This is a genomic window from candidate division WOR-3 bacterium (assembly GCA_016926475.1).
Lineage (GTDB): Bacteria > SDB-A > SDB-A > SDB-A > SDB-A > JAFGIG01.
In genome coordinates this window covers 1-42244 of the sequence record JAFGON010000029.1, presented here as the reverse complement: position 1 = coordinate 42244, position 42244 = coordinate 1, and the positions used below count along the sequence as shown (strand labels likewise).

At 43.8% G+C, this 42244-nt stretch carries 36 protein-coding genes and 1 tRNA gene; 11 read left to right on the top strand and 26 right to left on the bottom strand.

Going from position 1 to position 42244, the window contains the following annotated elements:
- Window positions 1–187: hypothetical protein (locus tag JXA84_03095; protein MBN1150190.1), on the bottom strand; the 187-nt coding region annotated here is incomplete at its 3' end.
- Window positions 188–239: 52 nt separating this feature from the next.
- Here JXA84_03095 and JXA84_03090 point away from each other — a divergent pair.
- Entirely contained in the window at window positions 240–1568 is a 1329-nt protein-coding gene (locus JXA84_03090; protein ID MBN1150189.1) for an MBL fold metallo-hydrolase, read from the top strand.
- Here JXA84_03090 and JXA84_03085 read toward each other — a convergent pair.
- The 19 genes from JXA84_03085 to JXA84_02995 form a co-directional block, all read right to left on the bottom strand.
- Window positions 1558–2526 carry a hypothetical protein gene (locus tag JXA84_03085; GenBank protein ID MBN1150188.1) on the bottom strand — a complete coding sequence of 323 codons (969 nt, stop codon included), beginning with the start codon at window positions 2524–2526 and terminating at the stop codon, window positions 1558–1560. The genes JXA84_03090 and JXA84_03085 overlap by 11 nt on opposite strands.
- Entirely contained in the window at window positions 2523–3341 is an 819-nt protein-coding gene (locus JXA84_03080) for a UbiA family prenyltransferase (GenBank protein ID MBN1150187.1), read from the bottom strand. The genes JXA84_03085 and JXA84_03080 overlap by 4 nt, the downstream gene beginning before the upstream one ends.
- 182 nt (window positions 3342–3523) lie before the next feature.
- Entirely contained in the window at window positions 3524–4375 is an 852-nt protein-coding gene (locus JXA84_03075; GenBank protein MBN1150186.1) for a polysaccharide deacetylase family protein, read from the bottom strand.
- A complete protein-coding gene (locus JXA84_03070) occupies window positions 4368–5561 on the bottom strand; it encodes a glycosyltransferase family 4 protein (protein ID MBN1150185.1) in 1194 nt (397 codons plus the stop codon). The genes JXA84_03075 and JXA84_03070 overlap by 8 nt, the downstream gene beginning before the upstream one ends.
- On the bottom strand, window positions 5558–6409 hold the full coding sequence (locus JXA84_03065) for a lysophospholipid acyltransferase family protein (protein MBN1150184.1): 852 nt from the start codon (window positions 6407–6409) through the stop codon (window positions 5558–5560). The genes JXA84_03070 and JXA84_03065 overlap by 4 nt, the downstream gene beginning before the upstream one ends.
- Window positions 6394–7452 carry a glycosyltransferase family 9 protein gene (locus tag JXA84_03060; protein ID MBN1150183.1) on the bottom strand — a complete coding sequence of 353 codons (1059 nt, stop codon included), beginning with the start codon at window positions 7450–7452 and terminating at the stop codon, window positions 6394–6396. The genes JXA84_03065 and JXA84_03060 overlap by 16 nt, the downstream gene beginning before the upstream one ends.
- Window positions 7421–7858, bottom strand: a complete 438-nt coding sequence (dut, locus tag JXA84_03055; protein ID MBN1150182.1) for a dUTP diphosphatase — start codon at window positions 7856–7858, stop codon at window positions 7421–7423. The genes JXA84_03060 and dut overlap by 32 nt, the downstream gene beginning before the upstream one ends.
- Window positions 7843–9042 carry a pyridoxal phosphate-dependent aminotransferase gene (locus JXA84_03050; GenBank protein ID MBN1150181.1) on the bottom strand — a complete coding sequence of 400 codons (1200 nt, stop codon included), beginning with the start codon at window positions 9040–9042 and terminating at the stop codon, window positions 7843–7845. Before JXA84_03050 ends, dut begins: the two co-directional genes overlap by 16 nt.
- Before the next feature lie 2 nt (window positions 9043–9044).
- Window positions 9045–10310, bottom strand: coding sequence for an insulinase family protein (locus tag JXA84_03045; GenBank protein ID MBN1150180.1), 1266 nt, complete (start codon window positions 10308–10310; stop codon window positions 9045–9047).
- 24 nt (window positions 10311–10334) lie between these two features.
- The gene (locus tag JXA84_03040; GenBank protein ID MBN1150179.1) at window positions 10335–12428 is read right to left on the bottom strand and encodes a polyribonucleotide nucleotidyltransferase; all 2094 of its coding nucleotides are present in this window, start codon (window positions 12426–12428) and stop codon (window positions 10335–10337) included.
- A gap of 43 nt (window positions 12429–12471) precedes the next feature.
- Complete coding sequence (rpsO, locus tag JXA84_03035; protein ID MBN1150178.1) at window positions 12472–12741, bottom strand: 30S ribosomal protein S15; 270 nt, start codon at window positions 12739–12741, stop codon at window positions 12472–12474.
- A complete protein-coding gene (ribF, locus tag JXA84_03030) occupies window positions 12732–13631 on the bottom strand; it encodes a riboflavin biosynthesis protein RibF (GenBank protein MBN1150177.1) in 900 nt (299 codons plus the stop codon). The genes rpsO and ribF overlap by 10 nt, the downstream gene beginning before the upstream one ends.
- 3 nt (window positions 13632–13634) lie before the next feature.
- Window positions 13635–14456, bottom strand: a complete 822-nt coding sequence (gene truB / locus JXA84_03025) for a tRNA pseudouridine(55) synthase TruB (protein MBN1150176.1) — start codon at window positions 14454–14456, stop codon at window positions 13635–13637.
- Between the two features lie 15 nt (window positions 14457–14471).
- Window positions 14472–15512, bottom strand: a complete 1041-nt coding sequence (locus JXA84_03020; protein ID MBN1150175.1) for a PorV/PorQ family protein — start codon at window positions 15510–15512, stop codon at window positions 14472–14474.
- Between the two features lie 139 nt (window positions 15513–15651).
- Window positions 15652–19713, bottom strand: a complete 4062-nt coding sequence (locus JXA84_03015; protein MBN1150174.1) for a T9SS type A sorting domain-containing protein — start codon at window positions 19711–19713, stop codon at window positions 15652–15654.
- On the bottom strand, window positions 19703–19888 hold the full coding sequence (locus tag JXA84_03010) for a Trm112 family protein (GenBank protein ID MBN1150173.1): 186 nt from the start codon (window positions 19886–19888) through the stop codon (window positions 19703–19705). The genes JXA84_03015 and JXA84_03010 overlap by 11 nt, the downstream gene beginning before the upstream one ends.
- Window positions 19889–20046: 158 nt before the next feature.
- On the bottom strand, window positions 20047–21339 hold the full coding sequence (locus tag JXA84_03005) for a hypothetical protein (GenBank protein ID MBN1150172.1): 1293 nt from the start codon (window positions 21337–21339) through the stop codon (window positions 20047–20049).
- Complete coding sequence (gene cdd, locus JXA84_03000) at window positions 21282–22481, bottom strand: cytidine deaminase (protein MBN1150171.1); 1200 nt, start codon at window positions 22479–22481, stop codon at window positions 21282–21284. The genes JXA84_03005 and cdd overlap by 58 nt, the downstream gene beginning before the upstream one ends.
- Window positions 22475–22870, bottom strand: coding sequence for a hypothetical protein (locus JXA84_02995; protein ID MBN1150170.1), 396 nt, complete (start codon window positions 22868–22870; stop codon window positions 22475–22477). The genes cdd and JXA84_02995 overlap by 7 nt, the downstream gene beginning before the upstream one ends.
- 111 nt (window positions 22871–22981) lie before the next feature.
- Between JXA84_02995 and buk the strand changes: the two genes are divergently transcribed.
- From buk to JXA84_02960, 7 genes are all read left to right on the top strand, one after another.
- Window positions 22982–24049 carry a butyrate kinase gene (buk, locus tag JXA84_02990; protein MBN1150169.1) on the top strand — a complete coding sequence of 356 codons (1068 nt, stop codon included), beginning with the start codon at window positions 22982–22984 and terminating at the stop codon, window positions 24047–24049.
- Between the two features lie 40 nt (window positions 24050–24089).
- On the top strand, window positions 24090–24536 hold the full coding sequence (locus JXA84_02985; protein ID MBN1150168.1) for a hypothetical protein: 447 nt from the start codon (window positions 24090–24092) through the stop codon (window positions 24534–24536).
- Between the two features lie 84 nt (window positions 24537–24620).
- Entirely contained in the window at window positions 24621–25811 is a 1191-nt protein-coding gene (rocD, locus tag JXA84_02980) for an ornithine--oxo-acid transaminase (protein ID MBN1150167.1), read from the top strand.
- 12 nt (window positions 25812–25823) lie between these two features.
- A complete protein-coding gene (locus tag JXA84_02975; GenBank protein MBN1150166.1) occupies window positions 25824–27059 on the top strand; it encodes a glucose-1-phosphate adenylyltransferase in 1236 nt (411 codons plus the stop codon).
- Window positions 27060–27069: 10 nt separating this feature from the next.
- Window positions 27070–28350 (top strand): tyrosine--tRNA ligase, encoded by a 1281-nt coding sequence (locus JXA84_02970; protein ID MBN1150165.1) that lies wholly within the window; start codon window positions 27070–27072, stop codon window positions 28348–28350.
- Window positions 28351–28367: 17 nt separating this feature from the next.
- On the top strand, window positions 28368–29396 hold the full coding sequence (locus JXA84_02965; GenBank protein ID MBN1150164.1) for a glycosyltransferase: 1029 nt from the start codon (window positions 28368–28370) through the stop codon (window positions 29394–29396).
- The gene (locus tag JXA84_02960; protein MBN1150163.1) at window positions 29393–30451 is read left to right on the top strand and encodes a glycosyltransferase family 4 protein; all 1059 of its coding nucleotides are present in this window, start codon (window positions 29393–29395) and stop codon (window positions 30449–30451) included. Before JXA84_02965 ends, JXA84_02960 begins: the two co-directional genes overlap by 4 nt.
- A 45-nt stretch (window positions 30452–30496) precedes the next feature.
- Here JXA84_02960 and JXA84_02955 read toward each other — a convergent pair whose 3' ends face one another.
- Window positions 30497–31171 carry a hypothetical protein gene (locus tag JXA84_02955; protein ID MBN1150162.1) on the bottom strand — a complete coding sequence of 225 codons (675 nt, stop codon included), beginning with the start codon at window positions 31169–31171 and terminating at the stop codon, window positions 30497–30499.
- Between the two features lie 8 nt (window positions 31172–31179).
- A complete protein-coding gene (locus JXA84_02950; GenBank protein MBN1150161.1) occupies window positions 31180–32664 on the bottom strand; it encodes a trypsin-like peptidase domain-containing protein in 1485 nt (494 codons plus the stop codon).
- Window positions 32665–32776: 112 nt separating this feature from the next.
- Between JXA84_02950 and JXA84_02945 the strand changes: the two genes are divergently transcribed.
- The gene (locus JXA84_02945) at window positions 32777–34294 is read left to right on the top strand and encodes an AMP-binding protein (GenBank protein ID MBN1150160.1); all 1518 of its coding nucleotides are present in this window, start codon (window positions 32777–32779) and stop codon (window positions 34292–34294) included.
- Here JXA84_02945 and JXA84_02940 read toward each other — a convergent pair.
- The 3 genes from JXA84_02940 to JXA84_02930 all read right to left on the bottom strand — a co-directional run bounded on the left by JXA84_02940 (window position 34284) and on the right by JXA84_02930 (window position 39676).
- Window positions 34284–35657, bottom strand: coding sequence for a nucleotide sugar dehydrogenase (locus JXA84_02940; GenBank protein ID MBN1150159.1), 1374 nt, complete (start codon window positions 35655–35657; stop codon window positions 34284–34286). The genes JXA84_02945 and JXA84_02940 overlap by 11 nt on opposite strands.
- Before the next feature lie 64 nt (window positions 35658–35721).
- Window positions 35722–38718, bottom strand: a complete 2997-nt coding sequence (locus JXA84_02935; protein MBN1150158.1) for a pyruvate, phosphate dikinase — start codon at window positions 38716–38718, stop codon at window positions 35722–35724.
- A gap of 40 nt (window positions 38719–38758) precedes the next feature.
- Window positions 38759–39676, bottom strand: a complete 918-nt coding sequence (locus JXA84_02930; protein ID MBN1150157.1) for a PorV/PorQ family protein — start codon at window positions 39674–39676, stop codon at window positions 38759–38761.
- Between the two features lie 160 nt (window positions 39677–39836).
- On the opposite strand from JXA84_02930, the gene iorA reads away from it, so the two are divergent.
- Both iorA and JXA84_02920 read left to right on the top strand, forming a co-directional pair.
- Entirely contained in the window at window positions 39837–41582 is a 1746-nt protein-coding gene (iorA, locus tag JXA84_02925) for an indolepyruvate ferredoxin oxidoreductase subunit alpha (protein MBN1150156.1), read from the top strand.
- On the top strand, window positions 41575–42156 hold the full coding sequence (locus JXA84_02920) for an indolepyruvate oxidoreductase subunit beta (GenBank protein MBN1150155.1): 582 nt from the start codon (window positions 41575–41577) through the stop codon (window positions 42154–42156). The genes iorA and JXA84_02920 overlap by 8 nt, the downstream gene beginning before the upstream one ends.
- 5 nt (window positions 42157–42161) lie before the next feature.
- Here the strand turns inward: JXA84_02920 and JXA84_02915 are convergent.
- Window positions 42162–42236, bottom strand: a tRNA-Met gene (locus JXA84_02915).
- Window positions 42237–42244: the final 8 nt, after the last annotated feature.

Sequence of the window (42244 nt, the reverse complement as noted above, 5' to 3'; positions counted from 1 at the left end):
GCCCTGTTCTTGCTGATGAGATCGTGTAAGGTATGCGTTTGCTGGCGCAAATTTCAACAGCTTCTCCTGCCTCTTCCAATTTTTCCGGAATGTAGGCTATTTCGCACCATGAATCAGGCATGTTAGACTCGTCCATCAGAAGATCCTGATTTAAGCCTGTCAAATCCGATCCCTTGATTACCGTCATAAACCTCCCGAAAATGCTTGATGTTTAGTTGGCAAAGCTTTTTAATATTAGCATGGAAAATGATTTCTTAAAAGTGTTCGGTAGCGGCAACGAGATCGGAGCGAGTTCTTTTTCGCTTTTTCTCAACGGGTCAAAAATACTTCTCGACTGCGGAATGCATCCGAAAAAAATCGGCTCGGAAGCCCTGCCTGTTGTCGATTTCTTCTCTTCTCTGCCTGATTTGGGCTTGATAACCCATTCCCATCTCGACCACATCGGAGCTTTGCCTCTTTTTTTCAGACAGATTCAATTCTACGCGAGCAAGCCTACCATAGCTATCAGCAGGTTCATGCTCGAAGATTCTGCTTCGGTCCAGGAAAGACACTACCGGGAAGACCCCGAAAATTTTCCTGAACCTCTATATTCAGAAAAAGACGCGAGAAAAGCTTCAAAATCCATAAAACCACTGGGTAAATCCCAATCTCTAAGGCTCAAAGGAAACGTAAACGTATTCTCGTATAAAGCCGGACATATACTGGGCGCAAGGTCTTTTTTCGTTGAATCCCCCAAAATCACGGTTCTCTACACGGGAGATATATCGCTTTTCGATCAAATGACTGTCCCTGGAGCAGATATTGAAAACCTCAAACCCGATGTGCTTATAATGGAAGGAACTCTGGGACTGGAAGAAGATGTGGCTTTGAGGAGGGATGAAGAAATAGAAATTTTTGCCAGAGAAATATCCAAAATACTCGACAAAAGGCAATCCGTCCTCTGCCCAACTTTCGCCCTCGGTAAAACCCAAGAAGTCCTCGGGATCTGCGAAAAACTCATGAGCAAAGGAAAAATACCTTACGTACCGATTGTCCTTGCCGGGCTGGGGAAAAAAATTAAAAGATTGTACACAAAATATCTGGGAAACACATACAGACCCTATTCGGCTGTGGAAATCAACCTCAGAGGAGACACTTCAATAGATAAAATTCTGGACTACGGGCCGTCTATTTTACTTATGACCAGCGGTATGGTCATGCCGGGAACTCCGTCGTATAAATTGGCGAGAAGGATATTGAGAAGCGAAAAAAATGCAATATTTTTCGTTGGGTACATAGATCCGGACTCGCCGGCTCACAGAATACTCAATTCGGCAATAGGAGAAATTGTGGATCTCGACAAAAGAGGAGACAAAGCCGAAAAGTGCAATCCAAACATCAAATCTTTCAGAATAACTTCACACTCGGACAAAACTCAACTCCTGAGCATGGTGAAAAAAATGTCGCCCTCGAAACTAATACTCGTTCACGGCGACAAACCCGCACTCGAAAACATACAATCCGAGCTATCTTCCGAACTTGAAGTGCACAGGCCGTCACTTGGCGAAACGGTCTATCTCACGGATTGACAGATTCGATTTTTTGCAAAAGAGACTCTCTCGCCGCTTCGTCGCAAAAAGCATAATTAGCGGAGTATTTTGAAATCGTCAATATGTCTTCGACCGACAGTCCAAAAGACGATTTGAGAAGTACAAATTCACTCTCGGTGGATGTGTCCGTCAGCTTGGGGTATCCTCCGGAAACAACTGTTTTGTTGCCTTTTCTGAAATATTCTACGAAAGGATAGTCGGCGAAGGAGAAGTTAGAAAAAAAAGACACGTCCGATGTCGGTGAAATCTGAATTGAGATATTTTTCTTTCTCATCTCTTTCAAAAAGCCTTCTATCCTCGCGTTGTAATGAATTCTTCTAACTCCGGAAAGTCCTATCTCTTCAAAGAATCTGTTTTTGTCAATTTTAGTCGAAAAATCAAGTATCAAACTAAGACCGGAATCATTTATTTTGTTCGAGTAGGTCGATATGGAAGCATCGCCTCTCCTGAGGAGCAAAATCCCTTTTATTATGTTTCTGTGTTTGAGGTCGACACACAATTCGAGGCAATCTATGAAAATCTTTTCTTCCACAGATGTTTCCAGTTCAGGGACAATTGAAAAATATCCACCCATCCGCTGTGATTTCTCCATTAGCAGGTAATAAGCTGACATCAGAGTGTCGTCGAGAAATTTGAGGTCTTCGGAGAAGTTAGTGAAGTTGATTACGTACTCTGTGTAAATAACGTGGTGCAAAATCTGATATTCAAGGTTATCCACGAGGGTTGAGGAGAATTCCCCTGCTCTGAGTATTTTCGGCAATGTTCTTTTTTTAAAAGCGGAAAGTTCCCTGAAAGAACTGATTTGTTTATCATCATCAGAAACGAATTCATCAAAAAGCCCTTCGACGTGCAACCCCATCTCAAAAAGAAATGGCCAGCCAGGCCTTTTTGAAACGCCTCCCTCTCTTATCAATATCTTTTTTTTCTGGTCGTTCATTTCGTAAGCGAAGGGTAGTCAATACCGAATCTATTTTTGTAGTATAGTTTCGTCATCAAAAATACCAGCAGAAAAGCGGCTATCAAAACCGGAAAAATTACAAAAGAGATAAGAACGAGACCGGCGTTGCTTATTCTCATCGTCACGAGCGCCGACTTTTTTGTGCTTTTGGTTAAACCCAGAATATGCGCTGGAATCGCTATCGCGGAAGCGAAAAGACATGGAATATTTTTCATTAGCAACGAGAGCACAAAAGCCGCTATGTAGAGAATTATGGAGAACCAGTAGGTTTTCTTTTCTCCGAGAAAGACTCCTATTGAGATTTTACCGTCTTTTTTGTCCCCTTCAATATCCGCAATTGTAGTCGAGCCGAATCCGGCAAGACCTATGAGAACAATCGGTGCCGCGATTTTCACGAGATCCAAACCGAAAGGCGCCACGACGAGATAACCCGTGGATAGGTTTAAAAAACCGTAACCGAAAGCGTTTGCAGCCATGTCCAGACCCGGTCTGGCGTTCAACCTGAAAGGTTTTACGGAATACAGTAGCCCGAGAATGACAGATGACAATACAGCCCAGAAGTATGCAGCCCCGCCTACGAAATAGCCTTTTAAGGACAAGTAAAGGGCAAAGCCGAGTGAAAGTGAGTAAAGGATAATTGCTTCTAAAACCGAGGACTGAATCGACATATGTCCGTCGGAGATGAAATAGTTCTTTCTGTTTATCAGGTCCGATTGCCTGTCTATGATCTGGTTTACAACGTATGTTCCGCCCATTAGAACATAAAACACGAGGTAAGATACAAAAATTTTCATATTGAATGTATTTGCTCGTAGAAACAGAGCAATAAAGCCGCCGTCGGAAGAAGTTTGCAGGCCGTATAAATAACCGAGCATCAAAATGCCGGAAAACGGAAAATGCATAAAAATTCTCATAACGAATATTCTGTCTAAAATTTTTTCAGCGAAATTTTTCGGAGACCTCGTCAACTGCAGGGTCATTTTTCGATTTTTTCCTTGTAAATTCCGACTCCCCTCGCGAAAAAGTTTATGCCTCTCCCTGCAAAGTCGTAGGGAATATTTTTCCAAGAAGATCTCTCGACTCTTCTCAGGACGTCAAAGGCGCTGTCGAAGAGATAGACCGGTCTTCTGCCGATCATAAAAGGGTCAAAACACGAATTGCGGTTAGGGTAGGAAGTTACAGCGCCGTCGTAGCCGGCTTTCTGTATTATTCGGGCTATTTTTGGGTTTGTCCTTCCGAACGGATAGCTGAAAAAAGCCGGTTTGACTCCTGTTTTTTCGATAATCTCCTGTTTGGATCTCTCGGCTTCTTCACTCACCTCATCGGGCGTCAGCAAGGTCAAATCTCTGTGCGTGCAGGAGTGCGACCCTATCCCCCATCCTTTTTGGGACAAGAAGGCTATTTTGTCCCAGTCCATGTGTTTTTTGACTATGCCTCCGAGATTTACGTCCCATTCAGCGCTTGTCCTGCCGGCATAGTCGGTCACTATATAGACATCAGCTTTGAATCCCTCCCCTTCGATAACAGGAAAAGCGTTCTCTGCGACAGATTCGAGAGCGTCGTCGAAAGTTATCGCGAACATTTTATCCGATGTTTTATTTCTCGCAGCCTCCTTTATTCCGACGCCGAAAAAGTCTTTTTTTCTCAGCAGAGACATTTGTTTTCTGAACAAGTGAACTGTAGTCCTCGAAAACGTCCAATAAAACCTGTCCGTGACGTCGTGGTAAAGGAGTATCGGAGTTAAGGACTTGTCGAAAAGACCTCTTTTGTAGATATAAAAAGAAAAAAAAGCTCCTGCAACTCCGGCGGAAAACTGATTTTTATTCATGGGACTTCTGGATGAGAATATCGTAATAGTAGTTTTCGATGATGTCGGTGACTTTGTCCCAAGAATACTTCGCGAGAACCTTTTCCCTTCCTGCAAAACCCATTTTTTTTCTAACTTCTGGATTTTGCGCTAAAAACACTATTTTTTTTGCAAGGTCTTTTATGTCCTTAGGCCTGAAAAGAAGTCCGTCTTTCCCGTCGGAGACGACTTCTCTGTACCCGGGTATGTCCGAAGCGACAACCGGAGTTCCGCATGACATTGCCTCTATAAGGACTATTCCAAAACTCTCTCCGCCTATCGCCGGCGAACAAAAAACATCGGCACTTTTGAAATAACGGGGTAACTGTGAAAAAGGGATAAACTTGAGGTATTCGACCCTCTTGGCGATTTCATGATTCTTGGCTTTCAACCTTGCCATTATCAGGTCGAGGCCGAGTTTTCTGTATCTGTCGCCGCCGCCTATCCAGAGTTTCGCGTTGGGTACGAATTTAAGAATAAAATAGAAACTTTTGACCAGGTAGTTTACCCCTTTTCTGGGGTCAAATCTCCCGGCAAAAAAAATATTGAAATCAGAGCTGTCGAAGTTTTCAATTCTCTTGAGCTCTGGATTAAAAAATTCAGAATTGACTCCGTTGGGTATTATCGCGAAATCGCCTTCAAAATACTGCTCGACGCTTTTCTTTGCTTCTTCACTCACAGCTATCAAACCGTCGATTTTTGAAAATGGTTTTTTTAGGTAAGCTTTGAAAATCTCGTAGGGCAAAACTTTTCTGTAACTGGCGTGAAAAGTTGCGATTTTTGCTGTTACGTGTTCTCCTATCAGAGAAGCTCTCGAATCGAATTTTTGCCCCAACATAGGCATTACCGGAGCGAAAGGTCCGTGGGTGTGGATCACATCCCAATCGTAATTTCTGATGATATCTTTTACTTCCCAATAAACTCTTAAACCCGCCGTGACCTTGGCAACGCTTTTGTTAGCCCTGAATGGTATTGCTTTTCCTGCCCTGATTACGTCAAAATCCCCGTCGGGTGATTTTTTTTTCCCCAGTCCCCTAGGCGCGACAATTACAACCCTGTGCCCCCGATTTCTCATGTTCATGGCAAAATTATAAATGTGCTCGCTTACGCCTCCTGGGGTAGGATAATAGACGTCGGATAGTATGAGGATTTTTAGTTTTCGTCTCATTTTATCCACGGCGGATGAAACATGATCCACTGATCGGGGTACTCCGCAATTATCTTTTCCATAGCGTTTTTGATTCCGTCAAAATACATTTCTGTTTTTTTTTTCATGTCGCAGCAGCCTTTGGGCAAATATATAGGTTCTGAAGTGTAAGCTCTGTAATTCCACGCCTTACTTCTAACAAAGTATCCTATAACAACGGGTATGTCAAGACGGGCGGCCAAAAGAGATGGGCCCAGGGGCAGGCGAGCTTTTCTGCCGAAAAAAACGGTCTCTTTTCCAGTCCCAGATATGTCCCTGTCGCCTACTAGAGCGACAGCGCCCTTATTCCTCTTTGCAAATTTCGCCAATTTTATAGGGGTTGTATCGTTCTCGAGAGGCAGTATTTGAACCGAAGAAGAAGACCTCACCCTTTTCATGAGTTCGTAATGGAAATGGCTGACGTTTTTATACTCAGCGACAGCTATTACTTCTATGCCGAAAAAACCCAAGTACCTCGCCGCGAGATCCCATAACCCAAGGTGGCAGGTGACCATGATTACACTTTTTTTAGTGGATATTTTTTTTAAGTTTTTTATACCTACAAAGCTTGTCCTCATGGCAATTTCATCCATCCCCTTTTCAAGGCTTCTTAAAAAGACAACTATGTTGAAAACCATGTTGTAAAAAACCCTAAAAGTTGATTTTAGTTGTGGTTTCAGCCCCATAGACTTGAAATTATCCGCTATCACGCGCCTTTTTACCCGGGCGAACATCATTATAACAAGAGCCGTTGCCAGCACAGAAAACTGAATTACAAGAGGATCTGTTTTGGAACAGATCCAAAAAGCCGCCTTCATTTTTTTTGCCATTTTCTCAGAGCCTCGTCTATTGCGCCAACGACTTCTTGGACGCTAATTGTGTCCATTGCGGGACAATAGTTAAACCACCTCAGCCTCAAACCCCAGAAAAGATTCATGTAACCTGGAAAATGAAAACAAGGCGAGCATGAAGATCGGGGTCTGACAATTATCGCTTTGTCTGTCAAAGGGCGGAAGTTTTTTGGGTTGGACGAAGCGAAAATTGCCACGATAGGAATGAATATGGATGCGAGATGGGTAGGACCTGAATCATGCCCCAGGTATAGGTCTGACTCGCTGAAAACCGCGGCAGTCTCTCTTAAATTTGTTTTTCCGACTAAATTCAGGTTTTTGGATCCAAGAGATTTCTCGATCAAAAAAGCGTTCTCCTCGTCTTCCTTTCCCCCGACGGTGATCGTGATCAAGTCGTTTGATTCGACGGCAATTTCCAAGGTTTTAATTATCTTTTTTATGTCCCATCTTTTATTTTTGTTGCACCTGGCTCCGGGGTGGACTACCAATTTTCTTTTTTCACCCAAATCTTTGAGAAGGCGCTTCGCCTTATCAGTCTCCTCTTGGGATAAAAAAAGGTCGTACCCCTTGTTGTCCCGGAGTTTTACGCCGTCAATTTTATCTATCGCGAGCAGGTATTGCTCGCTTGCGTGCAGATCGGCGTTTTTCTTGGGAGAAATTGGCAGAAGCCACCAGAAAAAATTGTCGGCAAAACTGAAGTTTTTTTTTATTTTGGCGAGTTTGAAAAACCAAAAAACCGGAAAAGACTGTTCGATTCCGATGTCGAATTTTCTTTTTTTAAACTCGGAGAGAAGTTTTAATATCCGACCCGGAGATGAAAATATCACTTCATCTACGTAAGGATTCATTTCAAGGAGTTTTTTACCCGCTCCGCCCCAAAAACTGACGACGGTTATTTTGGCGTTCGGTTTTTTTTTTCTCAGTATTCTAAAAGAAGGAGTCGAAAAAAGAATGTCTCCGAGGCCTGGCCAAATGCTGAATAAAATCTTTTCAGTTGATTCCTGTGTGGCCAAATCCGCCATCACCCCTCCGTGTCGATGAAAGGGAATCGAATCTGACAAAAGCGGCTTTTTGGGATTCCGTTATCACCATCTGGGCTATTCTGTCGCCTTTTTGAACAATGAAATCATCCTTGGAAAAATTCGCGAGTATTATCAAAACTTCGCCCCTGTAGTCGGAGTCTATGGTGCCGGGTGAATTGAGCACAGTTATGCCGCTCTTGAGAGCGAGACCCGACCTCGGTCTTATCTCCGCGTGGAACCCTTGTGGAATCTCAATTGCCAAGCCGGTTCTGACGGCGCCCCAATTAAACGACTTGATGATTATTTCCTCGCAACTTCTCAAATCCGCTCCGGCGGAGAATTCCGTTGAATATTCGGGAGGGTATGCCTCCGGGTTTAAAAAGATGTATTTTACCTCGAATTGAATGCTTCTATACCTCTTTCAAGGACATCTATCGCGGATTTCAACCTTTTTTCTTCAAGGACATAAGCAATTCTGATTTCGTTTTTTCCCTTGTCTCTCGAGACGTAGAATCCATTTGCCGGGGCTACCATTGTGGTCTGACCCTCGTAATTGAAATCAGTGAGCATAAATTTGGCGAATTCGTCGGCGTCATCCACCGGCAGTTTAACGACACAGTAAAAAGCCCCTTCGGGTTTGAGTGTGAAAGCTTTTTTTATTTTCAAAATCTCTTCATATACTGTGTTCCTTCGGTTTTCATATTCTTTGATCATGTCCGGTATAAATTCGTCATAATGCTCAAATCCCGCTAAAGCTCCGATTTGCTCTACTGTAGCTGGGCAAAGGCGTGCCTGGGAGAACCGAAGAAAAGCGTCAGAAAGGGTTGGATTTTTTGTCGCCAAGTACCCTATTCTTGCCCCGCACATTGAAAAACGCTTTGAAACGCTGTCCATTACAATAGCTCTGTCCGCTATATTGTCAAACGCGTATATTCCGACATGCTCTTTACCGTCAAAGACAAATTCCCTGTAAACTTCGTCCGAGAGCACGAACAAGTCATGCTTTCGGGCGAGTCGAGCTATCCTTTCCATTTCTTCATGAGTATATACAGTCCCTGTCGGGTTGTTTGGTGAACATATAATAATGCCCCTTGTCCTTTGGGTGATTTTTGGTTCTATGACCTCGTCTTTCGGAATTCTGAATCCGTCTTCGACCGAAGTCGCAACCGGCACCAACTCAACATCGGCCATCTTTGAAAAACCGAGGTAATTCGTGTAAAAGGGCTCGAAGACAATTATTTGCTCCCCGGGGTTGCATATAGCCTGCATAGCGAAAACTATCGCTTCGCTGCCGCCTTGTGTCACTACGATCTGAGAGGGCAGAAAATTAGCGTCGAATCTCTCGAGGTAATTGCTGACGGCTTTTCTGAGCTCAAAAATGCCGTTGGAAGGTCCATAGGATAAAACTTGACTGTCCCACTTGTGCATGGATTCAAAGATGATTTTTGGGGTGTTTATGTCGGGTTGTCCAATATTCAAATGATAAACTCCCACTCCTTTAGATTTAGCTTCGTCTGAATACGTCTGAAGTTTTCTAATAGGTGAGGCAGGCATTTCTATCGCTTTTTTAGACAAATTGATAGAGCTCATCGTCACCTCGCTTTCGGTTTCAGGTAAGTCCTCATTATGTTTTTATCAGAAAAAAATTTAAAAGCTTCAACATTGACATCCTGGTCAGTGACCTTTGATATCTCCGATTCGGTCTCTTCCATGGATATCCACCTTCCTCTATAAATTTGGTCGTTCAGGAGTTTACTCACCCTCGATTTACTCGATTCGAGTCCGAGAATGATATTGCCCTTCATCTGTTCTTTGGAGAATTCAATTTCATCTTTCGTGAAGCCGTTTTCCATGATAATTTTTATTTCGTTTTCTACAAGTTTTTCAACTTTTTTTAAGTTGTCCGCGGAAACTGATATGTAAAGACCACCGATACCTACGTCTGAATAAGGGTAATAAAAAGAAGAGACATTGTACACAAGAGGGTTTACCTCTCTCAGAAGCTGGAAAAATCTGCTGCTCAAACCGCCTCCAAGATGATTCATCAAAATTTGGAACCTGTATCTATCTGGAGAAGATGCGTTGGGAGCCACTCCGCCAATTATAAAGTTTATCTGCTTCGCCAAAGTTTTTCTATGCGTTTTATATCCAATGTAACTTTTTTTAAATTCAGCTCTTACGTTTTTTTTATTTGAGCTAAGGTTGAAATATTTTTTGACAAGAGAAGTAATATCGCCATATATATTTCCAACAAGTCCAATATAAGTGTTTGTGTTGGAGTAATTTTGGCGATAATACTTCAAAAGTTTAGGTCTTGTTATGGCTTTGACAGATTCATAACTTCCCAAAACGGACCTGCCCAGCGGATGTTTCCCAAAAATGTCTTTGAAAAAAAGGTCGAATACCATATCGTCCGGAGAATCGAAACTGCTTTTGATCTCCTGTCTGACAACTTCTTTTTCATCCTCAATGCTCTTTTTTTCGAGAAGAGAATCAGAAAGCATGTCTCCTATCAATTCCATAACTTCGGGAAGCTGATGGTCTATAAACCTGGCTTCGACCCATGTGTTCTCTGATCCCGTCATCGCGTTCAGGTAGCCGCCTTTTTTTTCAAGTGCTGAGGCTATTTCATAAGGTGTTTTTTTCGCGGTGCCTTTGAAAAGCATGTGTTCAATAAAGTGAGAGTAGCCCCATGATTTTTCTGTTTCATCTCTGGCACCCGTATTTACAATGACGGCTAAAGAACAAGACCTCAAATGGTCGAGTTGTTCCCAACATACTGTAAGTCCGTTGTTCAGGACTACTTTTTGAAATTTTAATTCATGTGAACGAAGATATTTAAGTTTTCCGACCGGCATTTTTAGCCGATTTCCCCTCTATTTCTAAGGTTTTGGAAGTAGTTTTTTTCTCGATAGGCTTATCTTGCCAGCCTTGGGATCATAATTTATGCATTCGACCTGAACAGTGTCTCCGGCTTTAAGTACGTCTTCTACATTTGCCACTCTTTTCCAGTCGATTTCTGATATGTGAAGGAGTCCTTCTTTTCCAGGAAATATCTCAACAAAAGCTCCAAAATCGGTAGTTTTTGTGACAGTTCCGGTGTAAATCTCTCCGACTTTAGCTTCTCGGGTCAAATTTTTTATCTCGTCTACTGCTTTTTTCGCCGACTCTTCATCTGCAGCGGTGACGACGACTTTGCCGTTGTCATCGAGAGAAACCGTCGCTCCGGTCTGATCCTGAATGCCTCTTACCGTCTTTCCGCTCGGTCCTATGACAAGACCGATTTTGTCTTTTGGAATGAATAGAGTGTACATGCGAGGTGCGTTCGGAGAGAGGTTTTCTCTGGGACTCGATATTTTTTGTTCCATAATGTCAAGAATTTTTCCCCTCGCAGTTTTTGCTTTATCAAAAGCTTTTTTCAAAAGTTTAACCGAAATTCCCTCAATCTTTGTGTCCATTTGAAGGGAATTTACGCCGTTTCTTGTCCCGGCGACTTTTAAGTCCATGTCCCCTTCATGGTCTTCTTCGCCGGCTATGTCGACGAGTATTATATCTTTTTCGTCATCATTTTCTGCGCTTATAAGGCCGAGCGCTATACCGGCAACATGCCCTTTGATAGGTACTCCCGCGTCCATCAAAGCGAGTGAAGAAGAACAAACAGAAGCCATCGAAGACGAACCGTTTGACTCGAGAATTTCTGAGACTATCCTTATGGTGTATGGAAATTTGTCTTCAGACGGCACGATGGTCGCTATCGCCTTTTCAGCGAGGTTGCCGTGACCTATCTCTCTTCTTCCAGGACCTCTTTGAGGGCCCGTCTCACCCACCGAAAACGGGGGGAAGTTATAATGAAGCATGAAGCTCTTTGTCATATCGCCTTCTATGTCTTCAATTCGTTGTTCGTCTGATGGCGAACCAAGAGTTATCACAGCAAGAGATTGGGTCTGTCCTCTTTTAAAAACCGCCGACCCGTGTACTCTCGGTAAAACGTCAAGTTTTATGTCTATTTGCCTTATGTCGTCTTCGCTTCTATCATCCGGCCTCAAACCTTCATTTCTCAGGCGTGATTGCCAGGCTTCGCTCCAAAGGCTTGTAATGATTTCTTTAATCAGGTTTTCTTCTTCTGGACGGGATTCTTTGTAAATCTCCCAAACATCTTCTTTGAGTGCGTTGAGAGCGTCAGCGCGCTCTTCTTTGCCCTTTTTCGTGTCAGAAAACTCTTTGACCTTTACTCGAAACTTCTCAACGATTTCAGAAGCCACATCTTCCGGCAGTTTAGTAGGATTTTCAAGAGATATTTTTTGGACATTTAAACCTCCGAGAAATTCTTCCTGCCTGTCTATCAGTTCTCTTATCGGTTTCTGAGCGAACTCGATTGCCTGAACGAGGTCCTCTTCTTTTATCTCAAGAGCCGAGCCTTCGAGCATTGTTATCTTGTCTTTATTACCTGCGACTACAAGGGATAAATCGCTTTTTTCTATTTGGGAATAAGTGGGGTTGACGATGAACTGACCTTCAACCCGGCTCAACCTTATCGCCGCTATAGGGCCCATGAAAGGAATAGGGCTGAGACACAAAGCCAAACTCGCTCCGTTGATACCCAAAACATCCGGATCCATTTCCGGGTCGGCGGCGAGAACTGTAGAGATAATCTGCGTGTCGTTTTTATAGTTTTCAGGGAACAGAGGTCTTATAGGTCTGTCTATCAACCTGCTGGTTAAAATCTCTTTGTCTCTTGATTTGCCTTCTCTGCGGGAATAACCGCCTGGGATTTTTCCGAAGGAATAACTTCTCTCTCTGTAGTCGACCATCAACGGGAAGTAATCCTCCGTTTGCTGTTTTTTAGAAAAACACGCGGTGACTAAAACAACCGAATCTCCATAGCGAATCAAAACGCTTCCGTGGCTTTGCGTGGCGTAATTTCCTGTGTCGAAAACCATCTTCTTGGAATAAAAATCAAATTCAAATACGGGCATTGTGCGACTCCCAAAAGTTAAATGAAAAGTATCAAACCGGAAATTATCTTCTCAGACCTAAAGACTTGACGATTTCTGTGTATCTTTTGTAATCTTTTTGTAGCAGATAGTTCAGGTGTTTTCTTCTCCTGTTCACCATTTTTAAAAGACCCGTTCTTGAATGATGGTCTTTTTTATGAGTTTTCAAATGTTCGGTTAAAAGTTTGATCTTTTCTGTGAGAATCGCTACCTGCACCTCGGGTGAACCCGTGTCGTTTTGTGTTCTCGCGTATTTTTTTATCAATTCGTTTTTTTCAGACAAACTCATGGACACTTCAAACCTCCTGCTTTCTTTTTCGTATTCAGCTGTTCGACATCTTTTTGTATCTGCCTTCTCAGCTCTTCAATGCTATCAAATTTCAGAACATCTCTCAATCTAAAAACAAACTCTACATCAATCCTCTCCCCGAATTCCATGGGCTTCCAATTTGGAATAAAAACCTCAAATTTTCTGCCGTCCGAAAAAATCGGAGAATTACCGATAAATGCTAATCCAAGAAAAGGCTTGGAGTCAAGATAAATTCTCACTCCGTAAACCCCTTCCCCAACCTCTGTCATTTCGGGATTTGTTAGGATATTTATCGTCGGGAATCCGATTTTTGAGCCTCTTCCGGCTCCCCGAGTGTGAATTCCTCCGGTTTTGTAAAATCTCTTGAGAAGTTTTGCCGCCTTTTCGACGTCGCCTTCATTCAACAGGCAGCGTATATAAGTGCTCGATACCACAACACCGTCAATTATGCTGGGCCTGACGAGGGAAAAACCCATCCCCAGATAACGCGTTATTTTCTTGACGATATCGCTGTCTCCCTCTCTGTTTTTTCCGAGATGATGGTTGAAGCCTATGACGAGATGCCGAGCGGAAAACTTTTTAAAGATAATTTCTGATATAAACTCCTCAGCCGACATCATGGAAATTTCCTTGTCGAAAGCCATTGTTTGAATATTTTTAATCCCCATACCTTTTATAATCTTGACTTTCTCATCTAAATCATTGAGCAAAGTCGGCGATTTTCCCAAAAGGTATTTTCTCGGATGCGGGTTGAAAGTGACTAAAACAGGTTCGAGTTGCCTGTTCCTGGATACAATTTTGAGTTTTTGAATAATTTTTCTGTGTCCAAGGTGAACACCGTCAAAAATACCAACTGTGACGACTCTATCAGGCATAATCTAAAAATTGAATTTGTGTAGCTTAGTGCTGTCGCCGTTCTTTTCGAGAACACCTGACAAAATCCCGGATCCATCGCGGAAAACTGCGAATTTACCAGGGCTGTCAAAAAAATCCCTCTCTGTGAAAACATCTGAAATCTCAGGCAGATGAGAAAGAGTTTTGTCGAGAGGGTAAAAAACTATTTCATCTTCAAGATTTATGGCTTCATCGACATTCATTTTACCTATAGAAATTCTCCTGATGTTTTCGCAATAAGCCCCAATATTTAGAAAATCTCCAACATCCCTTGCCAGCGATCTTATATAAGTGCCGGATGTGACTACCGCTTCAATTTCCACCTCAGGCCACTCAAACGATGTCACTTCGAGAGATTTAACTTGGACCATCCTCTCTTTCAGTTCGGGGGTTTGACCTTTTCTTGCCAATTTGTAAGCTCTTTTACCGTGAATTTTAACGGCAGAATGCGATGGAGGTCTTTGAGCTATCAGTCCTGTAAACGATTTTAAGACTACTTTGAAACCCGTCAATTCCATCTTTCCCGGGTCTTTTTCAAAAATTGTCTCGCCTTCAGAATCGTCAGTAACTGTTTTTTTTCCAAAAAGAGCTTTGAAGACATATTTTTTTTCAGCAGACAGTATAAATCTGTTCAATTTGGTCGCCTGACCAGCCAAAATCACGAGCAAACCGGACGCAGATGGATCTATTGTACCTGCGTGCCCGGCTTTTTTAAGTTCAGCTCTTTTGATTATTATATCGAGAGCTTTTCGAGAAGATATGCCTTTAGGTTTGTCGAGAAGTATTATTCCGGATTTGAGTTTCAATTGAAGATCTCTTCATCACCACCATACATTCAAAGTGAACCTGTAGTTGCTCGTGGGAAAATCGTAAAGGGGCGAGTCTATACCAAGGTCAAAATTGAAATTTCTGAATTTGACCCCTCCGCCGTAAGTAAAACCTTTTCTCGAGCCGGCTTCGTCTATGAAATAGCCGAGCCTGAAATAGATCATTTCATAGTATCCGAGTTCCAACCCCATAGCTTTCCACGTGTCGTCCCAAATATAACTGTACTGTCTTTCTTTGATCTCATCCATCAGGCCTACGACAACTTTTACGAGGTCGAAAGAAAATCTCGCTTCCCACAATTTTTTGGGGACCAAAGTCGAATCTTCAAGATTTTCGTATGACGCCAGAAGGTATGAAACACCCAACCTGACAGTCTGAGGAAGAGGGTCCTTCTCGCCAGTCTCAGTGTAACTCAAGCCGGGGCCGATATTTTGAATGGAAGCCCCGAGAGAAAAGCTTCTGAAAGGTTTGTATAAAACACCGCCGTCCAGAGCCCAGGAAGATCCGGCTCCTCCTCCTTTTGTGTTGAGCAGCCTGCTGACAAGCCAGGAAGGTGCTAAATAACTGTATATAAACTTTAGACCGAGTCCTACGGAAAGCTTGTCGGAAAGGGCTACGCCGTAATTCGCCGTCGCGGCCAAATCGAATGTTCTGAACTTCGCTATCTGGTTTCCGTTTTCATCCGTGGCTTCCGTCTCTCCCGTAGTCAGGTATATAAAGTTCAGCCCGAGTGTTCCAATGTCGCTCACAGGCATTGCAAAACCCAGGTATTCATAATACATACTCGGGTAAAGGCCCGGGAGCCAGTTGGCGTGCATCAGCGAAAATACTTTTGTGTCTATAAAACCCAAACCAGCCGGGTTATAGTAGCAGGCGAAAGCGTCGTCAGAAATCGCCGTGTAGGCGCCGCCCATACCCACAGACCTCGCCCCAGGAAATATTGTGAGGAAAATAGCTGCCGCCTGGTTTGTGCTCGCCCATATGGACTGAACCAAAATAAAGAGTAGAGTTAAGGCAAATATTATCTTCTTCAATTCATTCCTCCTATGTTACACCAATTATCATCTTTAAAATTATCTTTATAAAGATATCGACGGCATCGTCATTTGTAAAGGTCTCAATTCAGTCGTCTTCAAGGGCGGTTGGAAACCGGTAAATACCTTCCTTCTGCGATTATCTCGCTATGAAGAGTTTGCCGATTCTTGATACCTCCCTTTCGGAACCCTGGGTCTGTGAGCTTCTTGTGTCAGCCACAATCCTGTAGAGGTAGACTCCGTTGGAGGGTCTGTCTCCCTCTGAATCAAAACCATCCCAAAAAACGCTGTTGAAGCCGCTTGTCACCTCCCCGGCTTCAACGACTTTTATCAATTTACCGGAAATAGTGTAAATTTCAATTTTCACATCGGCGTATCCAGAAGTGAGAATAAAAGTGAAATGGGTGGAAGTCTCCATAGGGTTTGGAAAATTCATTATGTTGGTTATGTCTGGAACAGAAGAGGATTCAACGTTGAAAGTCCAAGTATATACTCCCCTGTTGCCCAAATTGTCTGAAACTCCCACTGTCAGCTCGTGTTCTCCGGATTCATTTCCAAAATCGTAAGTTTTCTTTATCCTGCCTCTTTCACTGCTCGATACGTCGTATTTGAAAAGTCTTCCCGCCAAAGTGTCCAAAGCTTCGTTGTCTATTCGGAAAAACAGCACGTTTTCTGGAAGCGGCGTAAGATTAATTCCGTTGACGTCTTCGAAGACGAATTCAACTTCAAGCGGGTTCTGGACGGTTTCTCCTGAATCCGAGAGTATTCTGCCTTTTACGAGAATAGAAACTTTCGGAGCCGACGTGTCGCCAGAAGGCATCTCGTCAATTCCAGAGCAGGGAAGTTGGAGGTTTCCCCTCGCCTCTCTCGAAGAATTCCAAGCGTAGGCGTAGACCATGAATTTCCTCATGCCGGTTTGATCGCCGGATCGAAGCATTTTTTCCGGGGTTGTAAATGAAGCGGTGAAAACGTTGTCTTTTACCGTCGTCATCACTTCGTAAATTGGGAGTCCCGGGATGAACTGGTCTGAATAATAGTACGTGAAGTCTCCAGGCAGGGGCACCGCTCTGTGCATGTAGTCGTGGCTGTCCGGTCTCTGAGGGGGCATGACAATGACCGAAGCCCATCCGTCTCCGAATGAAGGATCGCCTATGCTTCCGGTCAGCGTGTAATTAACCCTTCCGTCGACAGTGTCAACGGGCGCCAAAGTGAAAGAGGCCGCAATAGAATGTTCCACTGAATTGGTTGATATATTTCTTTGCGAAAGCGAAGACAATTCTCTGTCTCTTTCTAAACCCAGCGTTATTCCCAGTGTATCTTTGAATGGTATGAGTGCTGGATCTCCGAATGACAAGTAATGCCAACTGTTCGCGTGGATTATATTTTTCACAACCAAAGTCACTTCTCCGGGTGACAAGTGGTTGTCTGTTGTGTATGTCATCAGATTGACCGCGAGAGGATAGTTGTCTGAGGGATAAGTAGCCCTTGAAGCGCCCCAGGAGAATATCGCCCCCCGGTCGGGTTTGACCTGTATTCCGTCAGCCATCGAGCTGTAAGTGGTCCTGTCGAAAGCTCCAACTCCGCAGGAGCCGAAATAGCAGATGGGTTGTCTTATCTCGTTCTCAAGGGCGTCGACGTCCGATGGATTTCTGAAAACCGCCTCGTGGGTGAGAACTGTCAGGTTGCCATGTCCCATGAAAAGGAGCATGAAAGCTCCTTTGTTGATTTCACTTTTTAGGTCCTGCGCTCCGACAGGTTTTTCTCCCGGGTCATAATTGTAGGGCGGTCCAGCGACTTGGTTGGTGCCCAAATAGTTCATCAAATAAACTTTGACCTGCTGGTAGTCATTTGAGAGAAAGCTCGAAATGCTTTCAGTCTGGTAGTTGTGTATGTATTCATTGTATGACTGCGATACTCTCGATGCATATTCGTCGTCTGCAAGAAAAAGAACCCTGCTCTTCCAGGTTCCGAAAGAAGAAGAATTTTCATACCTTATTATTTTTTCGATATTTTGACTTATGTCGACGTTGGTCAAAGCGGTTATTCTTCCGACGCACATGTCAGGAAAACGGTTCCCGTCGAAATCGACAAACCAGTCGTCAAAACATGGGTTGAAGTCCTGCATTGAAAAATACGCGACGGTTCCACCTTCCTCATGAGCTGGAAATACCCCCCTGAAAGGTGACCTGTTCTCTATGTTTCTGTAGTCGTAAGTCCCAGACCCCATAAAAAGGACATAGCTCGGAACAGGGTTGTAGTGCTCCGAAGCCCACTTGAGGTAGTTTCTAATAGCTGTCGGGTCTGACATCCCGTAGCCGAAATTGTCATAAACCTCCTGAATGCTTACTGTTATCACTTGAGGTGTTATTCCTCCGGGAAAATGAACTCTTCTGTGAGAAGCAAGTTTTTCCGCGGCGTTCATGAAATTATCAGGCGCTATTATAATGTAATCTGCTCCCGAAATCATCTTGAGGCTGTTCGGGTCCGCGTATCTTATATTCACCGGTCTTTTTATGTTGTTTGAAACGACAAACCTCGAAGATGAATCTCCTCTCCAGGCGAATTTTACGGTGTCGCCTGAAAAGGCGCATCCAATTATTCCCGTTGGGTTGTAAGGGTCGTCAATGTTCCAAAGGTAGAAATTGCCCTGGTTTACGCCTTTGACGTTGAATCCGAGAACAGTGTCACTGACTCCGGGGTTGACGCCAAAGACGAGTGTGCCGTCGTGGGCGGTGTATTTCCTCTGGTAGATGACGTCGGTGAGGTCGTACATCAAAAAATCGTTCGTGTTCGGATGAACTCTGTATAGCTGAACTTCCTGAGTGTTTGATCCCTCTCTTAGAATTCCGTCACAATTGAAAACCGAAACTCTGGGGGATGACGAGTATTCACTACCCCACCACTCGTCGGTTCCGATCTGGTTGCCGTTTAATACAACCCTGAGTTGATGGGCGTTGACCGAATCCACAGCTTCTGAAAAATTTTGAAGACGCAGTTCTGCCGCTCCGGCTACACCGTGGACATCATAGCTGATTGAAAAACCGGCGTATTCATCGCCGGTGTTTCTCGCTATCTCCCTGTGGATAAACCTCAGCCCTGATTGAGAAGGGTTTAGGCTGTCGGTCTCAATGTGAACAGTGTCGATAAACGATGTCTGTATGTTCGACCCTGTCAATGGCAGAGAATTTTCGTTGACAATTCGTCTGCCATCACCTTGTCCCCATGCTATCCAATAGACCGCCGTGTCAGACCAGGGGCTGTGGTAGGACAAAACGCTGTAAGGAAACGAATTTTTATCGTAACCGGCCAGGGAAGAATTGTAGAAAATAATTCTGTCTTGTTCGTCAAACCTGTCGTCTCCTCCGTCTTCTACAATAATCGGCAGTTCATAGGGAAAACTGTCGTATATGGTGTCCGTGGTAAACCAACTCAAAGCCTCTACTTTTCCGCAGAGAACAGATATCGTGGAGGGGTCTATGGCGTCCAAATTCGCACCCGCAGACTGCAGGTCCGAACCTGTCACTTCATAAAGTCCTTCTTCAATGACGGAGACCCTATAGTAAGGTCTGCTTGAAAACATCCGCATACTGGTATTTTCAGCGATTGAAAATTTTTCCAAATAAGAAGGATTTGCCGTCATAAAAGAAATTATTCTCTTCCAAGACTCAGAGGGCGGATTCGAGGAACTGTAATCAGAAAAATTCGCTTTGATTTTTATCTTTTCCGCTACCACGAGATTGTTGCCGGAAAGAGAAGCGGGATAGACCTCTATACGGACAAGCTTCCAATAACCCATCCTGAAAGGTCTTGATTCCGTGTAAGAAACGCCCGGATAAACGCTCTTATAATGCTTTTCTTCGGGAATAAACGAGAGCTCTTCGCCCTGCCAACGAGGGAAGGGAAGAACCGGATTTTCGAGTTTATAAGCCCTCGATCCTGATAATGTGACGTCGAAAGAGTAGGAACCTATCGGAGGTACAATAAAAATAAATGATTTCGAAGGAAGAATCGGAGCTCCGGTTTCTCCAAAGCAGGACATTTCAGCTCCGTATTTTATTTCGGAAAAGACTCCAGTTGAAGTAGAAACTTCCTCAATGGCTATTTCGGGCACCTCCCAGTCCACAAAAAAACTTTCGGATCTGAGAACTCCGAGAGAAATCACAAAAAATAAAAGTCCTGCGGCGGCGGTTCTAATTCCCATATAAATCCCCTTCAATGCTCTCAGCTTCGTCTATGAGCATTATTGGTATGTCATCCTCAATCTTGTATGCAAGTTTGCATTTTTTACACAAAAGCCTGTTTATATCAGATTTGTATTCAAGTTCTCCTTTGCATTTTGGACAGACCATAATGTCGAGCAGTCTTTTATCAAGCATAAAAAACTCCTTTACCCTTGAATATATTCTCTGTTGGAGAGGAAGATAGATTTTAACTTTTTTTTACAAAATATGCTTATCAACTCCTTCGGAAATTCTATTTTAGGGTTTGTATCCTGTCAACTGATTTTGACCTGAAATACTGCCGGTGAAAAAAATCAATTCAAAAAAAGTATTTTCCCGGCAAGAGGTTTCGAGTTCAGGATTGAAAGGATTAAATCTATGTCAAATTCACTCTCTCTCTCCCAAATAAAGCTGTAACCGTTTTCATGCGATTCAACCCAAGCTATCGCGACAAGCGAATTGTCCAGGACCAGCCCGATTTTTGATGCTTGAGGAAGAGCTTCGATTGCCGCGCTTGAAAATTCGGAAAACTCAATTTCAAGAGAAATTCTGTCTATGGCGCTGTATGAAATGTCCGCTCTGGCTATGCTGTCGGTTGAAAAATTCAGAATCGGCGCAGAAATGACCACGGGTTTGTAAGGAATCCCCGCGATATAGTCGATGCGGCTTCCATCTCCGTATTCCGCCTGTAGCAGATCGTTGTCCATCAAATATTTAGAAGGTTCTTCGACCCACTTCACTTCGCATACAGACCATTCGCCTTTCGATGTCAGCATTTTTTTTATGAAATCGAATTCCCTTTCGGAAAACAGTTCGACTTCCAAAATCTTTCTGAACGCCGAAATTTTTACGTTAGAACAACCAATGTTTCTGAGTCTTTGCGAAATTGAAAGAGTGTCGCTGAGATCTTCAGGTTCAATTTTCAGGAAATAGTAGAAAAGCGAAGGAGGGTGAATATCTTCTTCAATCCCCATGGAAGTTATCTCAAGGCTCCATAAAAAAGAAGAATCGGGGCTGTATGCTTTTATAGATTTAACTATTGTGTCGCTCGCTCCTACCACAATCAATCCAGACGTTATTATCTTGCCCAGAGGGTCAAGAAGGGGAAGGTTCGGCTTGAAGACAAAAGCATAATTCCCTGGTGATGACTTTTCGGTGTCGTAGATGAAATTGCTGTCCAGAAGGACGAGTTCCGTCTGAAAATAAAGATCTGAAAGGTCTGTTCTCGGGTATTCCTGCCATTTTCCCGAAACGAAATGGTATTCTCTTGACCCGATGCCGATAATCTCATCAGAAAATGCTTCCTGGGATGTGGATTTTGGCTTTAGGTGGACTTTGTCAGGGTATTGAAATCGTATGGAATAATCAAGTAATCCGTCGGGATACATTTCAAAACCTCTTCTCTGTATTCTGAAATCACCCATGAATCCGGAGACCATGAAAGTTTTCTGGACTGCTTCCAAAACTATGTTGGGGTTCACAGCCGTCTGATCTTCCACGGAATTCGGAGCGTTTTTAGGTCCGCATGAAGCAAGAACGGCGAGAACAATCAGGTTTGCAAGTTTTCTTTTGAAAATTTCACCGGATACAATTCTGAAAATTTCCATGTTTTTCTTTCCCCGTTTTTGTTTATCGTTATAATTTCAGGATCTTCAGAGAATTCCGCAATTACCTGAAGACACGCACCGCACGGAACAAATCCCTGATCCGAAGCCACGCACAATTTTTGGATTATTTTGCCTCCGGAGGCTACCATCGAAAATATCGCTGACCTCTCGGCGCAGACGGTCAGTCCAAATGAAGCGTTTTCCACGTTGCAGCCAGTGAAAACTCGACCGGCGGTATCTTCAAGTGCCGCTCCCACCTTTATCGAAGAATATGGCGAATAAGCCATCTCTTTGGCGATTACAGCTTTCGCGCAGATGTCCTCTGTAGTTTCATGCGATTTTTCCTTCCACCTGATTTCGTATATGTCCATCCGCCTGTCGGCGAGAGAGTTGTTTTCTTCGGTCACGTTTTTATCCAGGGCTAAATCAGGGTCTATTTCCTCTTCGAGTATCCCTTCCTCCAATCCTATAGACGACAGAACATCACCCTTCGGGGAGACGATTTGGGAATTCCCGGTGAAAACGTAGTCGTCTTTTCCCTCTCTCTCCCTTCCTATCCTGTTTGCAGTTGCTATGAAAACTCTGTTCGTGATTGCTCTTTCAATCATTGATCTTTGACACCATGGAAGAACGAGATTCGCGCAGTGGAGAAAAACCTGAGCTCCGTCGATGGTTCTCAGCCTGAACAATTCCGTGAAAAACCAGTCAAAGCAAATCAGAGGACAAAAAACGGCGTTCTTGAAAACCAGAAGCGGCGGCGGCGAGTCACCAGGTTTGAATATTCTTTTTTCCCTGGAAAAAAGATGAAGTTTATTGTAGACGGTTTTTTTTCCGTCAGGAGTGAAAATACCCGCTGAGTTGAAAAGGTCGTCTCCCTGTCTTTGTGCAAAACCAGCTACCAACATGCATTTCTTTTCACGCGACAACTCGGTGAAAACCTTAACGGTGGAGTTGTCTTCGGAGAATTCGTCCGCAAGTGGCAGCAAGGATTTTTTGTCTGGGTAGGCGTAACCCGTCGTGGCAAGCTCTGGGAGCACTACAACGTCACCGGTCGTCCTCTGAACCAGATCTTGAATTTTCCGAAGATTGGAGTCCTTTTCGCCCACCCTGGGGGCAAATTGGACAATACTCAATCTCACCATGAATTCATAATATCCGAATTTTTATCAAGCTTGATGGCAGGAGCGACAAAACTGACGTTCAAAGTAATTTTATCGTTGACAAGATATGTCATCTTGCCTCCAGACATTAGATAGTTGCCGGTGTGGTCGCCAAAATGCCTGACGAGAGAAAGGTCTATATCAACAAAAAGATTTTGCGATGGCATAAAAGATTTGGTTACGCCAGCCCACGAATACATTTCACCGTTTGATGATCCCATAAACCCCAAATTATAGGAAAGATCTCTGGAAGAAAAATAATCCCTTGGCGATATCAAATTTCCGTACGGTACAACAGGAGAAAACGTCTCACAAAACACTAAACCAGTATTCAAAAAAAGTATAAAAAAAGCAATTCCAAAAATTTTCATCTAAACCTCCATTTTTCAAATTCTAAAGCTCAAAACCACCCCTGTCAAATATCATTTTTCTTGATAAATGCACTTTGGTATAGTAATAGATGGATTAGAAAAGGAGGTGACATGTACAAAATATTCACAATAAACCCAGGCGCCACATCAACCAAAATCGGCCTCTACGAAGACGACAGACCTTTGTTTATTGAAGTCATAAGACACGAAGGAAACGAAATTTCGAAGTTCAACAGATCCGTTGACCAGTACCAATACAGAAAGAAAATAATACTGGAAACACTCAAGTCCCGAAAAGTCGACATATCAGGCTTTTCTGCCGTAATCGGCAGAGGGGGCCCTTTCAAACCGCTTTTGGGCGGTGTTTACGAAGTAAACGAAGCCATGATCGAAGACGTGATGAAAGGAGACGTCCAGGCGGAACACGTCTCTTTGATAGGCTGTCTTTTGGCCAAAGAAATCGCCCTTGAAGCAGATTGCCCGGCTTTTATAGCTGATCCTGTTTCTGTCGATGAATTCGAGGATCCGGCGAGATTGTCGGGTCTGCCGCAGCTGCCGAGAAAAAGTCTATCACACGCTTTGAACATGAAAATGGTCGGAAGAAAAGCGGCGGAAAAACTCGGCAAAAAATACGAAGAAGTGAACCTAATCATCGCCCACCTCGGAGGCGGGATTAGCATCTCCCCGCACAAAAAGGGAAAAATAATCGACGCGAACAACGCCAACGACGGAGGGCCTATGTCCCCTCAGCGAACTGGTTACCTACCCGCTACCGGACTTGTCAAAATGTGCTTCAGCGGAGAATATTCCGAAAAGGACATGATGAACATGATACTCAAAAAAGGTGGATTGACTGCTCATTTGGGCACCGACGACCTCAGAAAAGTGCTCAAAATGATCGACGACAACAACAGAGGTGCAAAAAAAGTATTTGAATCTCTTGTCTATCAGATAGCCAAAGAAATCGGCGCCATGTCCACCGCTCTCAAAGGCGATGTGGATGCTATAGTCGTCACCGGTGGAATGGCGCATCAAGAGGAATTGACAAAAAAGATCGAGGAATACGTGTCCTGGATAGCCCAAGTAATGGTGTTTCCCGGAGAAGATGAGCTTGAGGCTCTTGACCTGGCGGCTTTGATGGTCTTGAGAGGCGAGGTGAAACCTGCCAAATACGCCTGAGAAAAAAAACAAAACGGTCATTTTTCTCTCAGCTGGTGCTGTGATCTACGGAATAATCGCCTTGTGCGCCGGATCTTATTCAAACATACCGCAAGACATAGAATTAACCTCTTTCTATAAAAATTTCATTTCGATAAATAGAGGGTTGGTACTTAGCCTTGGCCTTTTTTTCATCGTCTCGGGAATATTTATTCTCCTGAAACGAAAATGGGCTCTGTCTCTGATTTTCTCCGCTTCTGTATTCCGAATATTTTTGCTTGTCATATCTCTTGTCATTACATTGTTGATGATAAACTCGCCTTCTTTTTCTCCGGAACCTGACATGAAACCCGGGACTTCCGATTGGATTGTCCTCTACATAATGCTCGCGGCTGTCTTTGTAATCGAAATATCGGTGCCTATAATCTTTTTATTTTTATCTTCTCTCAAAAGGGTGAAAGATTTCTTTGATTCACCTAAAAACGACGCCTCAAAAGGAATTGGTTGAAACCTTTTCTATATTCTGTTGATTGGACTGTTTAAAAGTATTAAATTATGAAAAAGCGAAATAAACACAACACAGGGAGGATACTTGAACACTAAAGAACTCATCGCGCTCGAAGAAAAATTCGGAGCTCACAACTACCACCCGCTCGACGTCGTAATCGAAAAGGGGCAGGGAGTATGGGTCTGGGATGTCGAAGGAAAAAAATACATGGATTTTCTCGCCGCTTATTCAGCGCTAAACCAGGGTCATTGCCATCCTCGGTTGGTCAAAATCTTAGGAGAGCAAGCGTCGAAATTGACATTGACCTCAAGGGCTTTCAGAAATGACAAACTGCCTTTGTTCTATGAACAGTGCAACAAAATGACCGGTTACGATTCGATTTTACCAATGAATTCAGGGGCAGAAGCCGTTGAAACCGCTGTTAAAGTCACGAGAAAATGGGGTTACGATGTTAAAGGGGTCAAATCCGAAAAGGCAAAAATCATCGTCAGCGCCAACAATTTTCACGGAAGAACGGTGACGATAATTGGCTTTTCTACAGAACCCCTCTACAAAGAAGGATTCGGTCCTTTCACCGAAGGTTTTGAAATAATTCCATTCGGAGACATAAAAGCGTTGGAGAAAGCCATCGACGAGAACACGGTCGCTTTCATGACCGAGCCCATACAGGGCGAAGCGGGAATCATAATCCCTCCGAACGGTTTTCTCAAGGAAGCTCAAGAGTTATGCAGAAAAAACAACATACTTTTCGTTCTCGACGAAATTCAATCCGGTCTTGGAAGAACGGGAAAACTTTTCGCCTACCAGCACGAAGAAGGAGTTTTGCCGGACGGAATCATTGTTGGGAAAGCCCTTTCGGGTGGTTTTTATCCCGTTTCCGCTTTCATGACGAGAAAAGAAATAATGGGTGTAATAAAACCGGGTTCTCACGGCAGCACTTTCGGCGGAAGCCCACTCGCCGCTTCCATAGCCACGGAAGCCCTCAAGATAATAACCGATGAAGATCTTCCGGGGAATTCAGAGAGGATGGGCGCTTACCTTTTGGACAATTTGAATAAGATGAAAATTAAAAATCTCAAGGAAATCAGAGGAAAAGGCTTGTGGATAGGGCTTGAACTGAATGAAAACGTCAGGGATAAAGCAGAAGCCCTGAAAGAAAACGGTATCCTCTGCAAAGAGACCCATGTCACTACTTTACGTTTTGCCCCCCCTCTCGTGATAGACAAAGAGGAAGTTGACTGGGCTCTTGAAAGGATTTCAATGGTACTTGAATAAAAAGGAGTCACTATGCCAGCTGCTCAGGTTGTCGCCGTGATAATGGGTGGAGGAAAAGGCACTCGCCTTTTTCCTCTGACTTTAGTGAGATCAAAGCCTGCAGTTCCTTTCGGAGGAAAATACAGACTCGTTGATATTCCCATTTCCAATTGTCTGAACTCGAGGTTCAACAAAATTTTTGTGCTGACCCAGTACAATTCAGAATCTCTCAACCGGCATATAAATGAAACCTACCAATTCGATTCTTTCAGCAGAGGTTTTGTCTCACTTCTAGCAGCCGAGCAGACACCAGAAAAGAGCGACTGGTTCCAGGGAACCGCAGATGCGGTCAGACAGAGTCTCAAACACATACGCGCTCAAAGGCCCCAATACGTCCTGATATTGTCCGGAGATCAGCTCTATCATTTGGATTTCAGGGAACTACTCAAATTCCACCAAGAGCACGAAGCCCAAATAACCATCGCGACAATTCCTGTTGAAAAGGAAAAAGCCCAATCGTTCGGCATCATGAAAATCGCAGAAAACTCCAGAATCACTGAATTCAAGGAAAAACCTGACAGCCAACAACTCGAAACGTTGAAAAGCGCCGGTTCGGAAGGAAAAGAATATCTTGCGAGCATGGGTATATACCTCTTCGACTACTCCTGCCTTGAAAAGATACTCCTCGAATCCGAATTCATCGATTTCGGAAAACACCTGATCCCGGAATCCATTAAAACTCTGAAGGTTTTCGGTTATGTCTTCAAAGGTTTTTGGGACGACATCGGCACGATAGACTCTTTTTTCAAATCGAACATATCACTGACCGACATACTCCCCCCCTTTTCCCTCTACGACGAGATAAATCACCCTGTCTATTTCCGCAGAAGGTATATACCGCCGGCTAAAGTCAGGTCTTCCAGGATTGACGAGAGCATTATTTCAGACGGAGCGATTATAGAAGGTGCGACCATAATTAAATCCTTGATCGGAATAAGGTCATACATAAAAAAAGACACAACGCTCATTAACTCGGTTGTTTTTGGAAACGACTTCTACCAGATTGAAGCTGAAAAAGAACTTCTATCCATAGGAAATTCATGCCACATAGAACGAGCGATAATCGATAAAAACGTCATAATAGGAGATCATGTAGTGATAAGGGACCATAAAGACGAAGAGGATTTCAAAGGGGATCTTTTTTGGATAAGAGACGGTATTACTGTTGTGAAAAAAGAAGCCGTAATACCATCCCATACAGTGATATAAAGGAGGGAATTTGGACCTTTTCAGAGAGCTCAAAGAGAGAGGTTTCATATACCAGACAACCGATGAAGAAAATTTAAAGAACATTCTCAACGAGGAATGCAACACTTACTATTGCGGATTCGATCCGACCGCCAAAAGCTTGCACATAGGAAATCTACTCCCTCTCATGGCTCTTTCATGGCTGAAAATGCGCAAAAACACTGTCATCGCAGTCGTAGGGGGAGCTACCGGTTCCGTAGGAGACCCTTCCGGAAAAACCGAAACGAGAAACCTGCTTGACAAAAACTCTATTCAGGACAACTGTTTTAGTATTTCATCCCAAATAGACTCGTTTCTATCGCGTGAAAAGGGAGACCACAAAATACTCAACAACATGGACTGGTTTAAAGACAAAAATTTCATAGAATTCCTTCGGGAGGTAGGCCCGTTGTTTTCTGTGAATAAAATGCTCTCAGCCGAATCGGTTAAATCGCGGCTCGAATCAAACACTGGAATCACTTTTCTCGAATTCACCTACATGCTCCTGCAGGCATACGATTTTCTCTACCTAAACGAAAATCACGGATGCCGGATTCAGATAGGCGGACAGGATCAATGGGGCAACATAGTCGCCGGAACAGATCTGGTGAGAAGGCTTAAATCTAAGCATGTGCTCGGTTTCACGATTCCTCTTCTTCTCAACGAATCCGGTGAAAAATTCGGAAAATCCGTTAAGGGCAGTGTATGGCTTTCAAAAGATCTCGTTTCGCCCTATGAATACTACCAATACTGGAGAAACATACCAGACTCAATGGTTGATGAGGCTTTGAAAAAATTCACTTTTTTGCCTCTTGAAGAGATAAAAGAATTGACCAACGAAAAGATTTGTCCCGTGAACAGAGCTAAAGAGATATTGGGTTTTGAGGCGACCCTTATACTGCACGGTTTAGAAAGCGCTTCACAAGCTTATTCTTCTTCGGTAAGGGAATTCGGCTCAGCTGACAGAGAAAAAAGAGTCAGGACGAGTTCATCGATACTCTTTGCCGAATCCAAAGACGCCGAAATACCTTCTTATGAAATCTCCAAAACAGAACTATCCCATGGCATTGACATAGTATCTCTTTTAGTCTCATCTTCCCTTTCTCCGAGCCGTTCTGAAGCGAGAAGAGCCTTATCCCAGGGTGGCGTGTTTATCAATGACAAAAAAATCGTAGAGTTCGACCATAAAATTGAATTAAAAGACATTGAAGGTCAAAACGCTATTTTAAGAGTCGGAAAAAAGAAGAGAAAAAAAATAATCGTATCGAACTGAAACCCAATTTTCCTTCTATGGTCATTAACGGAAAAAAAACCAAAATTGCTTTTGTCCACCAAAACCCTCACCCTGCTCACGCGGCTTGGGCTAAAAGCGTCGGCGCGAAATTTATTTATTTCAGAGGCAACAGAAAGCTCCGCGAAAGAGGAAATAAGCATTTGCTTTTAAATCTCCTGAGGACTAAATTCATCTTTTGCAAACCTGACGTAATTATTTCTGAAGGGGGAGCGCCTCTTTCCCCTTCGATCGTAATGCACAACTTTTCTACAAACGCTAAAATAATACTCATAATGGCCGACGAAACCGGTATTTACGTCAGAGAAAACAAGGATATTTACTCCAGAGACACCAGAGCTTTTCTCTCCATGGTTGACGGAGCGATTAGCGTTTCCGGCTTGACGACAGAAACCTTTGAAGGTCTTGTCCCGCAAAGCGTCAAAATCAAAACAGTCAGGCCTTCTATCGGGGATATTTTCATAAGACAATCCCGCTTCGCATCGGGTGTTTTAAGGCGGCGTAACACCATCTGCATCGTCTCTAAGGGCGGTAAAAGAGGGCTGATGGATAAAATTCCCGGATGGCTCGACGACTGTTTCCGCATCATGAAAAAGACGATACCCGACCTGGAAATAAAAATAGCAGGCACACAGGAATCTTCTTTAAAATTTGCAAACATCCGGCATCTCGGAATAGTCAAATACACCGACATGCCGAAACTCTACCGAGAGACCGGCATCCTTTTTCATTTTCCCTTTTTTGATCCTTTCCCCGTGTCCGTAATGGAGGCTCTATCTTGCGGATGCCCGGTTATTGTTGGTAAAGGATGCGGTAACTACGAATACTTCAAGGAAAAAAATTGGAACGAGCTGACATGCGATGAGGACGATCCTGTAACTGTTTCGCAAAAAGCCCTGGAAATTCTCAACGGCAGCATCACTCCCGACAGATTTCGCCTTTTTTCCGACGTTGTCGCAAAAGAACTCTCTCCAAGCGCCAGTTCGGCATATTTCAGAAAATCTCTTGAAGATATTTTAAAGCAATGAAAATAGCCTACGACATGACAAACCCTTATTCACCCGGAGCGACCGGCATTGGTACATACGCCAAATCTTTGGCTGAATCGATGATATTTCTCCATCCCGAAAACAGGTATTTTCTCTGTGTTAGGGACAGCCGGTTGAAAAAAATCATCAGAGATCCGGAATCTTTCAAAAAAAACAGGCTTTTCGGGCACAATGTCTCCCACCATGTATGTTTAAAAGGATTCCTGTTGCCTTACAGACATCCGGAGATATGGCATGGACTCGACGTATGGCTCCCGGACAAATACACGGGGAAATCCAAACTGGTATTAACCGTTCATGATCTGGTTGTATTTTCTCATCCTGAAATGCTCAGCCCCAATTATGTCAAGGCTATCAAAAAGAAATTTGTGAGATATTTTGAATCTGTAGTCCCCGACGCGGTTATAGCCATTTCCGAACAGACTGCCGAGGAAATAAAAACTTATTTTCCGTCAGCGGATAATAGAACTTACACTGTCCATCAGGGTGTTTCTGACTTCTGGCGGCCAAAAGAGAGTTCACACCCTTTTCAAGAAAGATTCAAGTATTTTCTTTTTGTCAGCACTTTGGAACCGAGAAAAAATTTCAGCGCCGCCCGTAAGGCTTTTCTTGAACTCAACATGCCAGGAATCAAACTCGTCGTAGTCGGCAAGAACAACGGAGAAGACCAACGTCTTTTGGGTGGCAAAAACATTGTATGGCTTGGATATTGCGACAGAGAATTTATCCGGACTCTCTACAATCACTCTCTTGGACTCTTATTCACCTCGGCTTATGAAGGCTTTGGGCTTCCCCCTCTTGAAGCCCTCGCTTGCAACTGTCCTGTGATAGCGGAAAATACTTTGCCTTGCTCCAAATTCCTTCCCCCAGAGTTTACCGTCGACAGCCGGGACACCGAAAAAATGACAGAAAAAATGAAAGCCCTTGTTGATTTGAAAAACAGAAAAAAGCTTCACCTTGTCGTCAAAGACCTTACATGGATAAACACCGCGAAGAAAACATTCGAAATTTACAAAAAAGTTCTCGCGAATTAATGAAGGAAAGTTTTTATATTTCCCTATTTATGTATATTCCGCAATCTACTTTTTTCTCAAAGCGTTTCTGATGTATGTCCAGTGCCAGGACAGATGAAAAAAAGCAATTACCGACATGACGGTAGCAGTTTCAACATGCCAATAGAGTACTTTGGAAGCGAAAAAGGGAATTTTTCCGGTATTAACCCCAAAAATTAGAATCAGACCAAGGGTCAAAGAAACGAAAAACGAAATGAAAAGCGCGACATTCCAAATTTTAATGTGTGTCGGTTTTGAAATGGCTTTTTTTCTCACCGACAAAAGTGATAAAAAATAAAGAAACGTCATAATCAAAACTATGGGTAATATTTTATATTTTCGGGTTATAGGCTTTGTCTCACGGGGAGTATTCTGAATATTGACCTGGGACGTCCCGGAGTCTTTCAAAGTATCTTCACTACCCGGTAAGACTGGCGATAGTGTCTCATTGGCAGCAGTCCCGCTATTTTCAGCCGAATTTTCTTCAAGGGTATTGACAACAGAATCGGCAATGACTGCCGGAGCGTCTTCTGCAGGGTTTTGAGAAAGGATTCTCTCATGCGGAGGTAGTTGAGAAAAGTCACAGATCCGGTCGGAATCCGAATCTAAAAATCCGCTGCAAAGCCCCGTGCAATTAACCTGTTTGTAGGGACAAGAGTTCCATATCTGGCTGATTGCGAAAATTAAAAAAAGTAACGTCATAGAAATCTCTACTCAGATTTCACTGCCGTGAAATGGTTTACTCCGTTTCTCAAAATTTGAAAAAGAAGCGGGTCGCTTCTGCCGCTGTAGACTTCTTGGGCTTTTATGTAGTCTGAGAGGTTCTCTATCGTTATATCTCCTACTTTGACGATTATGTCCCTTTCTGATAAATCTGCCCTGCTCGCGGGAGATCCGCCGTGTATTCCAGTTATGTACACCGCCCTTCCCCCGAGACCGAGATCAGCCGTCCTTTTCTCGTCCAGTTCGCCGGTTTCAATGCCGAGCCAGGGCCAATTCTGCGCTGGCAATTCGCTGTTCGCCTGAGACTTTTGTATAAATTCTTCGAGAACAACTTCAAAACTGAGTTCGTGAGACCCCCTCCTCACGGAAAGAGAAACTCTGTCGCCGGGTTTTCTCTGGGAAATATCTATTCTGAAATTGTTTAAATTTTCCACGTAGTTCTGGTCGATTTCAAAGATGATATCGCCTATCCTTATTCCCGCTTTGTCAGAGGGCGAATTCTCAATTACATCGGTGACTATCACTCCGGAACGCAAATCATCCGCGCCCATGGCAATTTTCAAGTCGTGGGTCAAGTTTTCCATCATTATTCCAATGTAAGACCTTGTCACTTTCCCGTTTTCAATCAGTTCATCGGCAATTCTCGAAGCCATGTTCATGGGTATAGCGAATCCAATTCCTATGCTGACGCCCGTCGGGGAAGTTATGGCGGTGTTTATTCCCACGACATTTCCCTGTATGTCGAGCAGGGGACCTCCGGAGTTTCCCGGATTTATCGAAGCGTCCGTCTGTATGAAATACTGGTAGGAAGGTCCTTCCGGCAGAGGTATTTCGCTTCTTCCGACAGCGCTTATCACGCCTGCCGTCACAGTCTGCGAAAAACCGAGAGGCGAACCAATCGCTATCACCCATTGGCCCGGCTTTATTTCGTCGGAATTTCCCTTTTCAATGTAAGGGAGGTTTTCTTCTGCTTTTATTTTCAGCACCGCCAGATCCGTCTGCGGATCCGTCCCGATGAGTTCAACCTCATTGCCTTCAAACACTCTTCCGTCTGGCAATACTACCGAGAGCCTGTAGCTTCCTCCTACTATGTGGTTGTTCGTCAAAACATACCCTTCGGGAGAAAAGATAAACCCGCTTCCTTCGGATTTTTCGTATCTCTCGCCTTTTCTCAATTCAGGTTCTACTCCTCCAAAGTTTCCGGGTCCGAAAAAACCGAAAGGGTCAAAACCGAACGGAGAGAAGCCGAAAGGGTTTACGGAATATGTGAATTCGGTCCTTTTTTCTGCTATGACGCTGACGACAGCGGGTATTGATTTTTCAACAGCCCTCGAGAACGATAATTCAATTTGCAAATTTTCATCCGTATTCACGCTTTGCTGGCTCTTGAGCTCCGTTCCCGTCAAAAAAAGGTTCCAGAGTACCAGGGAGAAAAAAATCGCGTAAGAAGATTTTGCAAAACAATCTTTCATCTTTATCCTCCGCGTCAAATTATCTTTACAAAAAACCAATTTATGCTTTAAATATTAAAAATATAGGAATTCTTTTTCCTGTCAACCTGGAAATAAGCGACGAGAGGATGGTTTGATACAAGAGAGATTCATTGAGACTTGCAAGAAAAATCCTTCAAAAATCGCCATTGCCGATCTTTTTTCCAAAAAACGTTTAAGCTTCCAAAAATCTCTCGTAGCGGTCTATGCTCTGTCAAGTGAGTTCGGCAAACTCGACGACAGTTTTATCGGAGTGCTTTTACCAACCTCTTCTGCCTGCGCCCTGACGTCAGTTTCGCTTTTAGCGGCGGGTAAAATACCCGTCATGATAAACTATTCCACCGGCGCTCAACACAACACATCTTACGCTATGAACAAGCTGGGTTTTTCAAACACAATAACATCCAAAACATTTTTGGAAAAAATTGAATGTCCTGAAATTGACGGCATGGTTTTCATTGAGGACATTTTAACAAAGATAAAAACCAGGGACAAAATTAAATATTTCCTAAAATCGAAATTTCCTCTCTCGGTTGTTTTAAGTGATTTTCACTCATCCGGCGAGGAAGACATTGCCGTCATACTCTTCACGAGCGGAAGCGAAAAAGAACCCAAAGCCGTTCAGCTCTCTCACAAAAACATTTTGTCGAACGTTTTCACCTGCGCGGATAGGCTGAAAATACAAAAAGAAGATGTTTTCATGAATATCCTGCCACCTTTTCATGTGTTCGGATTTAACGTCAACCTGATAATGCCCCTGGTTCTGGGTTGTAAAAGTTTGACTTACCCGAACCCTCTCGAATACAAAAACATCTCAAAAATAATCAAGGAAGAAAAACCGACTGTAATCGCCGGATCTCCCTATTTTCTCGCCAACTATTCAAAATACTCTCAGACCGGTGATTTTTCTTCTTTGAGAATTGTGATATCTGGAGCAGACAAAGCGCCTTCCTGGCTTTTCGACGAATACTCGGAAAAACATGGGATAACGCTGCTCGAAGGTTACGGGACAACCGAGACCAGCCCGGTTATTTCTGTCAACACCCCGGATGAGAACAAAAGGGGTAGCATCGGAAAACCTCTTCCAAATCTCGAATTGGAAATAAGAGGAATCCAGTCCGAAGACAAAATGCCCGTTGGAGAAAACGGCAAAATATTCGTCAAAGGCGATTCGGTGATGTCGGGTTACTACGACGATCTCGAAGCGACTTCTTTCAGGATAAGAGACGGTTGGTACGACACAGGCGACATAGGAAAACTGGACACGGATGGCTATCTATGGCATATCGGCAGGTTGAAGAGGTTCGTCAAAATTGGCGGAGAAATGATCTCCCTCGTCATGATAGAAAACGCGATTGAAAAAATTCTCGGTCCCGGCACTGATTGCTGCGTCGTGGAAATTCCAGACAAAAAGATAGGTTCGAGAATCGTCGCGGTTCTTTCTGAAGAAATTGACATTTCGGGTTTGAAAGGCGAATTGTCTCAAATTTTACCAAACATAGCCATTCCAAGAGAAATAATCCGCATTGAAAACATGCCGAAAATGGGCAGCGGTAAAAACGATTTCCGAGAAATAACTGACATGGTAAAAAAAATGGGGCTCAATCTCTGATCAGCGGCTTTTTCCCCAAAGAAAAGAAGTTGAACCCGATGTCGTAGATTTTTTTCCCATCCAAAATATTTCTTCCGTCGAACAGAAAAGACGGATGAGACATATTTTTGTAAATCTTAAAATAGTCAAGATTCTTGAACTCTCCCCATTCGGTCATGACCGCAATGGCGTGTGCTCCTTCGGTGGCTTCGTATGGGTCATCGGTGAGATGAATCTTTTCAGCGTCTTTGCCGAAAGCTAATCTGGCGTTTCTTAGAGCTTTGGGGTCCGTCAGCCACACATCAGCCGTCTCGGCAAGAAGTTTTTTGACAATAAAAATTGCCGGAGATTCTCTCGTGTCGTCGGTCTTTGCTTTAAAAGCAAGGCCGAAAACCGCGATTTTTTTTTCTGCCATTGTGTTGAACATAGACCTGAGCATGGTGAGAAAAAACCTCTCCTGCTGGTATTCGTTTATCGAAAGGACATTTTCCCAGTATTTCGCCGTCTCGTGAAGAGAATAGTTTTCGCAAATGTACACGAGATTCAAAATGTCCTTTTTAAAGCATGAACCGCCGAAGCCGACACTGGGAGACAGAAATTTCGAACCGATTCTCGTGTCGAGCCCGACGGCCTTTGAAATCTCTGATATATCCGCTCCAGTTGCCTCGCAAAGAGGAGTAATTGAATTGATAGATGAAATCCTCTGCGCCAAAAAAGCGTTAGCGATGAGCTTTGAAAGTTCTGAGCTCCAGATATTGCCTTTGATTATTTTTTCCTTCGGCACCCATTTTTCGTATATGTCCGCTATTTCATCTCTCGCCTTCAAAGCTTCAGGAGAGTCTTCCGAACCGATTAAAATTCTGTCCGGGAATTCCAAATCCTGGATTGCAGTTCCTTCTGCCAAAAACTCAGGGTTCGATATCACTTCGAACTTCAATTTCTTTTCGTTGGATTGTAGTATTTTTTTCATGGCTTCAGCTGTTTTGACCGGAAGGGTGCTCTTTTCAACGACAATCTTACCTTTGTCGGAATACTTCAGAATGTCCCTCGCTGTCTTCTCCCAAAACTGCAGGTCAACGCACTTACCCGCTCCTTCGCCAAAGTTTTTGGTAGGCGTGTTCACCGATACGAATACGATGTCGGCTTCTTTGATGGCGCTTTTGACGTCGTTGATGAAAAAAAGATTTCTCCCTCTCGCCTTTTTTACGGTTTCGAGCAGCTCAGGCTCGTAAATAGGCAGGTCGTCGGTGTTCCACTTGGCGATTTTTTCCCTGTCTATGTCAGTTACCAAAACTTTGTAATCTTCGCATTTTTCAGCTATGACAGACATGGTGACCCCGCCTACATAACCGGCTCCTATACAGGCAACAGTTTTTTTATACAAAGGAAACCCCTCTTTTTACAAGAAAGCCCCGCAAAAGCGGGGCTATGTCTTATGACAGAATTTTCTATCTTTTTCTGGATTTAGCCCCTTTTACGGTTTTTTTCGAGATTTTAGCCCTGACAATTTTTTTGGCTTTTTTCCCTTCAGCTTTTTTCACTGTTTTCTTTTTGGGAGGGCTTTTTTTGATTTTTTTCTCAGCGGTTTTTTTGACAGAACTCTTCTTTTTTGAAGTGGCCATTGTCTTCTTAACCGGAGTTTTTGGTTTTACCTTCTTTGAAACCTTTTTGACGGTTTTGGCTGATTTTTTTACCGGAGCTGCTTTATGCTCGGAATTGACCTCTACAGCCTGAGCCGCGGCAAGCCTGGCTATGGGAACTCTGAGAGGTGAACAGGAGACGTAATTCATGCCGACCTCATCGCAGAAATATATAGAAGCGGGATCTCCTCCATGCTCGCCGCATATTCCGATTTTAAGATCTTTCTTTTCCCCTCTTCCAAGAGAAACAGCGATTTTTATCATCTTTCCGATGCCAACTTTGTCGAGAGTCTGGAAAGGGTCTTTTTCGTAAATTCCCATCCCTACGTAATCGCCGAGAAATTTACCCGCGTCGTCTCTGGAAAAACCGGCGCCCATTTGTGTCAGGTCGTTTGTCCCGAAAGAGAAGAAATCGGCGTACCTTGCAATTTCATCAGCCGTCAAAGCGGCTCTGGGAACCTCTATCATGGTTCCGATGAGATATTTTACGTAACCGGCTTTGATTTCTTTTTCCTTGAAAACGTCTTCGATAACTTTCTGAGCTATTTCTCTTGAAAGTTTCAACTCCCTGTAATCTCCCACGAGCGGTATCATAATTTCCGGAAGAGTTTCGATGCCTTTCTCTTTTCTGACCTCTATCGCCGCTTCAATTATCGCTCTTACCTGCATCTTGGTTATTTCAGGATAAGTCAATCCAAGCCTGCAGCCCCTGTGTCCCAACATCGGATTCTGTTCGTGCAGGTCTTCAGATATCTGTCTGATTTTATCAACCGACAGTCCTGTCTCCGAAGCGAGGGCTTCCATGTCCTTAATCTCTTTGGGCAAAAATTCATGAAGAGGAGGGTCTAAAAGCCTTATTGTTGCCGGTCTGCCTTCGAGCGCTTCAAAAATTCCAACAAAGTCGTTTTTTTGAAACGGGAGCAATTCGTCGAGGGCTTTATTGTATGCTGTGAGTGAAAAATCATGCTGTTTTCTGAGTTCTATCTGTTCGTTTTCCCCCGCTTTTCCTATCAACTTTTCAAGGCGTTTTGATTCGTAGGCGAAAAGAATCAGCCTTCTGAAAGCGTTTATCCTTCCCTCCGCGAAAAACATGTGCTCTGTCCTGCAAAGGCCAATGCCTTCGGCTCCCAGTGAAACTGCTTTTCGAGTGTCCTGGGGGGAGTCTGAATTGGTTCGGATTTTCAACCTTCTCATATCGTCTGCCCACTTCATTATGGTCTTGAAATCGTCAGACATCTCCGTCGATCTGGTTGGGATAACGCCTTCATAGACATACCCGGTAGAACCGTCTATTGAAATGTTGTCTCCCTCGGTGAAAAGTTTTCCCGCAATTTTCATGCTTTTTTCAGCATAATTTATGTTGACGTCATCTGCTCCGACGACGCAGCATTTTCCCCATCCTCTCGCGACGACCGCGGCATGACTCGTCATCCCTCCGACTGAAGTCAGTATTCCGTTCGCTTTGTGCATTCCCGCGACATCTTCAGGGCTGGTCTCAACTCTGCACAGTATCACTTTTTTGCCCTCTTCCGCCCACTTGACAGCATCGGCGGCGGTGAAAACAACCTGACCGACCGCCGCGCCAGGCGAAGCCGGCAAACCCTTGGTCAGAGGGGAGGCTTTTTTCAAGTCTTCTTCAGCGAAAGATGGATGCAGGAGCTGATCGATGTAATCCGCGTTTATTCTCATGATAGCTTCTTTTTTCGAAATGAGCTTTTCTTCGACCATTTCTTTGGCTATTTTGACGGCTGAAGTTCCGTTTCTTTTTCCGTTTCTCGTCTGGAGCATGAAGAGTTTGCCCTGTTCTATAGTGAATTCAAGGTCCTGCATGTCTCTGTAGTGCTTTTCGAGCCTATCGCAGATTTTTACGAGTTCGGCGTAATTTTTAGGCAGTATATTCTCCAGCTCTATTATCGGCAGAGGGGTTCTTATTCCCGCGACGACATCTTCCCCCTGGGCGTTGATCAGGAATTCTCCTTGAATTTCTTTTTTCCCTGTTCCGGCGTCTCTCGTGAAGCACACCCCGGTTCCTGAAGACTCTCCCATGTTTCCGAAAACCATTGCTTGAACGTTGACGCCTGTTCCGAGAAGATTCTTTATATCGTGAATTTCTCTGTATTTCAAAGCTCTTTCGTTGTTCCAGGATTCGAGCACCGCGTCTATTGCTTTGTAGAGCTGATCCTTGGGGTTTTTGGGGAAATCCTCTTTGGTGAACTTCTTGTAAATTTCTTTGAATCCATGGACGACTTCCTTGAGCTCCTCAGACGTCAGTTCAATGTCCTGCTTTTTGCCGTATTGAGCTTTCACCCTTTTTAGTTCGTCTTCAAAAGACGAATGAGGTACCCCCATCACGACATCTCCGAACATCTGGATAAACCGCCTGTAGGAATCCCATGCAAACCTCGGGTTGTCTGTCAAGCTCGCAATAGCAGACAAAGTGTCTTCGTTGAGACCTATGTTTAGCACAGTGTCCATCATCCCCGGCATGGAGACGGCGGCGCCTGACCTCACCGACACGAGTAAGGGATTTATGTGGTCTCCAAATTTTTTTCCCGTTACCTTTTCGAGTTTTTTCAAATTGTCTTCGATTTCCTGCGACAGTCCGGCAGGCCATTTTTTCCCGCCATTGTAGTAGAGTTGGCAGACAATCGCCGATACGGTGAAACCAGGAGGAACGGGGAGACCGATGTTGGTCATCTCGGCTAAATTCGCGCCCTTGCCTCCAAGATAATCTTTCATTTTTGCATTTCCGTCAGCTTTGCCTTTGCCGAAAAAATAGACTAGTTTTCCGGTCTTCTTTTTCATTTTTTTCTTATCTGGCATGCATTTCCTCCTTGAATTTGCATTACAAGTTAAAATTAAGTCCTATTTTGTGGCTGTATCCGAGGTCTTTCATCGGGACAAAAGAATAATCCAGCGAAATCTTCTGAAGGAAGAATCCGGCTCCGAAACTCATACCGGACATCAGGTCGTTTGAATCGCCTGTCTTGTATTCGGTCCCTTTTGTCGAATAACCGGCTCTGAGAGCTATCATTTTGTAGGGTTTGATTTCCCCGCCAAAGGCAAAAATAAATCTGGCGTCGGAGGCCTTTGAAAAGTCCGCGTTGAGTGCGTAAAAATCACGTGCAAAAGACACTCCGCCCGTGAACTTCAGCGGCAGTGGGTCTTTTTCTTCGTCGTAAGCTTTAATCGTCAGGCCTATGTTTTCAACACAAGCGCCTATTGAAAAACCATTGATTTCCGGAAATCTGTAGATTCCTCCCGCGCTGAATGAAAACACCGCCGCGTTGTATTCATCAACCGAACTGTAGAGAAATTTCGCGCCTAAACCCGCGCTGAAATTCGGGTTTATATCCTTCGCAAGAACAAGTCCGGGCATGATTATTGAGTAGGAAAACTCTCCCAGGACGTTTCCCTGCTGGTCGGTTTTTTCTATGCCTGGAGAAGAAAGATAGTCCATTGAACCGGACAGATTACCAAAGGAATGGGGTTGGGTATAAGATAAAGAACCGGTGTGAGTTGAGAGCATCAAGTAACAGTATGATGTGCTTAAAAACTTCTCAGATCCTGAAAACGAGGCTGGGTTTATTCCATAGGATTCATCTCCCGCCACACCCGTCCTCGACATCGCCACTGATTTTGCCGAACCGGTGATTTTTAGAAAGCTAAATCCGCTTGTTCCCGCTCCTGAATATGGCTCTGTGGCAAAAACAGAAGCTGATAAAAAAATCGCCGAAAAAGCTGAAAAAAATAAAGTCTTCATACAATCCTCCAAAATTGCTGGAATTCTCATTCTAACTACATTATATCGGATAAAAAAGCAACTTTTTTTTGTATAAAAAAACGCTCCGAATGAAATTTTTCTCGACCTTTTGACCTGTTCCATGTTAGTTTTTAGAAAATTCTAATCTGGTGAGGTGAAGATGGAAAAAGCTCTTCTTTCAGGAAACGAAGCGGTCGCAAGAGGCGCTTTCGAGGCAGATGTCAAAGTTGCCGCAGCGTATCCCGGCACTCCTTCAACCGAAATTTTAGAAAATATCGCCCAATACGGCGAAATCTACAAAGAGTGGTCGGTAAACGAGAAGGTCGCTCTCGAAGTAGCCGCCGGAGCTTCAATGGCTGGAGCGAGGGCGATCTGCGCAATGAAACACGTCGGTCTCAACGTAGCCGCAGATCCACTGTTTTCTATGAGTTACATAGGTGCTACGGGAGGGTTTATTGTCGTATCGGCTGATGATCCGGGAATGCACTCTTCACAAAACGAACAGGACAACCGTCATTACGCGAGAGCGGCAAAAATCCCCTGCCTTGAACCGTCCGACAGCCAGGAATCCAAAGATTTTGTCGCAATAGGAATGGAAATGTCCGAAAAGTATGATACGCCCGTTCTGCTAAGAATGACAACGCGCGTATGTCACTCAAAAACAGTAGTTAAAATATCTGATAAAAAGCAATGGGCTAATATTGAGTATTTAAAAGACATAAAAAAAAGAATTATAGTCCCTGCTCACGCAAAAGTCAGGCATGCAGTCGTCGAAGAGCGGACAAAAAAATTAATCGAATTCGCCAAAAAGACAAAATTAAACAAAAAACCTTCAAAAAAATCGAATTTTTTGGTCATAGCTTCAGGAATTTCTCTCTACTACGCCAAAGAAGCTCTTCCGGAAATGGATTTTTTTAAAATTGGCTTGAGCTGGCCCCTCAACCTTGAAGCGATAAAAGAGACGACAAAAAATTACAAAAAGGTCTATGTGGTCGAAGAAAATGATCCTTTCATCGAAAACGAGCTCAAAACAGCCGGTATAAAAGTAATCGGCAAGGACGTTTTCCCACAAGTAGACGAACTCGACCAGGAAAAGATAGCTATCGCTTTAAAAAAAGACACAGCCCTAAAAGTCCCGGTAAAAGGACTTCCCCCCCGCCCACCGGCTCTCTGTCCCGGTTGTCCACACACCGGAATTTTCTACGCTTTATCAAAATTGAAACTCCCCGCCACAGGCGACATAGGATGCTATACCCTTGGAGCGTTCCCTCCTCTCAACGCCCTCGACACGACAGTATGTATGGGGGCATCCATAACAAACGCCCATGGAATTGAAAAAGCCGAGGTTGGAGAGCTAAGTAAAAAAATTGTCGCGGTCATAGGTGATTCGACGTTTTTCCACAGTGGTTTGACGGGTTTGGCCAACATGGTCTACAACAGGAGCAAAGGTATAGTGGTGATCCTCGACAATTCAACCACAGCTATGACAGGTCACCAGGGTCACCCGGGAACAGGCAAGACCCTTCATTACGGAGATCAGGAAATTATAGACATTTACGCAGTTGTTTCAGCTCTCGGGGTCAAGGATATTCACAAAGTTGACCCGCATGATATTCCTTCTGTCAAAGAAGCTTTCAAAAAAGCTCTCGCATTTGACGGCATCTCTGTCATAATCGCTAAAAGACCATGTATTTTTCTCGTTCCAAACCGTTCTTACGGAAAAGTATATTCTGTCAACACTGAAAAATGCATAGGTTGCAAAATATGCGTGGAACTCGGATGTCCGGCTATTTCATTCAAAAACCGAAAATCAATCATAAATCCCTTTCTGTGCGTCGGGTGCGGTCTATGCGCTTCTTTGTGCCCCACAAAAGCTATAACATTCCAGGGAGGAGCCAATGCATAAGAATATCATGATAGCGGGGGTTGGCGGACAAGGTATAATCGTCGCGGCTGATATAATCGCCCTTGCGGCTATCCATTCGGGATACGACGTCAAAAAAAGCGAAATTCACGGCATGTCTCAAAGAGGCGGAAGCGTGACGTCATCTGTAAAATTCGCGAAGAAAGTTTTGTCTCCCGTGATAACATCCGGTGAAGCTGATATTCTGCTTTCATTCGAACTTCTCGAGTCTCTCAGACAAATCCATTTTCTTAAAGACGGTGGATTTTTGGCCGTCAACAACATGAAAATCGACCCTTTGCCCGTAGCGGTCGGAAATTTCGAATACCCGCCGGATATAAAGGAAAGGCTGTTGTCTATTGTCGGCGAAAAAAACGTTCTTTTCGTGGACGCCCTGGATTCGGTCAAAAGCATAGGCGATGTGAGGACGATGAACGTCTTTCTAATAGGCGCGATTTCCTCGAAAATTCCCCAGATAAAAAGCGTTTCCTGGGAGAAGGCGATAAGAGAGAGATTGCCTGAAAAGGCTTTCGATAAAAACATAAAAGCGTTTGAAATGGGTAAAAATTCCAGATAAAAAAATGGTTGCGGGAGAGGGATTTGAACCCTCGGCCTCTGGGTTATGAGCCCAGCGAGCTACCACTGCTCCATCCCGCGACGTAAAT

Excerpts from the sequence above, each read along its gene's own strand:
- JXA84_02965 (MBN1150164.1), top strand. The coding sequence starts at position 28,368 with ATGGTCATTAACGGAAAAAAAACCAAAATTGCTTTTGTCCACCAAAAC.
- JXA84_03040 (MBN1150179.1), bottom strand. The coding sequence starts at position 12,428 with ATGCCCGTATTTGAATTTGATTTTTATTCCAAGAAGATGGTTTTCGAC.
- JXA84_03015 (MBN1150174.1), bottom strand. The coding sequence starts at position 19,713 with ATGGGAATTAGAACCGCCGCCGCAGGACTTTTATTTTTTGTGATTTCT.
- JXA84_03060 (MBN1150183.1), bottom strand. The coding sequence starts at position 7,452 with ATGGCGGATTTGGCCACACAGGAATCAACTGAAAAGATTTTATTCAGC.
- JXA84_03080 (MBN1150187.1), bottom strand. The coding sequence starts at position 3,341 with ATGAAAATTTTTGTATCTTACCTCGTGTTTTATGTTCTAATGGGCGGA.
- JXA84_03070 (MBN1150185.1), bottom strand. The coding sequence starts at position 5,561 with ATGAGACGAAAACTAAAAATCCTCATACTATCCGACGTCTATTATCCT.
- ribF (MBN1150177.1), bottom strand. The coding sequence starts at position 13,631 with ATGCCTGATAGAGTCGTCACAGTTGGTATTTTTGACGGTGTTCACCTT.
- cdd (MBN1150171.1), bottom strand. The coding sequence starts at position 22,481 with ATGGTGAGATTGAGTATTGTCCAATTTGCCCCCAGGGTGGGCGAAAAG.
- JXA84_03090 (MBN1150189.1), top strand. The coding sequence starts at position 240 with ATGGAAAATGATTTCTTAAAAGTGTTCGGTAGCGGCAACGAGATCGGA.
- iorA (MBN1150156.1), top strand. The coding sequence starts at position 39,837 with ATGGAAAAAGCTCTTCTTTCAGGAAACGAAGCGGTCGCAAGAGGCGCT.
- JXA84_03085 (MBN1150188.1), bottom strand. The coding sequence starts at position 2,526 with ATGAACGACCAGAAAAAAAAGATATTGATAAGAGAGGGAGGCGTTTCA.
- JXA84_03075 (MBN1150186.1), bottom strand. The coding sequence starts at position 4,375 with ATGAATAAAAATCAGTTTTCCGCCGGAGTTGCAGGAGCTTTTTTTTCT.
- JXA84_02960 (MBN1150163.1), top strand. The coding sequence starts at position 29,393 with ATGAAAATAGCCTACGACATGACAAACCCTTATTCACCCGGAGCGACC.
- JXA84_02955 (MBN1150162.1), bottom strand. The coding sequence starts at position 31,171 with ATGACGTTACTTTTTTTAATTTTCGCAATCAGCCAGATATGGAACTCT.
- JXA84_02975 (MBN1150166.1), top strand. The coding sequence starts at position 25,824 with ATGCCAGCTGCTCAGGTTGTCGCCGTGATAATGGGTGGAGGAAAAGGC.
- JXA84_03050 (MBN1150181.1), bottom strand. The coding sequence starts at position 9,042 with ATGAGCTCTATCAATTTGTCTAAAAAAGCGATAGAAATGCCTGCCTCA.
- JXA84_03065 (MBN1150184.1), bottom strand. The coding sequence starts at position 6,409 with ATGGCAAAAAAAATGAAGGCGGCTTTTTGGATCTGTTCCAAAACAGAT.
- JXA84_03045 (MBN1150180.1), bottom strand. The coding sequence starts at position 10,310 with ATGCCGGTCGGAAAACTTAAATATCTTCGTTCACATGAATTAAAATTT.
- JXA84_03005 (MBN1150172.1), bottom strand. The coding sequence starts at position 21,339 with ATGGAAATTTTCAGAATTGTATCCGGTGAAATTTTCAAAAGAAAACTT.
- JXA84_02935 (MBN1150158.1), bottom strand. The coding sequence starts at position 38,718 with ATGAAAAAGAAGACCGGAAAACTAGTCTATTTTTTCGGCAAAGGCAAA.
- JXA84_03010 (MBN1150173.1), bottom strand. The coding sequence starts at position 19,888 with ATGCTTGATAAAAGACTGCTCGACATTATGGTCTGTCCAAAATGCAAA.
- buk (MBN1150169.1), top strand. The coding sequence starts at position 22,982 with ATGTACAAAATATTCACAATAAACCCAGGCGCCACATCAACCAAAATC.
- JXA84_02930 (MBN1150157.1), bottom strand. The coding sequence starts at position 39,676 with ATGAAGACTTTATTTTTTTCAGCTTTTTCGGCGATTTTTTTATCAGCT.
- JXA84_02950 (MBN1150161.1), bottom strand. The coding sequence starts at position 32,664 with ATGAAAGATTGTTTTGCAAAATCTTCTTACGCGATTTTTTTCTCCCTG.
- JXA84_02920 (MBN1150155.1), top strand. The coding sequence starts at position 41,575 with ATGCATAAGAATATCATGATAGCGGGGGTTGGCGGACAAGGTATAATC.
- JXA84_02995 (MBN1150170.1), bottom strand. The coding sequence starts at position 22,870 with ATGAAAATTTTTGGAATTGCTTTTTTTATACTTTTTTTGAATACTGGT.